Genomic DNA, 56,086 nt, shown 5'->3' on the forward strand with positions numbered 1-56,086 from the left:
CCCCCACCCGACCTCCCATAGAATACCCTGATTGGGAGGTCGGGTGGGGGAGCGGGCCGGTGCCGCGAAATGCGCCTGCGGCGCATTTCCAAACCGCGGTTTGTCAGGCCGCGGCGGCTTCGCCGCCCCAATCGCGCGAAGCCAGCGCTCGCGCTTCGCTGACCGGCAGCGGCCGGCCGAAATAATAGCCCTGAACCTTGGTGCAGCCGAGATCCTGAATCAGCCGGTGCTCATCCTCGGTCTCGACGCCTTCCGCGGTCGTTGCCATACCCAAAGACTGGGCAAGCGCGACAACGGCGCGGATGATCGCGACCGGCTCCTTCTGACCCTTGGATGCGCCCTGGACGAAGCTGCGATCGATCTTGATCGTCGAAAAGCGGGTGCGCGCAAGATAGCCCAGCGACGAATAACCGGTACCAAAATCGTCGAGGCTCAGGCGCACGCCGAGATCGAGCACGCGTTCGAGCACCTGCACCGCCACGGTGCCTTCGCGCATGAACACGCCCTCGGTCACTTCGAGTTCGAGCCGCTCCGGCGGCAGCCCGCTATTGGCGAGTGCCGATGCGACCACCGACACGAACGCGGGATTGTGGAGCTGTTCGGGCGATACGTTGACCGCGACCCGCGTCGGCGACGGCCATCGCGACGCTTCGTCGCACGCCTGGCGCAACACCCATTCGCCCATTGGAACGATCAGCCGTGCGTCTTCTGCCAGGGGCACGAACTTGGCCGGTGAAATGATGCCCAGTTCGGGATGCGTCCAACGCAAGAGCGCTTCGAAGCCGGTGAGGCTGCCCGACCCGGCGACCACCACAGGCTGGTATTCGAGGTGCATCTCACCCTTTTCGAGCGCCTGGCGCAGCGCCATTTCGAGCACGCGACGCTCTTCCGCCTTGACGTGGAGCTGAGGCTCGTAGGTGTGGAAGACGCCGCCGCCGGCATCTTTCGACCGATAAAGGGCAAGGTCCGCCGAGCGGATCAGCATTTCGGCGGTGCGGCCGTCGCGCGGGCCGATCGCGACGCCGACCGACGCACCGATATAGAGCGTGTGCGCATCGACCTCGTATGGCCGCGACAACATCTCGATAATCGCCTGTGCCAGCTTTTCGACGCGGGCCGTGTCGGACGCGTCGCGTACCACCACCGCGAATTCGTCGCCGCCGAGCCGGCCCACGACCTCATTGTCGCTGACCAGATGGCCGAGCCGTTCCGAGACGCGCCCGAGCAACCGATCGCCGACCGGATGGCCGAGCGAATCGTTGACCGCCTTGAAGCGATCGAGATCGATCATCATGAACGCACAGCGCGTGCCCCATTTCTCCGCCTCGGCCATCGCGCGGCCGAGTTGCTCGTTGAGGTGGAGCCGGTTGGGCAGGCCGGTGAGCATGTCGTACCGCGCCATGCGGTTGATCTTGTCGGCCGATTCGCGCTGGGCGGTGACGTCGGATCCCACGCCGCGGAAGCCGATAAAGGCGCCGTCGTCATCGTGGCGCGGGCTGGCGGCAAGCGCGAACCATCTTTCGGCCTCACCGACCTGCACGGGCAGCAGGATATCGCGAAACGGTTCGCGATTCTTGAGTTTGTCGGCGAGCATGCGCAGCCCGGACGAGAAGTCGCCGCTTTCCCAATGGACGCCGGCCAGCGCCTGGAGCAGCGGCATGCCGTTGATCTTCACCGGATCGAGATGGACCGAGCGCGCGAAACGCGGGCTGGCGCGCACGATGCGCCGGGCGCTGTCGGTCTCCCACAGCCAGTCGCCATCTTCTTCTTCGAATTCGCGGAGCAGCAGGCTGACGGTTTCGTCGCGTTCGGACAGACCGATTTCGTTGGCGCGGATCACCACCAGCGATTTTCCGCGCTGGAAACAACTGACCATCAGCAGGACGACGAACAGCATCGACGCCGCGGCCAGCAACGGGCTGCCGATCAATACCAGCATGACGGCAATGGCGGTGCCAAGGATACCGAGGAAGCTCAGCGTCGCCAGCGGTAGCGCGGCCATTGCCACAGCCGATGCAGTGAGCATGACCGACAGTACGATCCACAACCCCATCGCGGTACCGATGTCGACGCGTGACCCCAGCGCCAGCGGTGGAATCGACCAGACCGACGCGAGCGCGATCCCTTCCAGCACGGTATCGCGCACATCGCCGAGGGTCGCGGAATTGGCGTCGCGATGGCGCGAGGCGAGGCGCCGCATCGTCACGCCGACCCCGACCAGGCCGGTCAGGACCGCCCAGCCGATCAGCATTTCGCGCGGCACCTGGCCGTCGAACATCATGACGACCAAAGCCGCGCCGATCAGGTTGGCGCCGAGCAGGAACAAGGCGAGCTGGCGTCCGGCGTGCAATTGCGCCGCCCGGATCGGACCCCAGTCGGTGGTGTCCGCCGGATCGTAGAGACCAAGCAGCGCGCGGACGTCGATCCGCGGGGTGGCGAATTGGGAAGAGGGCTCCGTGCTCACCCCCTGCGGATAGCGCCTACAGGGTTAGCGAAGGGTTAGGCGCACGCAGGATTTTTTTGCGAATTCGCCCCGAAATGGAGAGCAATCGTCGCGACCGAGCCGCCAAAACTGTGGATAACCCCGCTCGATTGATCGAGATCAGCTCGTATTTTGCCGGCCCGCTACGGCTTCAGGCGGCGATCGCGTATGGCTTGATCTCGCCGGCGAGGTACAGATTGCGCGCTTTCGCCCTGCTCAACTTGCCCGAACTCGTGCGCGGCAGCGTGCGCGGCGGGATCAGTTCGATCACGCAATTCATGCCGGTAACCGACCGCACCCGCTCGCGAATCTCGTCGCGCAGGCGCAGGCGTTCGGCTTCGTCGGACGTCCGGCACTGGACCAGGACGGCCGGCGTCTCTTCACCGCCCGGCGTGGTGATCGCGAAGGCGGCGATATCGCCCGCCTTGAAGCCGGGCAGCTGCTCGACTGCCCATTCGATGTCCTGCGGCCAATGGTTGCGGCCGTTGACGATGATCATGTCCTTGGCGCGGCCGACAATGTAAATATAGCCGTCCGACATATAGCCCATGTCGCCGGTATCGAGCCAACCGTCCTGCATGCAGGCGGCGGTCGCTTCGGGGTCGCGGAAATAGCCGACCATCACCGACGGCCCCGCGCACCACACCTTGCCGATCGCGCGTTCGGGCAGCGGCGTGCCGTCTTCCTCGCGAATCTCGATCTTCATGTCGCGCGCCGGTTTGCCGCAATTGACGATCGCGCGATACCGCTGCGGGCGATCGTGGCGGCCTTCCTGGCCCGACAGCTGGGTTTCCTCGACCAGTTCGACGCGGATGCCTTCGCCGGGCGGCATGATCGATACCGCGAGGGTCGCCTCGGCCAGGCCATAGCTCGGCAGGAACGCGGTCGCCTTGAACCCGGCATCGCCGAATGCGTCGACGAACGACTGCATCACGTCGGGACGGATCATGTCGGCGCCGTTGCCCGCCACGCGCCAGCGCGACAAATCGAATCGATCCCGCGCCTTGGTCTGGCTCGACATGCGGCGCGCGCAGATGTCGTAGCCGAAGGTCGGCGAATAAGAGAGCGTGGTGCCGGGATTGCGGCTGATCAGGTCGAGCCAGGCGAGCGGACGGCGGGCGAAATCCTCGGTCTTGAGGTAATCGGTCGATACCTGGTTGGCGACGATCGACAGGAAGCAGCCGACCAGTCCCATGTCATGATACCAGGGCAACCACGAGACGCAGCGATCGCCATCGCCGACATGCATGCCATGGCTGTGCGCGGCGAGATTGTTGAGCAGCGCATGATGCGTGATCGCGACGCCATGCGGAAAGCGCGTCGACCCGCTCGAATATTGCAGATACGCGATGTCCTCGCCCGTGGCCTGCGGCAATTCGGCGTCGGGAGCGGGGCGCTCGGCGAAGCTCGCCCAGTCGATTCCCTCGACATTCTGGATCCTTGCCGCTTCGGCGCACATCGCGCCGATCTCGGGCGGATAGATCAGCATCGTCGGGTCGCAGCTTCTCAGCTGGACCGACAGCTGGTCGATATAACTTTGCGCGCCGCCGAAGCTGGTCGGTAGCGGCAGCGGCACCGGCCAGGCGCCGGCATAGACCACGCCGAAGAACAGGCTGGCGAACTCGACACCGGTTTCCGCGATCAGCGCGATCCGGTCCTCAGGCTTCACGCCCGACGCGATCAGCCGGCGGGCCATCGCCAGCGCGTCCTGCCGCATTTCGGAAAAAGGATAAGCGCGGACCAGCGCGCCGCGCGGATCGTGGAAATTGAGCCCGCGCACGCCTTGCGCGGCATAATCCAGCGCTTCGCCCAAAGTCCCGAAATCGGCCAGTCGGCGCGGCAAGGCGTCGTCGGTCGGAGTCGGCGCCAGGCTCTCCGTTCGCTCGCCTACCACGTCAGTCGCCATGTCTAATGTCATCACTTTCGCGCCCATGTTCCTGCGGCTCTTACCGGCCGCTTCATGCCAGCGACGGCCCCCTGCCGCCCGCACGCGTTCAAATTCGGTTGTCAGTGTGGCACAAACATGGCGACATGGCCCGAGTTCCTCGTCAATCCGCCCCACCGCTCGACCGTTCGAGCCTCGAACGACTGGCATTGCGCTATGTCGAACGCTTCGCGACGACGCGCGGACGGCTGACCGATTATCTCCGCCGCAAGATCCGCGAGCGGGGCTGGGACGGGGAAGCCGCCGACCCGGCGGCGATCGCCGATCGCATGGCCGAACTCGGCTATATCGACGATCGCGCCTGGGGAGAGGCCAAGGCGAGTACGATGGCGCGGCGCGGATTGGGGGCTCGACGCGTGGCAGGCGTATTGCGCCAGGCCGGTATCGGCGGCGACGATGTTGACGCTATCGCGCCGGCGGTCGCCGATCGGTCGGTCGACGCCGCGATCGCTTATGCGCGTCGGCGTCGGATCGGCCCGTTCGCCGACCAGCCGGGCGATCGCCCGACCCGCGAGAAGCATGTCGCGGCGCTGCTCCGCGCTGGCCATTCGTTCCAGCTGGCTCGCGCGCTGGCCAGCATGAATCCGGGCGATGATCCCGTTAAGCTGCTCGAATAGAACGATCCCGAAACGAGCGGCGCTAAGCCTTTGGCTTTCATCGTGATCGTGTTACACTGGTTGTTCGCAGGGGGTGACTGTGCGCGTAGAATCGCAGCTGGAGACGGGCGACCGCCCGCTGGAGCCGTTGGAGGAGGTTGACGTCGGGGCGCTGGCGGACGGCGAATCGCACCATCGTGGCGTCGTCAAATGGTTCGATGTCACGCGCGGTTTCGGCTTCCTGGTCGATGACGATCAGGCCGGTGATATCCTCATCCATTTTTCGGTCCTCCAGCCGCATGGTCGGCGCAGCCTGCCCGAAGGCGCGCGGGTCGATTGCATCGCGGTCCGCCGCGACCGCGGCCTGCAGGCAAGCGCGATCCTGGCCATCGACCTGTCGACCGCGATCGAGCCGCCGCCGCGCGTCCGTCCCGATGCCGATCGGGTCGATCCGGTCTCCATGCTCGACCAGGCCGGTCCGTTCGAACCGGTCGCGGTCAAATGGTTCAATCGCCTGAAGGGCTATGGTTTCCTGGTGCGCGACGCCGACTCGGCCGATATATTCGTGCATATGGAAACGCTGCGCCGAGCCGGTCTGCATGAGGTGGAACCCGAGCAACGTCTGAGGGCGCGGATCGTTGAGGGCCGCAAGGGCCCGTTGGCGGTCATGGTCGAACAGGACTGATTTCATGAAATTTGCTGTTGGATTGCTGGCGCTGGCCGCCGGCGTGGGTGGGGCTGGCTGGGCCGGTTATAGTTGGTACGCGTCGCCCTCGGCCGATGCCAGCGCCAACGCAGCCAAGACGATCGCGCTGACCGTCGCCAGCAGCAACGGCACTCACGCTTTCCAGGTCGAGGTCGCCAAGAGCGCGGCCGAACAGGAAAAGGGCCTGATGTTCCGGACCGACATTCCCGACAATGGCGGGATGCTGTTCTGGCCCTATCCGGCTGGCGGCGGCGCGCCCAAGGAAGCGAGCTTCTGGATGAAGAACACGCCGAGCCCGCTCGACATCATCTTCATCCGCGCCAACGGCACGATCGCGCGCATCGCGGAAAACGCGATTCCCGAAGATGAGACGCCGATTTCATCGGGTGAGCCGGTCGGCGCGGTGCTGGAGCTCAAGGGCGGGCGCAGTTCCGAGCTGGGGATTGCCGAGGGCGACAAGGTAACCTGGACCGGCAAATGACTCCTCAGCACCCCGGCGTAAGCTGGGGTCTCGGGCGGCATCGCCTCATCGCCAAAGATCCCAGCTTTCGCCGGGATGACGACGGCAGGCGTTGAACGCCGGACCGTCACCCGCTAAGCGCGGCCTATGGGTATCAATCTCAATCCCTTCACCTGGTGGACCGGCGCGACCTGGGGCACGATGGTCGGCCTGCTCGGCAAGGAACGCGTCGGCGAGGATGACCTCGGCAACGTCTATTACCGGGGTGGCAAGGACACTAACGGCAACCCGCGGCGCTGGGTGATCTATAACGGTGCGAACGACGCCAGCCGGGTGCCGCCCGAATGGTTCAGCTGGCTGCATCACCAGATCGATGATGTGCCCGATCGCGCGCTACCGGCGCAGCGTCGCTGGGAAAAGCCCGCCGTGCCCAATCTGACCGGGACCGCTCTGGCCTATCGGCCGCCGGGCGCGCTCGAAAAGGGCGGGCATCGTGCGCCTGCCACGGGTGATTACGAAGCCTGGACGCCGGAAGGATGAACTGGCGCCGCGTCGGCGGTATCACCGCGCTGGTGGCCGGAATCGGCGCGGCCGGCTGGGCTGGCTATAATTGGTACGAGACGCCGACGGCGCCGCCGCCCGACGCGGTGGCGACCGCCGCGCCGACCGCGCTCGACGATAGCGGCCAATCAGGTGGCGTCGAGACGATCGACGTATCGGGCGATGCGACCAATCCGACCCAGGGCGCGACGCCGATGAACCAGCGCGTCGCGACACTCGGCCTGCTCAACAAGCGCAACAGCCAGACGCGCGATCTGACGATGAAGCCCGGCGAGGCGATTCGCGTCGGCAATGCCATCGTCCGCCTGCGCGCGTGCGAGGAAACCGCGCCTTGGGAAGCCGAGCATTATACCGGTGCGTTCGTCCAGCTCGACATCGAACAGACCGACAAGCAGTGGAAGCGGGTATTTTCGGGCTGGCTGTACAAGGAGCGGCCGAACCTGAACGTCGTGATCGATCCGATCTACGACGTCTGGGTCAAGAGCTGCACGATGTCCTTCCCCAAAGGCGGCGCCGACACCGTGACGGCGCCGACCGAATCGCCCAAATCGGGCAGCCGGTCGAGCGCGCCGAAATCCCCCGCCGCGGCGCCCGACACCGCAGCGCCGAGCGAACCGTCGATCGCCGCGCCCAGCAACGCGACATAATCGCCCCGGCTGATCTCGATCGCGCCGAGCGAGGCGAGATGGGGCGTCATGAATTGGCAATCGAGCAGGGTGAACCCGCCCACGCGCAGGCGCGCCACCAACCAGGCGAGGGCCACTTTTGACGCATCGGTCGCGCGGCTGACCATCGATTCGCCGAAAAACGCCTTGCCGAGCGCGAGGCCGTAGAGACCGCCGATCAGCTGATCGCCGTCCCAACATTCGATCGAATGCGCGCGGCCCTGATAATGAAGCGTGGTGAACACGCTTTCGATCGTGGTGTTGATCCATGTCTCCGGCCGGTCAGCGGCGCTTTCGGCACAGAGCGCGATCATGTCCTCGAACGCGGCGTCGGCAGTGACGCGGAACCGGTCCGAGGCAATCACCTTCCGGAGCGATTTCGACAGATGGAACCCGTCGAGCGGCAGGATCGCGCGCTTGCGCGGTTCGACCCAATAGACTCCGGCCGCGTCGCGCGCGTCGGCCATCGGAAAGACGCCGACGGCATAGGCCCCCAGAACGAGATTGGGATCGAGAACCTCATAGGACGGCTCTGGAGGCGGCTTCATCGCGCCAGCCACTTCTCGATCGTCTGCCACAGCGTGGCGAATGCGTGCGCCGCCGCCGAGCTTCCGGCGAATTGACCCACCGCCGCGCGGCGATCGCCCATCTGTTCGACGATGCTGGCCATCGGGATGATCGGCCAGTCGGGATGTGCCGCCACCGCTTCGCCGTGCAACCGGCGGCGGCGATCGACCATGACATGGACCGGCAGCACCTTGGCCTTGCCCAAGGACGCGGCCATGTCGTCGAAGGCGCGTTGCGACAGCGGCGAGGGGATGACCGGCACGACGATCAGGTCGGCGGCGCGGATCACTTGTTCGCTGGTTTCGGTGAGGCCGGGCGGGCAGTCGAGGATCACCCGGTCATAATCCTTGCCCAATGACGCCAACAGCTTTTGCAGCCGCTTCTTCTTGTCGAGTTCGTGGAACAGCAGGTCGAGCCCGCGCAGCGACGCGTCCGCGGCGATCACGTCGAGTCGCGCGATCGCGGTAGCCCGGGCGAGCTTGCTCGGCTCGATGTCTTTGGTGAACACCGACTGCGCATCGGCTTTAGATTTTTTGGTCGGGAGCAGGAAACTGCTGGCCGCCTGCGGATCGAGATCCCAAAGCAATGTCCGGCGCGACGAGAGGGTGGCGGCGGCCCAGGCTAAATTGACCGCCAGCGTCGTTTTGCCGACGCCGCCTTTCAGGCTGTAGATCGCGATCGTTGCCATGCCGCTCCCGTTGGGCGATGATCGGCAAGGTGCCCAATCTGGGCAGTTGATGCAACAGCGGTCCGCGCCGAAACGCGGACCGCCGGGTTGGAGTTACGCGTCGCAGGTCTGGGCGGGCTTGCCCGGAGCGGTCAGCTTGATCGATTTGGGCGTGCCGGACACTTCCCAGCCGCCGTCGGCGACATAGGGCTTGCCCGCTTCGGGCGCCTTCAGCACGACGGGCTTGGCGTCCGCAGGAGCCGACACAGTCAGCTGCTTGTCGCCTTCGAAAAAAGTCACATGCGCCAACGTGTTATCGCCATGACAGCGCATCGAGACCTCGGCCTTGATCGCCGGCGGAAGCTCGAATTTCGGCTTTTCGGCGACCGTCTTGTTCTCGACGGTGGTCGAGTTCTCGACAGTCGTGGCGTTGGTCTTGGATTGACAGGCCGTCAGCGCCAGAAGCGCTACGGCGGTTGCGGGGAGAAGGGGGGTCTTCATAGGCTTTCGCGCTTCGCGCACGCAGCAGCGAAGGTCAAGATGTAACCATTTTGGGCCGTTCCGGGCATGATGCGTTGCAACAAAAGTGTCATTCGTGAAATTCGTCCATATCCGGGATACGGCCGAACGCAATTTTCGTACCGACGCGATCGATCCGTCCACCGTAAAACGGCCCGAGCGACACCGCGTGGCGGCCGAATTTCTCGTTGAGCCGGTCCATCGCTCGGCTGAGCGCCAGCCCGCGCGTCTCGCGCGCCAGCGGGTCGTCGGGGTCGAGATGCTCGAACAGCGATCCCTGTTCGCCGGCGACCGGGACGATCTCGTTGAGCGTCACGCCGATCATCCGCACGCGCAGCGAACCGTGACGCTGTCGCCCTTCTTCGGCCAGCCGGGGAAACAAGGCATCGAGCGCAGCAAGCACCTGGAAACTGTCCTGCGTTGGCGCCAGGCGGCGGCTGGTCTGCCATACGATTTTGTCCTGCTCGAACCGGACATGGAGCACCAGCAGGCGCGCCGCATAGCCCTTGCGCCTGAGCCGGCTCGCCGCCTTGAGCGCCAGCCGCCGCGCGGTCAGCCGCACCGGCTCGAGCCCGCGCTTGCCGGGCGACAGCACGTGGCTGTGGCCGATCGACCGCGTTTGGGTCGCCTTGTCGGGCAGGTCGACGCCGTGGAGCAGATACCATAATCGATCGCCATTGGTGCCGCCCCAGGCGGTGCCGGCGTCGCGCGGGCGGCGCTCGCAATATTGACGGATATCGTTGACTCCGTCGCGCGCCAGCCGGCGCTCCATGTTCGCGCCGATCCCCGAAATGTCGCGCAACGCCAGTCCGAATAGCCGATGCGGCAATTGCTCGGCGGTCAGGACGATCAGCCCGTCGGGCTTCTGCATGTCAGAGGCGAGTTTGGCGAGCAGCCGGTTGGGCGCGATCCCGACCGACGAGGTCAGGCACTCGCCGACATTGGCACGGATCCCGGCCTTGATCCGCCGCGCCAATGCCATCGCCTGGTCGGGCGAATTCTCGTTGTCGAGCAGGCGGCACGCGACTTCGTCGATCGAACAGACGCGCGTCACGGGGATGTGCTTCCAGATTTCCGCGATCACGGCGTCGTGGAACTCGACATATTTGTCGTGGCGCGCGGGCGCGATCAGCAACTCGCGGCACAACCTCTTGGCTTCCCACACCGGCGTGCCGGTGGTGATGCCATAGCGCTTGGCTTCGACCGAGGCGGCGATCGCAACCGTGGTGTCGGACCCGACCGGCGCGACGATCACCGGCTTACCACGCAAGGCGGGGTCGAGCTGCTGTTCGACGCTGGCGAAATAGGAGTTCAGGTCGAGGAACAACCAGCGCAGCGGGCGCGGCGGCAAGGTCAAGTCGACCGACACGCCATATGCGTCGGACGGGGCAGGGGAAAGCGATTCGGCCAGCGCCATGGGGCGGAACATTATCAGAACATTGGCGCGTGAAATAGCTCAGAGATAGGCACGGAGCGCCGTCCAAGCGCTCTGCTTCGCCGCAAGGCCTATCGTGTGGAGCGGGCTGCTCGACGGCAATGCGATCAAGTCATATCGCCGAGCGTGCTCCTCCATCAGCCGTCGGCCGATCTTGTATGCGGTGCCGCCATTGAACGCGATCGCGCGCAATCGAGGCAGCGACGCGGCGAGATGCTCGAGATCATTGGGCGCATGATCGCGGATCGCGGCGTCGCTGCTGCCGGGGCGAGTGGCGGTCGCGACGACGTCCCACAGGCCGATATGCGCGTCGAGGAGCGTTGCGAGCCGATCCTCATAGTCCAAGGCTGCCAGATCGCGCCCGACCACGGGGGAGAGCAGGCGCCAGAACTGGTTCTGCGGATGCGCATAATAACGTTGCGCGGCGAGGCTGCGGTCGCCGGGCAGGCTGCCGCAGATCAATAACCGCGTTCGCACGTCGACGACCGGCGGGAAGGAGCGTTTGAGTGTCACGGCGTCAGTGTAGCGCGGCCCGCCAGACACGTCCCGCCTTGACCGCGCGGGCCGATCGGGTGACGATCTCTCCAATCAGGGAGATGGGCATGAAGCGAGTGCTGTTGGTGGGCGTGATCCTGAGCATGCTGGCGGGATGCGGCGGCAGCCCGGCGGCGGTCGGGCAGAATTCGGCCGATTCGATCACCACTACAGCGGTTGGGAATGTCGTCGCGACCGTGCCGAGCCCGACGCCGACGCCCACAGCGAATGCTGCGGCGGCGGCACCCGACAACGGAGCGATGTCCGACGACAGCGCCGCGTCCAACGACACCTCGGCAGATGCCGCGGCGAGCAGCGACGCGCACCAGGAGTAACGCTGAAACCCCTCTCCCCCGTGGGCGCATCGGGCCGCTCGGCGTTAGCCGAGTGGGAAGGTAAGGGGGCGAGCCGCAGGCTCGCGCGGCGCGAGCGCGCCGCCCCCCCCGCGGCGCTAGCGCGCCGCCCCCTCATCCAAGCTTCGCTAGGCAGCAGGCTGCCAAGCTTCGCTATCCTTTTCCCACAAGGGGAGAAGGAAGAGGACACACACAACAAGGAATTGCCTCCCACGCAGCAGCGATTGCTTGCCCGCGCCGCGCGCCGGTTTATCTAGGTGCCATGCCCATCACGCCCGACACCCTGTCGCTCATCGGCCATACCCCTCTCGTCCGGCTCAAGGGGCCGAGCGAAGCGGCTGGCGCCGAGATTTTCGGTAAATGCGAATTCGCCAATCCCGGCGCGAGCGTGAAGGATCGCGCCGCGTTGTTCATCGTCCAGGACGCCGAAGAGCGCGGGCTGATCGCGCCGGGCGGGACGATCGTCGAGGGGACGGCGGGGAATACCGGTATCGGGCTGGCGCTGGTCGCCAATGCCAAGGGCTACAGGACGATCATCGTCATGCCCGAGACGCAGAGCCGCGAGAAGATGGACACGTTGCACGCGCTCGGCGCCGAACTCGTGCTGGTGCCGGCCGCGCCTTATTCGAACCCAGGCCATTTCGTGCATACCAGCCGGCGCATCGCCGAAGAGACGCCGAACGCGATTTGGGCCAATCAGTTCGATAATATCGCCAACCGCAGGGCGCATATCGTCGGCACCGCCGAGGAGATCTGGGACCAGATGGATGGGCGGATCGACGGGTTCACCTGCGCGGTGGGGACGGGCGGGACGCTGGCCGGCGTTGGGCTCGGCCTCAAGTCGCACGACGAGAACGTGACGATCGCACTCAGCGACCCCGATGGCGCCGCGCTCTATTCCTATTACGCCTGCGGCGAACTCCGCAGCGACGGATCGTCGGTGGCGGAAGGGATCGGGCAGGCACGGATCACCGCCAACCTGGAAGGCGCGCCGGTCGACACCCAATTCCGCATCTCGGACGCCGAAGGATATCATTGGGTCAGGCGGCTGCTCGACGAAGAAGGGCTTTGCCTGGGCCTGTCGTCGGGGATCAATGTCGCCGGTGCCGTCGCGCTGGCGAAACAATTGGGCCCGGGCAGCCGGGTCGCGACGATCCTGTGCGACACGGGATTCCGCTACCTTTCAACGCTCTACAACAACGACTGGTTGGCATCTAAGGGATTGGTTCCCGCCTGATGCGGTAGACCGTGGCACCAGCAAGGTCGACAAACGCCTCGCGATGCGTTACATAAATGCCACACAAGTATGAAAACACTGGTTCGCGACAACATTCAAACGATGCAGCGGGTGAAGGTCGGCATGATCGGCCTTGCGGCGGTATTGCTGATGATCGGCATCGCTGCGACCCTGTTCGCGATCGTCAGCCGGGAACGTCCGCTCAATGCGGTGGGCGCGCCCAAGGTCGATGTCGCCGCCAACCTTGCCGCGTCGAACAGCACCGCCCCGATCGATACCGCGACGAGCGAACCGCTCGCCGAAATGGGCGTTGCTCCGGCGGCATCGCCCACTCCCGCCAAGCACTGATGGTCGCCTCCCTGCCGGGAAGCGATGGGAAATCGCCCCAAAGCGGGGCTGAGTCGGGCCGATTCCAACATTTCAAGCCTTTGCTGGTGCCTTCAAGCGCCAGAAGGGCAGGCTATGGTTAAAGAAACTTTCATAGTGTTTGTAATAGCTTAGCTGTACGAGTCCAATTTCGGCCCATCAAACACCAAAAATTCCCATTGAATCCCATCCGGTGGCTTGATACGCCCGTCATCGGAAGTGGGGCGTTTTTACCCGTTGATTCTGATCACCGCGGCGCGAGCGAGGGCTCGTTCCGCGAACGGGAAAACGCATGTCTGGTTCGGGGCGATCGGTGGCTGGGAGCAGTATCTATACGGGAACGGCGCTGCAGCTTGTCGATGACAAGAACCGCGTTTCCATACCTGCCAAGTTCCGCGACGCCGTCATCGACAACACGCCGCCCGAGCGCTTCAAGAAAGGCCCGTTCGTCCTCATGGGTCAGCACCCCGAGGCGAAGTGCCTGATCGCCTACGACCAGGGCTATGTCGACGCGAAGCTGGCCAAGGCCGCGGCGGGCGATAACGACCCCGCGTTCAACGTCCTTCGCGTCATTGCCGGCGGCGCCGAGGAAGTCGGCTTCGACAGCACCGGCCGCGCCGTCATCATCAACTGGATGAAGGAAGAGGCGGGCATCGCCAAGCACGCTTTCTTCTACGGGTCGCTGACGCATTTCGAGATCTGGGATCCCCACACCCTGCTCGCCGCGACCGACGACCAGGCCGCCCCCGTCCTCAAGCGCATCTGCCGCAACCTCATGCAGGAAAAGAACATCCTGTGAGCACGCCCACTCCCCATATTCCGGTGCTCATCGATGAGGTGATCGACGCTCTCCATCCCACCCCGGGAGAGCGTCATGTCGATGCGACCTTCGGCGCCGGCGGTTACACAAGGGCGATCCTTGCCACGGGCGCCGAGGTGGTCGCGTTCGACCGTGACCCCGATGCGATCGCCACCGGCCAGGACTTGGTCGCTGCGTCGGACGGGCGGCTTACGCTCGTCGAGGCGCCATTCTCCGCGCTCGAGTCCGAACTCGACGCCCGTGGCCTCGTCCCGGTCGATGGCGTCGTGATGGATATCGGCGTGTCGTCGATGCAGCTCGACCAGGCCGAGCGCGGCTTCTCGTTCCAGGGCGACGGGCCGCTCGACATGCGGATGAGCCAGTCGGGCGAGAGTGCCGCCGATTTCCTCAACAACGCCGATGAGAGCGACATCGCCGATGTCCTCTATCTTTATGGCGAAGAGCCCCGCTCGCGCCGCGTCGCCCGCGCGATCGTCTCCGCAAGACCCCTTACGCGGACTTCCGAACTCGCGACTGTGGTGCGTAAGGCGCTAGGCCATAAACCGCACGACAAGAAGGATCCCGCGACGCGGACCTTCCAGGCCGTGCGGATTCATATCAACCGGGAGCTCGGCGAGCTGGCCGATGGTCTCGCCGCGGCGGAGCGTGTGCTCAAGCCCGGCGGGCGGCTGGCTGTGGTGACCTTCCACAGCCTGGAGGATCGGCTGGTGAAGCATTTTCTGCGCGAACGGAGCGGCGCGATGCCGTCGGGTTCGCGGCATTTGCCGCCTCAGGCCGCTCCGGCCGAGGCGACATTCGAAACGATCGGGCGCGCGGTGCGCCCCAGTGACGCCGAGCTGGCGCGGAACCCGCGTGCCCGTTCGGCGACCTTGCGTGTGGCCAGGCGGACCGCGTCGGCAGCCTGGGTTGCGGGAGAAATGTGATGGTTGTGGCGCATCGATTTCGTTGGTTTGGCTGGTTCGTGCTGTGCGTGAGCGTGATCCTCGGCTGTTACCTCATGTCATCGCGCGTGGCGGCGGAACGCAACAAGCTCGCTGCGATCGAATCCTCGATCGCGCGGACGCAGCGCGACATCACCGCGCTCGAAACCGAATTCGACACGCGCGCCAGCTTCGCGCAGCTGCAGCGCTGGAACGGCGACACGCTCAAGCTGTCGGCGCCGACCGCCGGACAATATATCCGTAACGACGCCGAACTCGCCCAGGTCGATTTCAACGCGCCGGCACCGACAGGCGGCCCGCAAGTCCAGACCGCCGCGGCGGTCATCCCGAGCGCCCCTGTGATGCCGACCGAAGTGGCGGTCGCCGCTACACCGGCCGCGCCGGTGGCGAGCGCTCCAGCCAAGATGAAGGCGGCGGTCGCGATGGTTTCGGCGCCGGTCGGCGCGAAGCTCCAGCCCGCCGCGGCCAAAACGACGATCAAGGCGAAGCCGGCGACGGTGGCGCTGCTCGATCGTAAACTGCTCAGCGACACGACGTTGGGCTCGCTGTCGCGCGGCGCGCGTCGGGAGGATGGCGCGCGATGAGCAATCTGCTCGCACGACCGATCGCGCCGCGTCGTCTTGCCGACGAACGAGCGCTGGTTCGTGCGACCGCGCAAAAGCGATTGATGATCATGATGCTGCTCTACGGCGCAGCGATCGGGGTGGTCGTCGCCAAGCTCAGCTTTTTTGCGTTTTCGGCGGGGACCGCGACCGCGTCGACGATGGCCGACCGCGTTATCCGCGGCGATATCGTCGACCGCAACGGCGAGCCGCTGGCGCGCACGATCGACGCCTGGGCGATCGGTATCCACCCCGACCAGATTCTCGGCGATCGCCGTGAGATCGCGCAGCGTCTGGCCAATATCCTCGGCCTCGACGAAAACCAGATCTACGCCCGGCTGCAGGGCACCAGGTTCACCTATATCGAGCGCGACGCCTCGGCGTCGCTCGTCACCGAGGTCAACGCGATTGGCGAGCCGGCGATCGTGTTCGAACGCCAGCAGCAGCGACTCTATCCGCAGTCGGAACTCGGCGCGCAGGTGCTCGGCTTCCTCGACGTCAACAACAAGGGTGCGAGCGGGATGGAGCGCGCGCTCGATCTGCGGCTGACATCGCCCGACACCGCCGGCAAGCCGGTCGCGCTGTCGATCGACGCGCGCGCGCAATCGGCGCTCGAGAACGAGCTCGGCCAACAGGTCACCACCTTGAAGGCCAAGGGTGGGGCGGGCGTGGTGCTCGACGTTCGCACCGGCGAGATCATGGCGCTGGCGTCCTTCCCCACATTCAATCCCAACAATCCCGGCGCAGCGCCGAAACCGGCCGTGACCGAGGACGGCAAGCAGCTGCCCGGCCCGTTCTTCAACCGCGTGACCAGTGCGGCATACGAGCTTGGCTCGACCTTCAAGCCGATCACCATGGCCGCGGCGATCGACAGCGGTACCGTCACCTCGATGGCCAAGCGCTTCGACGCCACCCAGCCGCTGCAGATCGACGGCTTCAAGATCCATGACCATGATGGTGAGGGGCGCTGGCTCGACATCCCCGAGACTCTGATCCACTCGTCGAATATCGCCACCGCGCGGATTGCCGACGAAATGGGCGGCGACAAATTGTCGGCGATGTTCCGGTCCATGGGCTTCGACAAGCCGATGCCGTTCGAACTGCCGGCGCGCGGCCGGACGATGTTCCCGCAGAAGTTCAGTCGCGTGACGACGATGACCACCGGCTTCGGGCACGGCATCGCGGTGACGCCGCTGCACCTGGCCGCGGCCTATGCCGCCCTGGTTAATGGCGGCGTGTGGCGGCCTGTCACGCTGATGAAGGTTCAGCCCGGTGCCAACGTTCCGGGGCGGCGCGTGATCAGCGAACAGACCAGCTACCGCATTCGCCAACTGCTTCGGCTCGTGGTTACCCAGGGTACCGGCCGGACTGCCGATGCGCCCGGCTTCCGCGTTGGCGGCAAGACCGGCACCGCGGAAGTCGCGACGGGCGGCGGATATTCGAAGAAAGCCAACGTCTCGACCTTCGCAGCGGCTTTCCCAATGGACGCGCCGCGCTATGTGGTGATCGTAATGCTCGATTCGCCCCAGGGAGCCGTCAGGACCGCGGCCTATACCGCCGCACCGGTGGTCAACCGCTTCATCATGCGCGCCGGGCCGATGCTCGGGGTGATGCCCGACCCCTCGCGCGACATCAATGTCGACGAGCTGATGCCGCTGATCTGGCACCGCCCCGGCGAAAAGCCGCAGACGATGGCGGATCCCGAATGAAACTCGGCGGGCTGGTGACGGGCGGGGGCGACGCCAGCGTCACCGGCTTCGCGATCGACCACCGCAAGGTCGCGCCCGGCACGATCTTCGGCGCGTTCGAAGGCACGCGCGTCAATGGCGAGGACTTCATCCCGGCGGCGGTCGCGGCGGGTGCGATCGCGGTCGTCGCGCGTCCGGACGTCACTGTCGACGGGGCGCTGCACATCGCCTCGGACAATCCGCGCCAGGCTTTCGCGCATCTCGCCGCTTTATTCTTCGCGCCTTTCCCGGAAACGGTGGTTGCAGTCACCGGCACCAACGGCAAGACCTCGACGGTCGAGATGACGCGTCAATTGTGGCGGATGGCGGGGCATCATGCCGCGTCGATCGGGACGCTTGGCGTGACGACCTCGGATGACAGCGTCTCGACCGGTCTGACGACGCCGGATGTCGTCACGTTCCTGTCGAACGTCGCCGGGCTCGCACGCGAAGGCGTCACCCATGTCGCGTTCGAGGCATCGAGCCATGGCCTGTCGCAATATCGCACCGAGGGGCTGAAAGTGATCGCCGCGGCCTTCACCAACCTCAGTCGCGACCATCTCGATTACCATGGCGACATGGCCGCTTATCTGACGGCGAAGCTCAGGTTGTTTTCGGAAGTGCTCGATCCGGACGGTACCGCCGTCGTTTGGGCCGACGATCCGCAGGCCGCGCGCGTAGTCGATCTCGCCCATGCGCGGCGCCAACGTATCGTCACGGTCGGCGAACGCGGCGGCGCGCTTCGATTGGTCAGTCGCGACCCGACTTTGCTCGGCCAGGGCCTGTTGATCGAAGCCGAGGATCGCGAGCTGAAGGTCACATTGCCGTTGATCGGCGCCTATCAGGCGGCCAATGCGCTGACCGCGGCGGGGCTGGTGATCGCGACCGGCGGCGACGTTGCCCAGACCATCGCCAATCTGGCGCGGTTGCAGCCGGTGCGCGGACGGCTCGAACGCGCGGTGATCACGCGGACCGGGGCACCGGTCTATGTCGACTACGCGCACACGCCCGACGCGCTGGAGGCAGCGATCGCCGCGCTCAAGCCGCACACCGCCGGACGGCTGATCGTCGTGTTCGGCGCCGGCGGCGACCGCGATCACGGCAAGCGCGAGCTGATGGGAGAGATCGCCGTGCGCTACGGCGACCTGGTGATCGTCACCGACGACAATCCCCGCAGCGAAGACCCGGCCGCGATCCGCGCCGAAGTGCTCAAGGGTGCGCCTGGGGCGATCGAGATCGGCGACCGCCGCTCGGCCATCGCTTATGCCGTCGGGCAAGCGGGTGCCGAGGACATTGTGCTGATCGCTGGCAAGGGGCACGAACAGGGCCAGATTGTCGGTGACCTGGTGCTGCCATTCGACGACGTGAGTGTAGCGCGCGAGGAGGCGGCGGCGTGACGCGTGGCCAAAACCGGGCTGCCCGGTTAGAGGAGGGGATGCTTGCCACTTTCCTCGCAATCACCCTCTTTCGATCACCTCGTTCGGCCGGAGGAGCGCAATGACGCTCTGGACATCGGCCGACATCGCGACAGCCACCAACGGCGCCGCTTCGGCGGCGTTCGACGTTTCTGGCGTCACGTTCGATTCGCGTGAAGTGGGGCAGGGCGACCTGTTCGTCGCGCTGACCGGCGAGACCACCGACGGCCACAAATTCCTCGACCAGGCGTTCGATCGCGGCGCGTCGGGCGCGATCGTCAGCCAGGACACGCCGCATCCCAATGTCCGAGTGTCGGACACGTTCGCGGCGCTGGAGGCACTGGCCAAGGCGTCGCGCGCCAGAACGTCGGCGCGGATCGTCGGAGTCACCGGATCGGCGGGAAAGACCGGCACCAAGGAAGCCTTGTTCGCCGCGCTCGACCGCTCGCCGGCCAAGTCGGCGCATCGCTCGGTCAAGAGTTACAACAACCATACTGGCGTGCCGCTCAGCCTGGCGCGGATGCCGGCCGAGGTCGATTACGGCGTGTTCGAGATGGGGATGAACCATCCCGGCGAACTCGCGCATCTGACGACCCTGGTGCGGCCGCATGTGGCGATCGTCACCGCGATCGCGCCGGCGCACGCGGCGTTCTTTCCCGACGAAAGCGCGATCGCCGACGCCAAGGGCGAGATTTTCCAGGGCCTGGAGCCGGATGGGGTCGCGATCATCCCTTATGACAGTCCGCATCGCGACCGTCTCGCCGCGGCCGCCGCGCCCCATGCCGCGCGTACGGTCACTTTCGGAATCGACGAGGGCGCGGACGTCCGCGCGATCGAAGCGGTCAAGGCGGCCAATGGCGGCACTTTCGTCACCGCGCGGGTCGGCGGGCGCGAGCTCAGCTACACCGTCTCGCAACCCGGCAAGCATTGGGTATCCAATTCGCTGGCGGTGCTGGCCGCGGTCGATGCGGTCGGCGGCGATCTCGCCCTGGCCGGGTTGGCGCTTGCCGATCTCGGCGGGCTTGCCGGACGCGGCGCCCGCTTCTCGGTCGAGGTGAAGGGCGGCCGCGCGCTGGTGATCGACGAGGCGTACAATGCCAATCCGGCATCGATGCGCGTGACGCTCGCGGTGCTCGGCGAAGAAACCGCGACGCGCAAGATCGCGGTGTTGGGCGAAATGCGCGAACTCGGCGACAAATCGGATGAGTATCACGCCGCGCTCGCCGGCCCGGTTCGTGACGCTGGCGTCCAGCTGGTCATTCTCGTCGGCGAAAAGATGCAGCCGCTTGCCGAAGCGCTTGAGGGCCAGGTCGAAATCGTCCATGTGCCCGACGCCGCTGCCGCGCGCGACCGCCTGACGGCGACACTCGAAGCGGGCGACGCGGTTCTCATCAAGGGTTCGAACGGGGTCGGGTTGGCTGCGGTGGTCGCAGCGCTCGCCGGCGGGAAAATGTAATGCTGTATTGGATCGCGCAGGCGCTGGGTTTCCCGCACGTTCTCAACCTGGTCCGCTACCAGACCTTCCGCTCGGGAGCGGCGGTGGCGACCGCATTGCTGATCGGCCTGATCATCGGACCGCGCTTCATCGGCTGGCTGCGCGTGCGCCAGGGCAAGGGGCAGCCGATCCGCGCCGACGGTCCGCAAACGCACCTCGCCAAGCGCGGCACGCCGACGATGGGCGGGCTGATGATCCTGACCAGCATGACGATCTCGATCCTGATCTGGATGGACCTGACCAATCCTTATGTCTGGGCATGCCTGTTCGTGACCCTGGGATTCGGCACGATCGGGTTCCTCGACGATTACGACAAGGTGCGCAAAGCAAGCACTGCAGGCGTGTCGGGCAGGGTACGCCTGCTCGGCGAATTCGCCATTGCCGGCATCGCCAGTGCGATCATCATCCACACCAATACTGCCAACGGCACGCACCTCTATCTGCCGTTCTTCAATTCGGTGGTGATCGATCTCGGCTGGTTCTACGTCGTGTTCGCGGCGTTCACGATCGTCGCGTTCGGCAATGCGGTGAACCTGACCGACGGCCTCGACGGGCTCGCGACGATGCCGGTGATCATCGCCAGCGTCGCGTTCATGCTGATCGTCTATCTCGCCGGTAACGCGAAATTCGCCGATTATCTCGGCATCCCCCACATCCCGCGCGTCGGCGATCTCGCGATCTTCTGCGGCGCGATGATCGGCGCGGGGCTCGCCTTCCTGTGGTTCAACGCGCCGCCGGCGGCGGTATTCATGGGCGATACCGGCAGCCTGGCCCTGGGCGGCGCGCTCGGCGCGATCGCGGTCACCGTGCACCACGAGATCGTGCTCGGTATCATCGGTGGGCTGTTCGTGGTCGAGGCGATGAGCGTGATCATCCAGGTGTTCGTCTACAAGCGCACCGGCAAGCGCGTGTTCCGCATGGCGCCGATCCACCATCATTTCGAACAACTTGGCTGGCCGGAATCAACCGTCGTGATCCGTTTCTGGATCGTGGCTTTGGTTCTCGCGCTCGCTGGTCTGGCAACGCTGAAGCTGCGGTGATCACCAGTCCGTCCTGGCGCGGCGAACGCTATGCGGTGCTCGGGCTGGCGCGCTCGGGCCAGGCCACCGTGCGTGCGCTGCTGGCGTCGGGTGCTCAGGTCGTCGCGTGGGACACGGACGAGAGCAAGCGGACGATCGATGGGCCTGATTATGCCGATCCGGTCGAGATCGACCTGACGGGCTTCGCCGGTGTCGTCGTATCGCCGGGGGTACCGCTCAACCGTCACCCGATCGCGGCCAAGGCGCGCGGGGCGGGCGTGCCGGTGATCGGCGATATCGAACTGTTCGCCCAAGCGCGCGACTATCTGCCGTCGCACCGTGTCGTCGGCATCACCGGCACCAACGGCAAGTCGACCACCACTGCGCTGATCCATCACATCCTGGAGACAGCTGGTATTCCGGCGCGGCTTGGCGGCAATATCGGGCTGCCGATCCTGGGCGAGGAGCCGCTGCCGGTCGGCGGCGTCTATGTGCTCGAATTGTCGAGCTATCAGATCGATTTGACCTGCACGCTCGATTGCGATGTCGCGGTGCTGCTCAACATCACGCCCGATCATCTCGACCGCTACGATGGCTTCGATGCCTATGCCGCCTCGAAGGCGCGGCTGTTCGCGATGCAGTCGAAGGATCACGACGCGGTGATCGGGATCGGCGACGACGCTTCCGCAAAGATCGCGCGCGGCCTGTCGGCGCGTGGCGAGCATCTGTTCAAGATCGCGCCGGGCGTGTGCATGGACCAGTCGCGCTGGCCCTCGCTGCAAGGCCCGCACAATGCGCAGAATGCGCTCGCCGCGATCACTGCCTGCCAGGCGCTCGGCGTGGCGGAATCGGCGATCGACGCGGGCCTCGAAAGCTTCAAGGGCCTGCCGCACCGCATGGAGCGTGTCGGCACGGTCGACGGCGTCGCCTATGTCAACGACAGCAAGGCGACCAATCCGGACTCGACCGCCCCGGCGCTGGCGGCATTTGACGGCATCCACTGGGTTCTCGGCGGTCAGGCCAAGACCAAGGACCTCGACGCCTGTCGCCCCTCGTTCGGGCGTGTCCGCGCCGCCTATACGATTGGCGAAGCCGGGCCGATGTTCCTCGACCTGCTCAAGAACGACATTCCGACCGTTTATGCCGAAACGCTCGCGCATGCCGTCGAGCTGTGCCGCGCCGCCGCCAAGCCGGGCGAGACCGTCTTGCTGTCGCCGGCTTGCGCCTCGTTCGATCAGTTTCGCGATTACGAGGATCGCGGCGACACCTTCCGTGGACTGGTCGAGTCGCTGGCATGAACTCGCGGCCCGCCAAGGACGGATTCCTGACCCGGGTCGCGCGGCGCGGCGGCCGGTCGGACCGCTCGCCGCTCGGCGCGTGGTTCTGGGACATCGACTGGGTGCTGCTGATCCTGACTCTGTTCCTGATGGCGATCGGATTGGTCGCGGTTGCCGCTGCGTCTCCCGCATCGGCGCAGCGTTATTCAGACGCCACGCATCACATGCCCGCGCTCTATTATTTCTGGCGCCAGGTGATGTGGGTCGCGGTGTCGCTGCCGGTGCTGTTCATCGTCTCGATGCTGCCGACCGAGAGCGCGCGGCGGATGGCGCTGATCGGCTGCGCGGGATTCCTGATCATGCTGATGCTGGTGCCGCTGATCGGCGTTCAGGTGAATGGCGCGCGGCGTTGGCTCGGCGTCGGCGTCGCGCAATTCCAGCCGTCCGAATTCCTCAAGCCGTGCTTCATCGTCGCCGTCGCGTGGTTGTTGTCGCTCAAGAACAAGGAGCAGGGATTGTCGGGCGGCATGCTCGCCGCGCTGACCGGCGGATTGACCGCCTTGGTCGCCGCGTTGCTGATGCTGCAGCCCGATTTCGGCCAGACGGTGGTGTTCTGCGCGGTATGGCTCGCCTTGCTGCTGATCTCGGGGATTTCGGCGCGAGTGATCGGGGCGCTGTTCGGCGCCGCGTTCGTCGGCGTGATCTCAGCCTATCTCTTCTATTCGACCGCGCGCACCCGTATCGACGCCTTCCTGTTTCCGGACTCGACCGACGCCGCCGACCATTTCCAGGTCAATGCCGCCCGCGCGACGCTGACCGCGGGCGGCTGGTTCGGCACCGGTCCCGGAGGGGGACAGATGAAGTTCCGTCTGCCCGAAGCGCATACCGATTATGTCTTCTCGGTGATCGGCGAGGAATTCGGGCTGATCTCCTGCGCGATCGTCGCCGTGATCTTCCTCGCGATCGTTGTCCGCGTGTTCGTCAAGTTGCTGGATGAACAGGACGAATTCCGTGTGTTGGCCGCGTCCGGCCTGGCCATCCAGTTCGGATTGCAGGCGCTGATCTCGATGGCGGTGAATACCGGCCTGGCGCCGTCCAAGGGCATGACGATGCCGTTCATCAGCTATGGCGGATCGTCGATGATCGCACTGTCGATCGGGATGGGGTTGCTGCTTGCGTTTACGCGCCGGAACCCGTTTGTGAGCCGCTCACCCTATGTCGTGAAATGGAGCGGCGAATGACGAGAGTGCGGCAATTCGTTCTGGCCGCAGGCGGGACCGGTGGGCACATGGTGCCGGCCGCAGCGCTGGCCGCCGAGCTGAAGAAACGAGGCCACAAGGTCGATCTGATCAGCGACGAGCGCGGCGTGCGTTTCCCGGGCCTGTTCGACGGGATCGAGACGCACGTGCTCCCCGCGGGCCGCATGCAGGGCGGGCCGTTAGGCTGGTATCGCGCGGGCCGCGCGATGCTCGAGGGGCGCAAGCTGGCGATCAGCCTGTTCGAGAAGATCAAGCCGGCCGCGGTGATCGGCTTTGGCGGCTATCCGGCGCTGCCGGCGTTGCTCGCCGGGTTCAACCAGAAGGTGCCGACCGCGGTGCACGAGCAGAACGCCGTGCTCGGCCGCGTCAACCGGCTGGTGGCGGGGCGGGTCGATGCCATCGCCACCTCCTATGCCAAGGTCGACCGGCTGGCCGAAAAACATCGCGGCAAGGCGCACCTGACCGGCAATCCGGTGCGCGAGGACGTGCTGGCGCTGCGCGACAAGCCGTATCCGCTGCTCGAGGAGGACAGCATCTTCCGCGTGCTCGTCACCGGCGGCAGCCAGGGTGCCAGCATCCTGAGCAGCGTCGTGCCCGACGGGCTGTCGATGCTCCCGGTCAATTTCCGCCGCCGGCTGCAAGTGACTCACCAGGCACGGGTCGAGGACATCGACAAGGCACGGGCGAAATATGCCGAGCTGTCGATCGCCGCCGACCTCGCCACTTACCTGCCCGATCTGCCCGAGCATCTCGCCTGGGCGCATCTAGTGATCGCGCGTGCTGGCGCGTCGACGATTGCCGAACTGACCGCCGCCGGCCGCCCGGCGATTCTGGTGCCGCTGCCGAGCGCGACCGACGACCATCAGACCGAGAATGCGCGCGAAATCTCCGAAGCCGGTGGCGCGCGGACGATCCCGCAGAGCCAGTTCACCCCGGTCGAACTCGCCAAGCAGATGCAGAAACTCGGCCTCGATCCCGCCGCGCTGCAGAATGCCGCGGCGCGTGCCAGGTCGTGCGGCCATCCCGACGCGGCGCGCGATCTCGCCGATCTGGTCGAGGGGCTCGACCATCCTCCCGCTGACATTCCCGTCGGCAAAGTTCAAACCGCCGCTCCCGGCGGAGAGGCAGCAGCATTCGCATGACCGGGCTCAAGACCGATATCGGCGCCATCCACTTCGTCGGCATCGGCGGGATCGGCATGTCCGGCATTGCCGAGGTGATGCACAATCTCGGCTATAAGGTGCAGGGATCTGACGTCGCCGAGGGCTATGTCGTGCAAGGGCTGCGCGACAAGGGCATCGAGGTGAAGATCGGCCATGCCGCTGACAATCTCGGCGATGCCGCGGTCGTCGTCGTCTCGACCGCGATCAAGCGCGCCAATCCCGAAGTCGAGTGCGCGCTCGAACGCCGCATCCCGGTGGTGCGCCGCGCAGAGATGCTCGCCGAGCTGATGCGTCTCAAATCGACCGTCGCAGTCGCGGGAACGCACGGCAAGACCACCACGACGTCGATGGTCGCGGCGTTGCTCGACGCCGGCGGGATCGATCCGACGGTGATCAACGGCGGCATCATCAACAGCTATGGCTCGAACGCACGGCTCGGCGACAGCGAGTGGATGGTGGTCGAGGCCGATGAAAGCGACGGCAGCTTCCTGCGCCTCGACGGCACGCTGGCGGTGGTCACCAATATCGATCCCGAACATCTCGACCATTATGGCAGCTTCGACGCGATCAAGGACGCGTTCGTCCAGTTCATCGAGAACGTGCCTTTCTATGGCGCCGCCTTCCTGTGCCTCGATCATCCCGAAGTGCAGGCAGTGCTGCCGCGCGTCCGCGACCGCCGCATCGTCACCTACGGCTTCTCTACTCAGGCGGACATCCGCGGCGTCAACGTGACGCCGATCCCCGGCGGCAACCGGTTCGAGGCGATCATCCGTGGCCGCGACGGCACGACGCGCTCGATCGAGCATATCGAACTGCCGATGCCCGGCCGTCACAACGTCCAGAACGCGCTGTCGGCGATCGGCGTCGCACTCGAGCTCGGCGTCGATGACGCGACGATCCAGCAGGGCTTCGCCAAGTTCGGCGGGGTCAAGCGTCGCTTCACCAAGGTCGGCGAAGTTGCTTTTGCGGGAAATGGGGGCGCGGTCGTGATCGACGATTACGGCCATCACCCAGTCGAGATCCGCGCCGTGTTGTCGGCGGCGCGCGAGGGCGTCGCCAACCGCGTCATCGCGGTGGTTCAGCCGCATCGCTACACCCGTCTCGCCAATCTGATGGAGGATTTCCAACAGGCGTTCAACGATGCCGACATGGTTTATGTCACGCCGGTTTATGCCGCGGGCGAGCAACCGATCGAGGGCGTCGATGCGCAGGCTTTGGTCGATGGTTTGAAGCGCCGTGGTCACCGCGCGGCGGCGACAATTGGTTCGGCGGACGAACTCGCGAGCGAACTCGCGGGTGTCATCCAGCCGGGCGACATGATCGTGTGCCTGGGCGCAGGCGACATCACCAAATGGGCGGCGGGCTTGGCCGAGGGAATCGAGGCGGTGCGGTGACGGTCTGTTACGCCATGCCTCCGGTCCGCGGAAAACTGACCCAGGGTGCGCCGCTGGCGCCGCTGGTATGGTTCAAGAGCGGCGGCGCGGCCGAATATCTGTTCGAGCCGGCCGATGTCGAAGACCTCTCGACTTTCCTCTACGCGCTCGACCCGTCGGTGCCGGTGATGGGGCTCGGCTTGGGCTCGAACCTGATCGTCCGCGATGGCGGCGTCCCGGGCGTGGTGGTGCGACTAGGCAAGACGTTCGCCAAGGTCGAGCGGATCGACGAAACCACGCTTCGCTGCGGTGGTGGCGCGAGCGGCATCCTCGTTTCGTCGAATGCGCGCGACGCCGGGATCGCCGGCCTCGAATTCATGCGCTCGATCCCTGGCACGGTCGGCGGGTTCGTCCGGATGAACGGCGGCGCTTATGGCCGCGAGGTCAAGGACGTGCTGGTCGAGGCCGATGTGGTCCTGCGTTCGGGCGAGCGCCGGACGCTCGCGCTCGGCGATCTCGGCTACACCTATCGCCACAGCGAGTTGCCCGAGGGTGCGATTGTGATCGGCGCGACGTTCCGTGGCCACATCGATGAACCCTCCGCGATCCAGGCCGAAATGGACCGCATCGCCGCCGCGCGCGAGGAATCGCAGCCACTGCGCAGCCGCACCGGGGGCTCGACCTTCAAGAATCCCGAAGGCCAAAAGGCCTGGCAATTGGTCGATCAAGCGGGCTGCCGCGGACTTCGCAAGGGCGGTGCGCAAGTGTCGGAGAAGCATTGTAATTTCCTGCTCAACCTGGGCGACGCGACAAGCGCGGACATCGAGGGGCTGGGCGAAGAGGTACGCGAGAAGGTGAAGGCGAAGTCGGGCGTGATGCTGGAATGGGAAATTCAGCGCGTGGGAGTGGCGAAGTGACTCTCCACGTCGCGGTCCTGATGGGCGGCTGGTCGGCCGAGCGCGAAGTTTCGCTGATGTCGGGCAAAGGCATCGCCGAGGCGCTGGAATCGCTCGGCCATCGCGTGACGCGGATCGACATGGATCGCGACGTCGCGGCCAGGCTTACCGCGGCCAAGCCCGATATCGTGTTCAACGCGCTCCACGGCACGCCGGGCGAGGATGGCTCGGTGCAGGGCATGCTCGACCTGATGGGCCTCAAATACACCCATTCGGGCATGGTCACTTCGGTCATCGCGATCGACAAGGTGCTGACCAAGCAGGCGCTGGTCCCGCACGGCATCCCGATGCCCGGCGGACGGATCGTCAAATCGGCGGAAATATTCGAGGGCGACCCGCTCAAACGGCCCTATGTGCTCAAGCCCGTCAACGAGGGCTCGTCGGTCGGCGTTGCAATCGTCACCGACGACGGCAATTACGGCAACCCGATCGGCCGCGATGTCGCCGGCCCGTGGCAGGAATTCGAGGAACTGCTCGCCGAGCCTTATGTTCGTGGTCGCGAACTGACGACGGCGATCCTCGGCGGCCGTGCGCTTGGCGTGACGGAACTCAAGCCCAAATCCGGCTGGTACGATTACGACGCCAAGTACACTGACGGCATGACCGAGCACGTCTTTCCGGCGCAAATCCCCGATGCGATCGCCGCGGCCTGCAAGCGCCTCGCGCTCGAGGCGCATAATCTGCTCGGCTGCAAGGGCGCGTCGCGATCAGACTTCCGCTGGGACGATGAGCGCGGCGAGGACGGGCTGTTCCTGCTCGAGGTCAATACCCAGCCCGGCATGACGCCCTTGAGCCTCGTCCCCGAACAGGCGAGACATCTCGGCATCTCCTATCCGGAGCTGGTGCAGATGATCATCGACGAGGCGCTGGCATGAGCCGTGCCCCCACTAGGAGCGGGCGGCCGACCGCGCGCCGGCCGTCGGCAAAGCGCAAGCAGAAGAAGCCGTCGATCATCGACCGCATTCTCGCCTGGCTGCCGATTTCCCAGCATACTCTGCAGCGCATCGCGACCTGGTCGATCTTCGCGCTAGCAGTCGGGGCGGCGCTGGTCGTCGCGCAAATCTTCGGCATTCCCGGCGCGGTCGGCACCGCGGTCGCCGAACAGGCCGGCAATGCCGGTTTCCGCGTCGAACAGATCGAGATCCGTGGCGTCAAGCGGATGGACCAGATGACGGTCTATGCCGTTGCGCTCGAACAGAAATCGCGCGCGATGCCATTGGTCGACCTCAACCAGATCCGCGACAAGTTGCTGCAATATGGCTGGGTGCAGGATGCCCATGTTTCGCGGCGGCTGCCCGATACCTTATTGATCCGGATCGTCGAGCGCACGCCGGCGGCGGTGTGGCAGAACCAGGGGACGCTGAGCCTGATCGATCGCGACGGAGTCTATCTGGAACCGGTATCGGCCGATGCCATGCCCGATTTGCCGCTGGTGATCGGTCCCGGCGCCGATCGCCAGGAGCCGGCCTATCAGACGCTGATGACCATTGCGCCCGCGCTCAAGCCGAAGGTGCGGGCCGCGACCTGGGTCGGCAACCGCCGCTGGGACCTGTTGTTCGACACCGGGGAGACTTTGTCGCTGCCCGAGGGAACCGATGAGGCTGCCAAGGCACTCCGGTTGTTTGCGGAGAGGGATGGTACGCTTCGACTTTTGGGTAGAGGATGGGTAAAGTTCGACATGCGCAACCCGGATGTGTTCGTGGCGCGCAAGCCCGACGGATCGAGCCGGATTGGGGTTCCGACGAGTTCGAAGGGCAATATGTCGACGCCGGCGCCGGCGTCGACGGATCGCGCGGCGTCGCGCGACCAGGTTTGAGTGGGGGAATAGAGTTATGGCCAAGACACCGCCGGAGGGGTTGATCACGGCACTCGATATCGGGTCGTCCAAGGTCTCCGCGATGATCGCGCAGAAAGGCAGCGGCGGCGAGCTGATCGTGCTCGGCACCGGCCAGCGCGAAAGCCGCGGCGTGCGGCGCGGTTGCATCGCCGACATGGCGGCGACCGAAGTCGCGGTGCGCGAAGCGGTCGAACAGGCCGAACGTATCGCCCAGACCAATATCGAGAATGTCTGGGTCGGCTTTTCGGCGGGCGGGCTGGTCAGCGACGTCGCCTCGATCGAGTTCGAAATGGGTGGGCACCGTATCGAACAAAGCGATATCGACGCGCTGCTGCGCGCGGGGCGGGAATCGATCGATCCGGCCGGCCGTATGGTGCTCCATGCCCAGCCGGCGCTCTACACGCTCGACGGCATCACCGGGGTCAAGAACCCGCTGGGGCTTCATGCCGACCGGATGGGTGTCCACATCCATGTCGTCGCCGCCGATGGATCGCCGGTGCGCAATATCGGCCTGTGCGTCGCCAAGTCGCATTTGGAGGTAAAGTCGATCATCGCCGCGCCGGTCGCGACGGGGCTCGCCTGCCTCAGCGCGGAGGAGCGTGAGCTCGGGACGGCGCTGGTCGAGATGGGCGCCGGAATCACCAACGTTTCTTTGTTCGCCGGCGGCATGCTGGTCGGCCTGGTCACCGTGCCGATGGGCGCCAGCGACATCACCGACGACATTGCCTCGACTTTCGGCGCCAGCCGCGCCCAGGCCGAGCGGATGAAGTGCTTCCATGGCTGCGCCAACGCGACGCCGCGTGACAATCACGAGATGCTCGAGATCGCGCCGCTCAGCGACGATGGCGCGGGCGAGGGGCCGCGCATCACCAAGGCGCAGCTGATCGCGGTGATCCGCCAGCGGCTCGAATTGTTGATGGGAGAGATCGGCAAGGCGCTGACCGCGATGAAATTCGACGGCAATGTCGGGCGCCAGGTCGTGCTGACCGGCGGCGGTGCCGAGCTCAAGGGTATCGCCGATTATGCGCAAGCCGCGCTCGGCCGGTCGGTCCGGGTCGGGCGCCCGCGCGGACTTGCCGGCTTGCCCGATGCGCATTCGGGACCCGCTTTCGCGACCCTGGCGGGGCTGGTCCACCACGCCGCGACCGACCCGATCGACCTCAGGTCACTGGCATCGGGCGAACATCAGCTGGTACATCGTCCGTCGCCGATGTCGATCTTCCGTCGCCTGATTAGAACGGCTCGGGCGAATTATTAAAGAAATGCGTCATCGACCCCCATTTGTAGTGGATAGTGCGGGGGGGATAGTGCAAGAAGTTGTGGGCATAAGTGCTTCGGGGGGCGGAGCATGTCGGAGAACGCGTAATGGTTGAATTTCTTCCTCCGGATGTAGACGAACTGACTCCGCGTATCGCGGTGATCGGCGTCGGTGGCGCAGGCGGTAACGCCATCGCCAACATGATGAAGAACGACGTCCAGGGCGTCGACTTCCTGGTCGCGAATACCGATGCGCAGGCGCTCAAGCAGAGTCAGGCGGGGCAGAAGATCCAGCTCGGCGTGCGGATCACGCAAGGGCTCGGCGCGGGGGCGCGGCCTGAGATCGGTCGTGCCGCGGCGGAGGAAGCGATCGACGGCGTCGCCAAGATGCTGGAAGGCGCACATATGTGCTTCATCGCCGCCGGCATGGGCGGCGGCACCGGTACGGGGGCTGCTCCGGTCATCGCCAAGGCGGCGCGCGACATGGGCATCCTGACCGTCGGCGTGGTGACCAAGCCGTTCGCGTTCGAGGGCAGTCGCCGTGCCAAGGCGGCGGAAGCCGGTATCGAGGAACTGCAGAAGTACGTCGATACGCTGATCGTTATCCCCAACCAGAATCTGTTCCTGGTCGCCAACGCCAACACCACCTTCAAACAGGCCTTCGAAATGGCCGATGAAGTGCTGCAGCAGGGCGTGCGCGGGATCACCGATTTGATGGTCATGCCTGGCCTGATCAACCTCGACTTCGCCGACGTCCGTTCGGTGATGCAGGAAATGGGCAAGGCGATGATGGGCACCGGCGAGGCCGAGGGCGACAACCGCGCCATCGAAGCCGCGTCCAAGGCGATCGCCAACCCGCTGCTCGACGGCGTCAGCATGAAGGGCGCCAAGGGCGTGATCGTCTCGATCACCGGCGGCGAGGACATGCGCCTGCTCGAGGTCGACGAAGCGGCCAATCATATCCGCGAACTGGTCGACGAAGACGCCAACATCATCTGGGGCTCGGCGTTCAATCCCGACCTGGAAGGCAAGATCCGCGTGTCGGTCGTCGCCACCGGGATCGAGGCCGACAGCGCCGCCGTGGCTGCCGCTGCGGCGGAGCCGGCGACCCGCGCCTTCAGCTTTGGCCGCAGGGCGGAGTCGGTGATACCGGCATCGCCGATCGAAGCGGCGCCCGAGCCTGAAGCGAAGGCGGAGCCCGAGGCGGACACACAGCCGCTGACGCTCGATACGCCGGCAGACGCTACCGCACCGGACGCTGACGCCGACGAACTGGTGCTCGGCAGCGAGGTCGCGGTCGACGATGAGGCCGTTCCCGCCGAGTATGAAGAGCCTGTGGCCGCCGAGGCTGCGGCCGAGGAAACTCCGGGCTGGCTGTCGCCGGGCGAGAGCGCCGAAGAGGCTCCGGCCATCTCCTCCGGTGACGAGGCGGAAGCTCCGCCGGCGCCGCGCATGAAGCTGGGCGGTACGCTGTTCGAGCGGATGCAGAGCGTCGCGCGCGGCGGCTCGCGCTCCGAAGCAGACGAGGGTGAGAGCAAGGATTCGCTCGATATCCCGCGCTTCCTGCACCGCCAGAACAACCAGTAAGCCGWTTTGCGGGGTGTCGGCGGCGTTCATCGCCGCCGCGCCCCGCCTCGCCGCTCGTGAAACCCAAGGTCATTTCCCGTTCAGCCGCCAATCGGTTTAGGCTGGCATCCGACATGATATTCCGCCGCGCTCTCGGCCTCGCCGCCGTTGTTTTAGCAATGAGCGGCGGACAGGCCTTCGCTCAGACCACCGATGAAAATCGAGATGCCGACGCGCTGGCCGCGGACATGCGCATCCTCGCTGCCAATCCGCTGGACATCGAAGCGCTGGTCACCGCTGGCGAACTGACCCTCAGGATGGGCGACAACACCGCCGCGGCGGGGTTTTTCGGCCGCGCCGAAAAGCTCGACCCGCTCAATCCGCGGGTGAAGGCCGGGCTCGGCAGCTTGTTGGTGCGTGCCGAGCGCCCCGGTGAAGCATTACGCCGGTTCCAGGAAGCCGAAGCGCGCGGGCTCGATCCCAGCAAATATGCCGGCGATCGCGGCCTCGCTTATGATCTGATCGGCGAGCAGGAACGTGCGCAACGCGACTACCGCCTGGCGCTGCGGGCAAAGCCTGATGACGAGATAACGCGGCGCTACGCGCTGTCGATGGGGATTTCCGGGCGCAAGAAGGAAGCACTTGACCTGCTCGACGCGTTGCTCCGCAAAAGCGATCGCGCGGCGTGGCGCGATCGCGCCTTCATCCTGGCGATGAGTGGCGACCGCGACGGCGCGCAGAAGATCGCGAATTCGATGATGTCACCGGGCCTTGGCGCGGGGCTCGCCCCGTTCTTCGACCGGCTGCCGATGCTGTCGGCCGCCGATCGCGCCTTTGCGATCAATTTCGGCGAACTGCGCGCGACGCCAGAACGCATCGCCGACGCGCGGATGATCCCGGCGCTGCCGCGGCTCGGGCCCGACCCGACCGCGCCCAGGGTGCTCGCGGCGGCGGAGCAACCCCGGCCGCGTCCGATTGTCCAGGAGGACACCAGGAAGAAGAAGCGCAAGAAAGGCGATTATCTTGCGCCTGCCGTACCTGCGGCCACACCTACGCCACCCGTCGAGGTAGCGATGAACCCGCCGTCTTACGTCGCACCGCGCGCGGTATCGACGCCTGCGCCGCCATTGCCCCAGCCGTCACCGCGCGTCGTCTATGCGCCGCCGCTTTCCGCGCCGAAGCCGGTGTTGACCCCGGCGCCGACTCCCCTGCCGCCGCCCGTTAAGGTCGCCGAGTCTCCGAAACCAACATCGACGCCGGCGGCACCACCGCCCTCGGCGACCGTCGCCGCTCCTCCTCCAGCGCCATTGCCCGCACCAATTGTGGTCGCGGCGCCGCCCCCCCCAGCTCCCGGCTTTAGCGCGACGAGCGCCGATAGCGGTGTAGCCGACCGTCCAACCGCCGCCGAGGCGGGGATCAGCCCGGCGCCGACCGCGACCTCGCGCGTCAGCGAGGATACCGTGCTCGCCAGGATCATCGCTGGCATCTCGGTGCCGGGTGCGGAACTCGGCGTGGCGCCGCTGCCGACGCGCGCCGTACCACCGCCACCGCCACCGGTGCCGAAACCGGCCGAAGTTACGCCCCAACCCAAGGTAAAGGTGGAGGCACCCAAGCCCGCCGCCAGGGCGCCCGAACCCAGGGCAACGACCCGCAAGACCGCGAATGACGAAACCACGGACGCCAGCGACGGCAAGTCCGCCAAGGGGCGCAACGGAAAATCGCCTGCTGACGCGAAGGCATCGAAGGATGACGCCGCCACGATCGACCAGGTCGCGTGCCCCCCGCTGTCCAAAGGCAAAACGACGACGCGGAGCCGGACGACGGCAAAGGGGAAATCGACTGCCAAATGCGAGGTCGTGGACACGAAGGGCGGCCGCGATGCCAGGCTGGACAGCGCCGCGCTCGACGACAATGGATGTCCGCCGCCGGCCAAGGGCAGGGCGGCGACGCGCGGCAAGGCGACACTGAAAGGGAAGTCGGTCGCCAGGTGCGAGACTGCTGACGCGAAGAGCGCGCGCGACGCAAAGGACGAGGCAGTCGCGCTCGACAAGAATGGCTGTCCGTTACCCCCAGCCAAGGGCAAAGCGGGGGCGCGGGGCCGGGCCGATCAGGTCGCCACCACGCGCGGCAAAACGAGCGCGAAAGGCAAGGCGTCAGCCAAATGCGAAGCTGCCGACGCCAAGGGCTTCAAGGCTGATATAGCGACCAAGGGCGATCCTGCGCGCGTCTGGGTGCAGGTGGCCGGCGGCGCCAACCAGGCGGCGCTGGAAAAGGCCTGGAGCGCGCTCAAGACCAAGGCGCCCGATCTGTTCCGCAATCGCCAGGGATGGTCGACGCCGCTGCGCGCGACCAACCGCGTCCTGACCGGACCGTTCAAGTCCGAGGACGAGGCGCAAGCGTTCGTCAATCAAATGGCCAAAGCCGGCCTGTCGGGCTTCGTCTTCACCAGCACCAAAGGGCAGAAGGTCGACCGTCTCGGCGGCAAGTAGTCATTTTCCGTCATCCCGGCGGAGGCCGGGATCGCTGGCCGTATTGCGCCTTCGCCAGCGGCCCCGGCCTTCGCCGGGGCGACGACTTGACAGCAAGTATCGGTTAGATTTCCCAAACTCCCGCCGCTACACGCGAGCACGATGACCAGGACGCCCGCACCTTACGCTTCGCATCCCGAGGACAGCCGTGGGCGGCTTTATCCCGAACCGGAAACCACCACGCGGGGGCCGCGCGACGCATTTCAGCGCGACCGCGACCGCATTATCCACTCGATCAGCTTCCGCCGTCTGCGGCACAAGACCCAGGTCTTCCTGGCGCCCGATGGCGACCATTTCCGCGTCCGGCTGACCCACAGCCTGGAAGTCGCGCAGATCGGCCGTACCGTTGCGCGCACGCTCGGCCTCAACGAAGACCTCACCGAAGCGCTGTGCCTGGCGCACGATATCGGCCACCCGCCGTTCGGCCATGCCGGCGAGGATGCGCTGGAGGCAGCGCTCAAGGATCGCGGCGGGTTCGACCATAACGGCAACACGCTGCGCACGCTGACCGAGATCGACAGCCCCTATCCGCGTTTCCCCGGCCTCAATTTGACCTGGGAGACGCTGGAAGGGCTCGCCAAGCACAATGGTCCGATCATCGAACCGCAATGGGCGCTGGCCCGTGCCGACGACCAGTTTCCGCTCGAACTCACCGACTGGCCGAGCCTTGAGGCGCAAGTCGCGGCGATCGCCGACGATATCGCCTATGACAATCACGACATTGACGACGGGCTGCGTGCCGGGCTGCTGAGCCTGGATCAGCTGCTCGCCCTGCCGATGATCGCCGCGCGCTGGGACGAATGCCGCGCGCGGTTCTCGGATGTGCCGCCCGAGCGGCTGGTCGGCGAACTGATCCGCGGCCAGATCGGCGGGATGGTCATGGACCTGATCGAGACCAGCCGTGCCGCTATCGCCGACGCGCGGATAAATTCGGCCGACGAAGCGCGCGAGGCGGGCAGGGCGCTGATCACATTCTCCGAGCGGATGCGCGATGACGAGCGCGACCTGAAGCGGTTCATGTACGCCAACCTTTATCACCATCCGCGCCAAATGGCGGCGGCGGAAGCGGCGCGGCACGTCGTTGCCGGGCTGTTCGCCGCTTATCATGCCGACCCCTCGCTGATGCCGAGCGATTGGGCGGGCCGCCTGCCCGCGGACGAGCCTTGGCTCAGCCGCCACATCGCCGATTTCATCGCCGGGATGACCGACCGCTATGCGATCGCGCGCTATCGGGAAGTGGTCGGACCGATCGACCTGCCTGATGGGTTCTAAGCAAACCCATCACCGGCGCGAAGGGATGCGCCCACTGATACGTTATGCTCGGGATAGTTGTGCGACACTGGCGGGGTAGACCGCAGGTGCGAACAGGAGTGACGCGCCGATGGCGGCGACCGATGCCAGCATTGCCCTCAATCGCTTCGGGCTTGGCGCCCGACCCGATGAGAGCATTCCCGACAATCCCAAGGTCTGGCTGAAGCAGCAGATCGAGGCGTTCGATCCAAGGCCCCCCGCGATCGCCGCGGTGCCGCCGCGTGCCAAGGTGGCGGGTGAACTCGCTGATTTCTACGAACAGCAACGCGAGTTGCGGCAGATGGGGATGGGCCGCCGCCAGCAGCAGCGTGCCGCCACCGCACCAACGCCGCCGGGGCAGCCAGACATGGCACAATCCGGTGCCTCTCAAGACATGGCGATGCGGCCGAACGCCGCCATGGTGCCGCCGGGCACGCCCGAACCAGGCGCCAAGCCCGATGCCGACGATCCGCTCAAGGACGCGCGGCGCTTCGTCGGCCGCCAGGTCCGCGACGATTACGCCGCCGCAGTCGGCGCGCGGATCAATGCCGCGCTGAGCAGTACCGCTCCGTTCGCCGATCGCCTGACGCATTTCTGGGCCAACCATTTTGCGGTGTCCGCCGACAAGCTCCAGGTGATCGGCCTGTCGGGCCTGCTCGAATTTGAGGCGATCCGCCCCAATCTGACGCGCACGTTCGGCGACATGCTCAATGCCGTCGAGCGCCATCCCGCGATGCTGCTCTATCTCGATCAGGCGGTGTCGGTCGGCCCCAATTCCACGGCGGGCCGGTTCGCTGCGCGGCGCCCACGCGCGAACGGCCGGAAGCTCGGTCTCAACGAGAATCTCGCGCGCGAGATCATGGAATTGCACACTTTGGGCGTGCGCAGTGGCTACACCCAGGCCGACGTCACCGAATTCGCGCGCGCGCTGACCGGCTGGTCGGTGGCTGGGATCGGTCGCGGGCCGGGCGCAAGGATGGCGGGCACCGATGGCACGCCGGGCGATTTCGTATTCGCCGAGCGCCTGCACGAACCCGGCGAGCGCACCATCATCGGGCGCACATACGGGCAGGAGGGCGAGAAACAGGCCCAAGCGGTGCTCGACACGCTGGCGACCAGTCCGGCGACCGCGCAGCACATCGCGATCAAGCTGGCGCGCCATTTCGCCGGCGATACGCCACCACCCGCGCTCGTCCAGCGGCTCCAGGCCAGCTTCGTCAAGACCGGCGGCGATCTGCCCAGCCTCTATCGCGTGCTGATCGACAGCCCCGAATGCTGGGTGCCGCAACCGGTCAAGTTCAAGTCGCCCTGGGAATGGACGGTGTCGGCCTATCGCGCGCTTGGCATGAAGCAGGTCCAGCCGCTCGCCGCGGTCGGGCTGCTCAACCAGCTCGGTCAGCCGACCTGGAAGCCGGGCTCGCCCGCGGGCTATGACGATATCGCCGCGAGCTGGGCGGGGCCCGATGCGTTGGTCCGCCGGGTCGAGGCGTCGGAACGTTTCGCCACCCGCGCCGGCGCACAGATCGACGCGCGGGCGCTTGCCCCCAGACTGTTCCCGGCGATGCTCACGCCGGCGACCGAACAGGCCTTGGCCCGCGCCGAAAGTCCCGGCCAGGCGCTCGCCTTGCTCCTCGTCTCTCCCGAAATGCTGCGGAGGTAATCATGTACGATCGCCGCTCCTTCCTGATCGGTTCCGCAGGCGCTGCCGCGCTCGCGCTGACACCGCGCATGGCCTTCGCCAAGGCGGAGACCGACCGCCGCTTCGTCTTCATCATCCAGCGCGGGGCGGCCGACGGGCTGGGCACGGTCGGCGCGGTGGGCGATCCGGCCTTTGCCGGCGCACGCGGCCAGTTGGTCGAGGATTTCGCCACCGCCAAGAAGCTCGACACGATGTTCGCGCTCCACCCCGCCATGACGTCGCTCGCCGGCATGTACGACGCCAGGGAGGCATTGTTCGCGCACGCAATTGCCTCGCCCTATCGCGACCGTTCCCATTTCGATGGCCAGAACGTGCTCGAAAGCGGCGGGCTCGGCGCCTATCAGGTCAAGGACGGCTGGATGAACCGCATGCTCGGCGTCATCCCGTCGGGCGAGGCCAAGGCAATCGCGATCTCCGCAACGATCCCGCTCGCGATGCGCGGACCGCATGAGGTGACCAGCTACGCGCCGTCCGCGCTCCCCCAGGCATCGGACGATCTGCTGACGCGTGTCGCCGCGCTCTATCAGGGCGACAGCCAGCTCCACGGGCTGTGGAGCGAAGCGATGGATACGCGTCAGCTGACCGGCGATCTCGTCGATGTCAGCGTCAAGAACGCGGCGGCAACCGGCCAGCTCGCGGCACGGTTGCTGGCGCCCGCCAACGGCGCGCGGATCGCGATGATCGAGACCGGCGGCTGGGATACCCATGCCGGCCAGCGCGGCCGGCTGGCGACGCAGCTCAAGGGGCTCGACGCGATGCTCGCCAGCCTGAAGACCGGCTTGGGTCCGGTGTGGAACGACACGATGATCCTGGTCGCGACCGAATTTGGGCGCACCGTCGCGGTCAACGGCACCGGCGGCACCGACCATGGTACCGGGTCGGCGGCGATGCTGGTCGGCGGCGCGGTCAAGGGCGGGCGCGTGGTGGCGGATTGGCCGGGGCTGGGGCAGGCGGCTCTGTTCGAAAGCCGCGACCTCAAGCCAACGCTTGGCCTCGACCAGTTCGTCGCCGGCGCGGTTGCCGGGCATTATCAGGTCGAGCCGGGCAAAGTGATGGCAAGCTTGTTTCCGGATACGAAAGGTGCGGCGCCGGTCAGCGGCCTGTCGCGGGCATGATCCGCGCGGGCGTGGCAGGGGGGCGAGCAGTATCGGCCGGCGCAGAGCGATTCCAATAAGGCGGGTTGCCGAAGGCGCGCCGCAGGCTGTCGGTCAGCGCGGCGACTTTGGCGGATTGGGTGCGGGCCAGCGGATAGCAGATGTAGAGTTCGGCGCCTTCGCCTTCCGTGCCGATATCGACATGGACGAGCGATCCGTCGGCAAGCTCCGCATGGACGAAGAAATCGGGCAGCAGGGTGATGCCCAGCCCGGCCAAGGCCGCGTCGCGCATGATCAGCCCGTTGTTCACGCGCATCACGCTGCGCGGCCGGATCACGGTCCAGCCCTCCGGCCCATCGAACCGCCAATCGGCCTCGCGATTGGTATAGACGATGCCTTTATGCGCGTTGAGGCAGGCCAGCGAATGCGGCGTCCCGTTACGCGCCAGATAATCCGGCGATGCGACCAGGATCCTCCGCGTCGTCGCCAGCCGCTTGGCGACCAGCCGATTGTCCGCCACCGGACCATGGCGGATGACCGCGTCGAAGCCATCGGCCGCGGCATCGACGAACCGGTCGTCGAGGTCGAGCGTCAGTTCCAGGCCGGGATGCTCGGCGAGGAAATCGTATAAAGCCGGCCCCAAATGCAGCACGCCGAAGCTGACGGGCGCCGACAATTTCAGCGTGCCGGCCAGCGTATCGCGCCGCTCGGCGATTTCGGACTGCGCTTCCCGCGCCTCGAACAGAATCCGTTGCGCTCGGGGCAGGAAGCTGTCGCCGTCCTCGGTCAGCGATAGCTTGCGCGTGGTTCGCTGGACGAGCCGGACACCCAATGTCCGCTCGAGCTCGGTCAGCCGTTCGCTGATCACCGACTTGGCATGGCCCAATTGTCGGGCGGCCTCGCTGATCGATCCGGATTCGGCGGTAGCAACGAACGCGGCGATGCCGTCCATCTTGATCATCGTTCGATCCTTCCGAAAACCGATTTCGGCATTGGCCGGCTAGTCCGGACGATGCATCGTGGGCACTTTCCTGTCGATAGCGTCCAACGTGACGCGCCAAACAGGGATATCGCCATGTTTCGTTCAGCCATTCTCGCGTTAAGCCTGCTCGCCGCGGCGCCGGCGGCGGCACAAGTTCAGCCGTTTCCGGCATCCTTTGTCGAGCGCGACATCGCCACCAACGGCACGACGCTGCACGTCCGCGTCGGGGGCAAGGGCCCCGCCGTGGTGTTGCTGCACGGTTATGGCGAAACCGGCGATATGTGGGCGCCGCTCGCCGCCGACCTCATGCGCGATCACACCGTGATCGTTCCCGATCTGCGCGGGCTCGGTCTGTCGGCACGCCCGACCGGCGGTTATGACAAGAAGACGCAGGGTCAGGACATTGCCGGCATTCTCGATGCCCTGAAGATCGACAAGGTCGACCTCGTCACGCACGATATCGGCAATATGGTCGGCTATGCCTTTGCCGCCGAGCATCGCGATCGCATCAAGCGGTTCGTACTGATGGACGCGCCGATCCCGGGTATCGGGCCATGGGAAGAGATATTGAAGAACCCGCTGCTCTGGCATTTCCGCTTCGGCGGACCCGATATGGAGCGGTTGGTCGCCGGGCGCGAGCGCATCTATCTCGACCGTTTCTGGAATGAATTCTCCGCCACCCCGGCCAAGTTCAGCGAGACGTCGCGCGAGCATTACGCGAAACTCTACGCGCTGCCCGGCGCGATGCATGCGGGCTTCTCTCAATTCGCGGCGTTCGACCAGGACGCGATCGACGACCAGGCGTTCCTCGCCGCGGGCAAGCTGAACATGCCGGTCCTGGCGATCGGCGGCGACAAATCGTTCGGCACGACGATGGCGGCTGTCATGCGATTCACCGCGACCGATGTGACAGGAGCGGTGGTGCCGAATTCCGGCCACTGGCTGATGGAGGAACAGCCCGACGCGACGGTGAAGCTGGTTCGCGACTTCCTCGATGTCGGTAAATGAGCGCGCAGGCTTAGACTGGCGCGCCTAACCGGGCTTGCGTGCCATACCGATCAGCGCGGTCGATCGGATTCCTTCGCGTGGCAGGTTCAGCGCGAGCGCGGCGGCTTCTTGGGCAAATGCGGCGCGCTGTTCCTCGTCGAGATCGCGCCATAAAGGCGACCAACCGAACGCGAGCTTGGCATTGTCGTGAAACCATTCGATGGGCGGTGCCGGCCAGGCCCGCTCCGCCGAATGGATCGCTTGCGGTTCGAGCCCGACCGCGTGGAACGCTTCGTCGAGTAATGCCGGTGAATTGAACAGCCGCGCCATCGGTGTCGGGACGGGACGGTCGGGAAACAGGCGCCGCGCCGCCTCCTGGAACAATATCGCGGGGCCGGCACCGCCGGCATTCTCCCACACCGCGATCACCGCCAGCCCGCCCGGCCGCAGCACGCGGGCGATCTCCGCGAAACCGGCGATCGGATCGGGGAACATGAACACGCCGAACATCGAGAAAGCGGCATCGAAGCTCGCCTCGGCGAAATCGAGCGCTTGGCCGTCCATCACCATCGCGCGTTCGCCCGGACGGATGGCGGCGGCCCGTTCCTGCGCCACGCGAACCATGCCCGGCGAGAAATCGATCCCGATCGCATCGGCGCCGTCCTTCAGCGCGATCGCGAGCAAGGCGCCGGCTCCGGTCGCGACGTCCAGCACGCGAGCGCTCGGCGGGAGGGCGGCGAGTTGCCATGCCGTTTCGCAATACATGCCGGTCATGCGATCGGCTTCGTCGGCATAACGTTGCGCGAGCGAATCCCAGTGCGCGGGATCGTTCATGGCTTGGGGACGGGCAGTCATATTCGCCAATTAATGATACAACATTACATAGTCAATCGCGTTGGCGTTGAATATGATGGCTGACACCGCAAATTTGAGTGTGGCGCGCGCTTGGTCTAAGGGCGCGCCTTCTCCTTATCGTTGGACCCCAGGAATGACCCTCTACACCCGCTTTGCCGCGCATATCGACGCGGCGCTCGATGCCCTGACCGCGCATGGCGACTTGCCGAGCGGGCTGGGGCGAGGCGCGGTGACGGTCGAGCCGCCGCGCGATGCCAGCCATGGCGATCTCGCGACCAACGCCGCGATGGTGCTGGCCAAGCCGGCCGGGACCAATCCGCGCGTGCTGGCCGACAAGATCGCGGCGGAACTGGGCAAGCTCGACGAAGTCGCGAGTGTTGCCGTCGCGGGCCCCGGCTTCATCAACATGACGCTGACCGACGACACGTGGCGCAACGAACTCGCCGCGATCATCGATGGCGGCGCCGATTACGGCCGCTCGACCAAGGGGCTCGGCCAGACGGTCAATGTCGAATACGTCTCGGCCAATCCGACCGGGCCGATGCATATGGGCCATTGCCGTGGCGCGGTGGTCGGCGATGCGCTCGCCGCCTTGCTCGAATGGGGCGGCTACAAGGTCATCCGCGAATATTATGTCAATGATGCCGGCGGCCAGGTCGATACGCTCGCGCGCTCGGCGCACTTGCGGTACCGCGAGGCGCTGGGCGAGGGCGTCGGCGAAATCCCCGAGGGCCTGTACCCGGGCGACTATCTGATCCCGGTCGGCCAGGCACTGGCGACCGAGTTCGGTGACAAGTTCGTGTCGGCGCCCGAGAGCGACTGGCTGGTGCTGTTCCGCAAGATCGCGGTCGCGCAGATGCTGGTGCTGATCAAGGACGATCTGGCCCTACTCGGCATCCATCACGACCTGTTCTCGTCCGAGGCCGAGTTGCAGGCGGCGAAGAAGCCCGAAGCAGCCGAGAAGGAATTGCGCGCGCGGGGGCTGATCTATGACGGTGTACTCGAAGCGCCCAAGGGCGAGACGCCCGAGGATTGGGAGCCGGTCGAGCTGCCGCTGTTCCGCTCGTCGCAATATGGCGACGATCAGGACCGGCCGATCAAGAAGTCGGATGGCAGCTGGACCTATTTCGGCGCCGATCTCGCTTATCATTGGCAGAAGGCGCAGACCGCCGACGCGCTGATCGATATCTGGGGCGCCGATCATGCCGGCACGGTCAAGCGGATCGTCGCGGCGGTGCAAGCGCTGACCGGCGGCAAGACCCGGTTCGACGTTAAGCTGGTGCAGATGGTGCGGCTGCTGCGCGCCGGCGAGCCGGTCAAGATGTCGAAGCGTTCCGGTAACTTCGTGACGCTGGCTGACGTGGTGCGCGAAGTCGGCAAGGACGTCGTCCGCTTCACCATGCTGACGCGCAAGGCCGATGCCCAGATGGACTTCGATTTCGCCAAGGTGGTGGAGGCGTCGAAGGACAATCCGGTGTTCTATGTCCAGTACGCCCATGCGCGAGTCGCATCGCTCAAGCGGCGTGCGGCCGAGGCCGGGATCGCGTGCAATGGCGTCGACCTGTCCCAGCTTGATACGGAGGACTTGCGGCTGGTGAAGCTCGCGGCGCAGTTCCCTCGGGTGGTGGAGACCGCGGCGGCGGCGCGTGAGCCGCACCGGATTGCCTTTTATCTCTACGACTTGGCGGCAGAGTTTCACGCGCAATGGAATGTCGGCAACGATCGTCCGGAGCGCCGCTACCTGATTCCCGACCGTCCCGACCTCACCTGCGCGCGGCTTTTCCTCGGCGACGCTATCGGGCAGATTGTCCGCAACGGTCTCGCCATCATGGGGGTCGAGGCCGTCCAGGAGATGAAGTGATGGCGGGCGAAGAGGACGAATATGTGGCGTCGGAGCCTGTGCCCGAACCCGCGGCACGCGATGAGGACCGACTGCCCTGGCTCGAAACCGCGGCGGACGACGAGGATGAGGGGCCCTCGCTTGGTCGTCTCGTGGGTCTCGTCCTGCTCGGGCTGGTCGCGCTCGGAGCGGTGCTCGGCGGCGTCTATTGGTGGAAACATCGCGCGCCCGCGCCGGGCAATGGCGATCTGATCGCCGCGCAGGAAGGCGATTACAAGGTCAAGCCCGAGGATCCCGGCGGCCTCAAGGTCGATGGCGAAGGTGACGCTTCGGTCGCGACGAGCGGCGGCAATGGCGGCGGCAACAGCCAGATCGCGGTGACCAAACTGCCCGAGGCGCCGGTCGCCGGCACCCGGGCGGCGGCCAACGCGAAAACCGGACCGGGCAGTTCGGTCGCGACGACCAGCGTGGCGGGCTCGCGCGGCAAGCTGGTGGCACCGCCACCGGGCAAGCCGATCGCGGTCGCCAATGGCGGTGGCGGCGGTGCGTTGGTCCAGCTCGGCGCTTTCCCGAGCGAAGTCGCGGCCAACACGGCGTGGACGCGGGAATCGAAGCGCTTCAATTACATCGCCAATCTCGGCAAGTCGGTCGAGAAGGCGGAGGTCAACGGCCGCACTTTCTACCGCCTCAAGGTCAATGCCGGCAGCGCGGGCGCGGCGCAGGAATTATGCGGCAAGCTGAAGGTGGCGGGCGAGGCGTGCATCGTCACGAATTGACGACGCCTTACGCGGTTTGAACAAGGTGGGAATGGAAGGCCGGGGTTGATCCCCGGCCTTTTTTGTCCGGACTTGGCGACCCTGTCGTTTCGGTCGCATTCGACCTTAGGTTGGGACTGATATTCCCGTCATCATCCCCGCGGAATCCTTCCGTCGCCCCAGCGCACCTTCCGTCGCCCCAGCGCACCTCCCGTCACCCCAGCGAAAGCTGGGGTCTCTGGCGGTGACGCGATGCCGCTTGAGATCCCAGCTTTCGCTGGGATGACGAGTCTTGGAAATGGATCGCTTTAAGAACAACGGCTTATTTGGGTTCTCAACCTAGGACTCGGCGCCTTCGGGGATCGGCTTGGGCGGGTGAAGGCGTAACCGTTCGATGCGGCGCGAATCCGCTTCGAGCACTTCGAGCGTCCAGCCCGACGGTGTCTCCAGGCATTCGCCCTTGAGCGGGACGCGGCCGGCGAGCACCGCCGCGAGGCCACCCAGCGTGTCGACATCCTCGTCATGTTCGGCGAGGCGTGGATCGATCGTCGCGCCGACGTCCTCGAGCTCGACGCGGGCGTCGGCATCCCAGGCCCCGCCGTCCAGCGGCACGAGCAACGCCTCGGGCGCGTCGTCATGCTCGTCCTCGATATCGCCGACGATCTCCTCGATCAGGTCCTCGATCGTGACCAGGCCTTCGGTGCCCGAATATTCGTCGAGCACGATCGCCAGGTGGACGCGTTTCGATTGCATGTCGACGAGCAGGTCGAGTGCGCCGCGCGACATCGGGACGTAGAGCGGCTGACGGATCAGGTCGGCAATGTCCTCGGGATGTGGCACGCCGGTGGCCAGGATCGCGAACACGTCCTTGACGTGGATCATCCCGATCACTTCGTCGAGGCTGCCGCGATACACCGGCAGGCGGCTATGTCCCGCTTCGGCGAACAACTGGACGAGGCCGGCGAAGCTGGTCTTCTCTTCGACCGCGACGATGTCCGCGCGCGGCACGCCGACATCGCCCGCGTCGCGCTCGCCGAAATGGAGCAGGTTGCGGACCATCTGGCGCTCGAGTTGCGACAGGTCGCCGGCGGCATCGGGAGCCGGATCGTCCTCGTGACGTTCGATCACGTCCTCGAGCTGATCACGTAGCGTCGGTTCGTGTTCTCCGAACAGCGACTTCAGCTTGCGCCAGATACTGTCGCCGGCGTCGGTACTGGGGCCCTCGGGCATTGTAGTCGGTCAGTCCTCTTCGATCAAATAGGGGTCGTCGATGCCGAGCGAGGCGAGCGCGTCGGTCTCGATCGCTTCCATCGCTTCGGCCTCGCGGTCGTTCATGTGGTCATAACCTAGCAGATGCAGCACGCCGTGCACGATCAAATGAGTCGCATGCGTTTCGATCGGGATATTGCGCTCTGCCGCCTCGGCCGCGCAGACGCCATGGGCCAGCACGATATCGCCCAGCAATACCTCGCCATCGTCCGAATTCTGCGTCACCGTTTCGAGCAGATCGGCCTGGACCATCGGGAAGCTGAGGACGTTGGTCGGCTTGTCCTTGTGGCGGTATTGGCGATTGAGCGTGTGGACTTCGTCGTCCGATGTCAGGCGCAGCGAAATCTCGACCGCGGCGGGGATGGTCAGCAGTTCGCCGTGCGGCGTGCGATCGATCGCGGCGCGCGCGGCGCGATCGGCGAGGGCGTCCCAATCGCGATCCGGCCAAGGGGCTTCATGGGCGAGGGCGATTTCAAGCATCAGTAGCCCCTCCCCTTCAGGGGAGGGGTTGGGGTGGGGGATGCCTCGCAGAGCCCGTCGCTTGTGACTGCCCCACCCCAAACCCCTCCCCTGAAGGGGAGGGGCTTAGCAATGCTTACCCCGCTCACGCGTGCGGCCCCTCATACGCCTCGACGATGCGCCCGACGATCGGATGGCGCACCACATCGGCGGCGGTGAAGCGGCTCATCGCAATGCCCTCGATTCCTTCCAGCCGGGTGACCGCGTCGCGCATGCCCGACGCCTCGACACCGCCGGGCAAGTCGACCTGGTTCGGGTCGCCGCAGATCACCATCCGGCTGCGCTCGCCGAAGCGGGTCAGGAACATCTTCATCTGCGCGGGCGTGGTGTTCTGCGCCTCGTCGAGGATGATGAAGGCGTCGGCCAGGGTGCGCCCACGCATGAAGGCGATCGGCGCGATCTCGATCTCGCCCGAACTGATCCGTCGCTCGACCTGTTCGGCGGGCAGGCAGTCGTTGAGCGCGTCGTAGAGCGGACGGAGATAGGGATCGACCTTCTCCTTCATGTCGCCGGGCAGGAAGCCGAGCTTCTCGCCCGCCTCGACCGCCGGGCGCGACAGGATCAGCCGCTGGACGCTGCCGGTGATCAGCTGCGACACCGCTTGGGCCACCGCGAGATAGGTCTTGCCGGTGCCCGCCGGTCCGAGCGCGAAGATCATGTCATTGGTGGTCAGCTCGCGCATGTAATGCGCCTGGGCGGGCGTGCGCGGGACGATCGTCTTCTTGCGCGTGCGGATCATGATCGGCGGCGCCGGACTGGCTTCCGCGCTGATGATCCCGTCGAGCACCGGCTCCGACGCCATCGCGATCGACGCGTCGACCAGGCCGGTGTCGATATCCTCGCCGCGCTGCAGGCGCTTGTAGAGATCGTAGAGCACGTCGCGGCCCATCGCGACCTGCTCGGCCGACCCCTCCAGCCCGACGCGATTGCCGCGCGCGGTGATGTAGATGCCCAGGCGATGTTCGAGCGCGACCAGATTCTGGTCATATTGCCCGAAAAGTTGCGCGAGCAGCTGTGGCTTGTCGAAGGTCAGCTCGACCCGGCTGCGTTCACCGGATTGGGCGGGGACAGGCTTGCGGCTCATGCGGTCCTTTCTGGGCATAGGGATGGGTGGAGCGGCAAATAGCCGGCTTTCATGACAGCGCCGAACGAGGCCATGCGGAAGCTGGTTCCGTCAGGCACAAGGGCGGAAAGGGCGTCGCTCATCCGTGTGTGACGATGGCAGATCGGATGCGGAGAGGACAGCGCAAATCAGTGCGTCTGTCGCAAAAAGCTGGACCGCTGTTGCTCAATCGCCTCGCCTTATAGGCAATCGCCGAATCGGATGCACACGAAGGTCACGCCCCACATGATTTCGACTGTGCAGGCGATCGGGACGATCACGATCGCCGCCAGCGCCTTCATCCACGGCTTCAACGGCAGCAGGACGACGCCGACCAGACTGAGGAGCGGAATGGTCAGGCCGAGCGCGGGTCCTAGCCACCCGCGGGTGGCCGGGAGATCACGCGTCGCATAGGCGACAATCGTTTCCCAGATCAGCGGGATCGGCAGGATCAGCAGCGCGCCGAGCCACAGCCGCCGTGAAGCGGGATGCGTGACGTCGACGGGATCGATGGCGTCGTTCACCGGGCTCAGGACCGGCCTTGCGTCATCGCTCGCCCGACATAGGCGATCGGCCAGCCAAAGCCGATGACATGGATGGCGAAGCTCAGCGCCATCATCGTCGGGTTGGTAGTCGGCTTGTAGCCAACCGCCGACATCGGCAACACGACCCAGTTCATCACGACATAGGCGACGATCGCGCAGAGCAGGCCGCCGATCAGCGGGCGGCTATAGAGGAACGGCAGGCGCGTGGCCGCGGCGATATAGGCGCCCGCCGCGACGACCGAGATGAGAATGTGGTAGAATATGCCGAGCAGCACCGCCGGCGTTCCGCCGATATAAGCGGCCTTGCCCATTGTCCCGCTGGCGATCGACTGGAACACGATCCCCGGCGAATTGCCCAGCGACGCCTGGATCGGCAGCACGAAGATCATCTCGATCGCGGCGGCGGCGATGCCGGCGACCAACGCCGCGGTCAGATAGTTTTTGGCGGTCATCGGTTCCTCCCCCTCGTCGGCGGAGAGGATGCCAGATGCCGCCTTCGACCGCCATATCCGGTTCAGCCAAGCTTTCCCGACTGGCTCACCCGCCACATCAACGGATCGAGCAAGCTGTCCGGCAAGACGTTGCGCAGGAACATGAACAGCTTGGCGCCACCCCCGATCGCGTAACGCGCTTTCGGGCTCCTCGTATCGGCGATCCGCGCGATCCCCTTCGCGACGACGTCGGGCGGGGAGACGATCGACGACGTGTCGGCGCTCCCCAGCGTCGCGGCATGACGCAGCGCATAGGGTGCGTAGTCGGTCTTGCCCGACCGTTCGACCAGGCTCTCGTGCGCGATGCCGGCCCATTCGGTGCGGATCGCGCCGGGTTCGACGATCACGACGCGGATGCCGAACGGGCGGAGTTCCATCCGCAGGCAGTCGCTCAGCCCTTCGACCGCGAATTTGGTGGCGTGGTACCAGCTGCCGAATGGCTCGCCGAACCGCCCGCCGATCGACGTGACGTTGACGATCGTGCCGCTACGCTGGGCGCGCATCATCGGTGTGGTGAGCTGACACAGGCGTGCAAGGCCGAACAGATTGACCTCGACCTGGCGCCGCGCCTCGCTCATCGGCACGTCCTCAAGCGCGCCATAGCTGCCATAACCGGCATTGTTGACCAGCAGGTCGAGGCGGCCGGCGTCGCGCCTGATCGTCTCAACCGCGGCGATGATAGACGCGTCGTCGGTCAGGTCTAGCGGCAGCAATGTGGCGCCCGCCGCCTCCAACTCCTTCATCCGGTCGAGCCGGCGCGCGGCAGCGAACACGCGCCAGCCACGCTCGATCAATTGCCGCGCGGTAGCCTCGCCGATCCCGGCTGAAGCGCCGGTCACTAGCGCGATCCTGATCATGGAAAATGCTCCTCTTGATTCGATGGAGCACGAGCATATAACCGTGGACCATAGTCCATGGTCAAGGGATAAAAGATGCTGATTTCGGAATTTGCGCGGCGCGCGGAACTCAGCACCGACACGGTCCGCTTCTATGTCCGAAAGGGCCTGCTCGCACCCGGGACGGGGATGAAGGGCGGCTCCAACCCGTACCAGATCTTCTCCGATCAGGATCTTGAGGCGGCGCGGATGATCCGCATGGCGCAAGGCCTGGGCTTTTCGTTGCGCGAGATCGCCGCGCTGGCGGCCGAGTATAATGCGGGGAGGATGACACCCGAACGCAGCTTGGAGTTGATGCGCATCCAGCTCGCGCGGCTGGAGGAAAAGGCGGCCCAGATCGGCGCCATGGTCACCTATACGCGCGCAAAGGTGGCGTGGCTGGAAGCGGGACAGCGCGGTGCGGAGCCGACGTTCGGCGAATTCGAAGGCTGTATGCCTGACGCGTTAGCCGGCGCTGATGCGAAGGAGCGCGTGGCAGGTTAGGCGGCCACCGGTATTCGCTCGACGCCCGCTAGCGAGTTGGGGCCGGCGCTGACGATCTCGACCTCGACGAGATCACCGATCTCGGCATTGGTGATCAGGTGGATCGATTGCAGCCAGGGCGACTTGCCGAGCATCTGGCCAGGCAGCTTGCCCTTGCGCTCGATCAGTACCTGGCAGGTGTGGCCGACACTCGCGGCGTTGAACGCGGCCTGGTCGCGGTTGAGCGCGCCCTGCAGGCGCTGGAGCCGCTCATCCATCACCTCGGGCGCGATCTGACCATCCATGTCGGCTGCGGGCGTGCCCGGGCGCGGGCTGTATTTGAAGCTGAACGCCTGGGCGTAGCCGACCTCGTCGATCAGGCTCAGCGTGTCTTCGAACTCAGCCTCGGTCTCGCCGGGGAAGCCGACGATGAAATCGCCGCTCAGCGCGATATCGGGCCGCACCGCGCGGACGCGGTCGAGGATGCGCAGGTACGAATCGCGGCTGTGACTGCGGTTCATCGCCTTGAGGATGCGATCGTTCCCCGCCTGCACCGGCAGATGGAGGAACGGCATCAATTTTTCGACGTCGCGATGCGCGGCGATCAGGCCGTCGGTCATGTCGTTGGGATGGCTGGTCGTATAACGGATCCGTGCCAGGCCCGGGATGCGGTCGAGCTCGCTGATCAGCGCGCCGAGATCGCGATCGCCATCGGACCAGGCATTCACGTTCTGGCCGAGCAGCGTGATTTCCTTGGCGCCGGCATCGACCAACGCCTTGGCTTCGTCGACCAGGGCACCCCAGCCTCGGCTGATCTCCGCGCCGCGGGTATAGGGAACGACGCAATAGGTGCAGAATTTGTCGCACCCTTCCTGCACCGTCAGGAACGCGGTCGGGCCGACCTTGCGCCGCGCGGGCAGCGCGCCGAATTTCGAGAGGACCGGCATGTCGGTATCGAGCCCGAGTTCGCCGCGCGACGCCTTGGCGACCAGATCGGGTAGATTGTGATAGGCTTGCGGGCCGACGACGATGTCGACCTTGGCGCGATGCGCGATCTCGACGCCCTCCGCCTGCGCCACGCAGCCGGCGACCGCGATCATCGGATCGTTGCCGTGCTTCCTGAGGCGCCCGATGTCCGAATAGACCTTTTCGGTCGCCTTTTCGCGGATGTGGCAGGTGTTGAGCACGACTAGATCGGCGGCATTGGCATCGTCGGTCGCGGTCAGGCCTTGGGCTGCCATCAACTCGGTCATGCGCTCGCCGTCATAGACGTTCATCTGGCAGCCGAACGACTTGACGTGAAAGGTTTTGGGATTGGTGGGCTTCGTCATGGGCCGGCGCCTATAGCAGGTCCTCTCCGGGACGGGGAGGGGTTCGTCCTGCCCAGACATCGTGCCCGATGAACGTCGGGACATCATGGCCCAGCGCTGCCGCCAGCGCCTCGCGGATGCGGCGCATGCTTTCCGCCGCGATCGCCTTGCGGCCGGGAAAATCGCGCGGATCGAACGGATCGAGGAAAGTGATGCACAACCGGAAATTGCCCGGCCGCGCGAGCACACGCAGCGCATTATCCTTGCCGTGCTCGTCGCCGATCCAGCCGATATCCGGCCCCACCTCGCCATAATCGAGCAGCACTGGCTGGACGAGGACGCCCGCGGGTGGTGGCTCCAGCACCTTCAACAGCGGCGACTTGAACGGCAGCAGCGAGCGGCCGTCGGTGGTGGTGCCTTCGGGGAATACCGTGACCGACCAGTTTTCGGCGAGCGCCTCGCGCAGCCGGTTGATCTGCTCGGCGACGCCCAGTCTGTCTTCGCGCGAGACGAAGACGGTGCGGTTGAGGGTCGAGAGCCAACCGACCACCGGCGCCTTGCGCAACTCCGCCTTGGCGACGAACGCGGTGCCGCTCGCCCCGGCGATCGCCAGGATGTCGATCCAGCTGCAATGGTTGGAGATGTAGAAGACGTCGCGCTTGAGCGGCGTGCCGATCCGCTCGACGCGCGCACCCGAACAATAGCCGGCCCAGGCGAGGAACAGGCGCGGCCACGGCGAACTCAGGTGCAGCAAGCGCCAGCAATAATGGAGTGGAACGAACAGAATGAGCCCGGCGACCATGCCGGCGGCGCGCCGCCAGATACGGAGTCGGCCAGTCAATGGAATCGGCTGCGGTTTCCCCCTGGCCGCCTGAAGGCGAGCCTCAATCCTTGCGGGAGAGGCTGACTCCATACAGCTCCATCCGGTGATCGACGAGGCGGAAGCCCAGCTTCTCCGCGATCTGTTTCTGGAGCTGTTCGAGCTCGGGATCGACGAACTCGATGACCCGGCCGGTCTCGACGTCGATCAGATGGTCGTGATGCGCCTCAGGCGAGGGCTCGTAGCGCGCGCGTCCGTCGCCGAAATCGTGGCGGTCGAGAATGCCGGCTTCCTCGAACAGGCGAACGGTGCGGTAGACGGTCGCGATCGAGATGCCGGGATCGATCGCAGATGCACGGGCATAGACCTTCTCGACGTCGGGATGATCCTCCGCCTCACTCAGCACGCGAGCGATCACGCGCCGCTGGTCGGTGATGCGCAATCCTTTTTCGTGACAAAGGGCTTCGAGGTCGATGTTGCGCGCCATAGGACCGATATAGGCGCAACACCCTTGTTGCGAAAGTAGAGAGTTATTCGCAATTAGCGGAGACATGCCAACGGCATGTCCGGATCATGCGGTGCATGATCCGCCTCGTAGCTCCCGAGCGATAGCGAGGGGCGGCACGTGCGATACTAAACGAAAAAGGCCGGGAGTGATCCCGGCCTTTCGTTTTTGGCTTCCGGCTTCGCCGGAACGATTGGATCGACCATGCCCCGCACAGTCGAGATCGCCCTTCGGCGATCCGGGTCCAATCACTTGGTCTTGCGGCGCTTCGTGCCCAGACCGATCTTCTTCGCCAAGGTACGGCGCTGTTCGGCATAGTTCGGCGCGACCATCGGATAGTCGGCGGCCAGGTTCCACTTGGCGCGATACTGTTCCGGCGTCATCTGATAATGCGTCATCAGGTGGCGCTTGAGCATCTTGAGCTTCTTGCCGTCCTCAAGGCAGACGATATAGTCGGGCTTGATCGAAGCGCGGATCGAAACCGCCGGTTCCTGCTTCGGCTCGGGCGCCGGCGCCTGCGGGGTGAGACGCGAGAGCCCGCGATAGATGTTCTGGATGACCAGTTCGATATCCGAAACGGCGACGTTGTTGTTACCGAGAAATTCGGCTGCAATATCGGCGGTCAACGTGACCAAAGTTTCCTGCATATCGTTGGTGTTGTCCATCGTGATTCCTTCGACCCTATACGTAAGATTTGCGATCCCCCAACGCCGCGGGGCTTTGATCCATTTTGGATAGAAGTGCAAGGACTAACCCCAAGCAAATGAGATTATTCACGCAATCTTGCGATGAAGCGTTAGCGCCGAATAAGTCCTGCCATCGACTCCGCGATAATAGTCGCGGCGTTCGCCGATCTTGGAAAAGCCAGAACTGCTGTATAATTTTATAGCGTCGTTGCCGGCGCGGACTTCCAGATGGATGCGCGAAATCTTGCGAGCGGCGCAATCGGCCATCACCGCGCGAAGCAAGGCCGCACCGACACCGCGCCGGCGGGCTTCGGGCATGACTGCGAGCAACAATAACTCGGCTTCGTCCAGCACGCCGCGCGTCAATGCGAAACCGACGGCGCGACCGTTGAGTTCTGCGATCGTCAGCCACACGCCGGGAACTGCCAATATTCCGATCACCTGACTTCGCGTCCACGCCTCGCCCCAGCGCGCGTCGAAGGCGTCCGCCATGATCCGGTCGACCCGATCGAGATCGCGGACATCGCCGTCGCGCAGATCGATCGCCGCGGTGCTCATGCGCCTGGCTTTTCTGGCGCCATGGGCTTGGCGTCGGGTGCACGGCCATAGATCGGACGCGGCGGCAAGCTGGTCAGGGCGAGGGGCAGCAGGGGCAGGGCCGCCGCGTTGGGAAGCGCACCCCCGGGAGCCGAGCGAGGATCGTCAAAGCTAAGCCAGCGCAAACCATCGCCGACAGCGTGCATACCCCCGAGCTTGCGCCGGGCATCAACCGGAGAAAGAGATTCCAGCGGGCCGTGGACTCGCACCGGGGGGCCGTAGAACGTCTGCATGAAGACCTCGCCATGCCCGCCTTCCAGCACAACGGCAAGAGGGCCGGCGATCGATTGGTCGCTCGCAAAGGCGGCGGCCGCGACGAGCGGCAGAGAGGAGAAACCCTGTACCGGCACGCCCCAGCCCAAACCGAGTCCGCGCGCGGCGGCGATGCCGACGCGGATGCCGGTAAAGCTGCCCGGACCGCAATCGACCAGGATCGCGTCGGCACGGCCACCATCGGGCAATGCCGCGATCATCGGCACCAGCCGTTCGGCATGACCCCGCCCGACGACCTCATGCGCCGACGCGACCACCGCGGCCCCTTCGATCAGGGCAACCGAACAGGCGGCGGTGGCGGTTTCGATGACGAGCGTGCGCATTTGACCGTCATGCCAGCGAACGAGCGTCGGGTTAAGTGTGCCCCGTACACTTAAGGCCCTCACACTTAAGGATCGTCCGGGGGACGATCCGACCCGACGCTTATCTCAAGCCTCTTGAGACCCCAGCTTGCGCTGGGGTGACGATTTTTTCTCAGAGAACTGTGTTGAACTTCTCGAATGCCGGCCGCGGCAGGCGGCCGAAGATGCTCGCCGGGTCGCCATGACCGAGTGTCGAGAGGATCGTCGAGCGGTAATTGGGCTGGTCGGCGAAGAAAGCGGCATCGACCGCGGCGTTGTTGAACCCGGTCATCGGGCCGGTGTCGAACCCCAAGGCGCGCGCGGCGATGATGAAATAGGCGGCCTGCAGCGTTGAGTTGAGGAAAGCGTGGCGCTCGCGCGATACCGGCTCGGCGAACCAGGGCCGCGCGTCGACGTGCGGGAAGAATTCCGGCAGATGCTCGTGGAATTCCGTGTCATAGGCGATGATCACACTGGCCGGCGCCTTGCGGATCTTGTCGGCATTGGTCGCGCTGGCGGCGGTGGCGAGCTTGTCCTTGGCGTCCTGGCTCAACAACCATACGAACCGCGCGGGCTGCTGGTTGGCCGAGGTCGGGCCCATCTTCACCAGCTCGTAGATCGCCTTGATATCGTCCTGGGTGACCGGTGCGTCGGTATAGCCGTTATAGGTGCGCGCGGTGCGGAAGATCGTGTCGAGTGCGCTGTCCGTGAGCTTCTCGCCCATGGCCATTCTCCTGTATTGATGCGTGAAAGACGTCGACCGGCGCAGCTCAGACCGCACGAACCTCGGTAACTTCGGGAACGTAATATTTGAGCAATTGCTCGATGCCGTTCTTGAGTGTCGCGGTCGAGGACGGACAGCCTGAGCACGCGCCCTGCATGCGCAGGAATACCTTCCCCTTCTCGAACCCCTGATAGATGATGTCGCCGCCGTCATTCGCGACGGCAGGGCGGACGCGCGTATCGATCAGTTCGCGGATCTGCGCGACGATCTCGGCATCGGCGGGATCGTCGTTCAGGCCCGCATCGTCTCCAGGAACGCTGATACCAGCCGCGGACGCCGGCTTGAACAGTGGCATGCCGGCAGAGAAATGGTCGAGCAGGATCGCCAGCACGTCGGGCTTCAGTCCCGGCCAGTCGACACCCGGACCCGCCGTGACCGAAACGAAATCGCGGCCGAAGAACACTCCGGTGACATCGCCCAGGTTGAACAGCGCCTCGGCGAGCGGCGACGCGTCAGCCTCTTCAGGTGTCGCAAAGTCGCGCGTACCCGCGTCCATCACGGTCCGGCCGGGCAGGAACTTTAGGGTCGCCGGATTGGGCGTGGCTTCGGTTTCGATCAGCATATTCATGATGTGGGCCGTAAGGTGCTCCGGATCAAGCGCCGATGGGGAAACCTATTGTTGCCATGGGCGGGCTATCCCTATTGGCGTTCGGTCGTTCACCGCCGCCTGCCAGGCGCGCGAAACGCTCAGACGTCGAGCTGTTTCACAGCGTCGTTCCAGGCCATCACGTTATCGCGCGCTTCCTGGACGAAGGCCGAGCGGCGGACGACGTTGAGGAACGTGTCGGCGATCCACTTGCCGGGGTTGCGCAGCGGGCGCTTGATCTGGATGAGCAGGACGACACGGATATTGTCGGTGTCGTTCCACACTTCGTGATCATAGGTGTCGTCGAACACCAGGGTCTCGCCCTCGGCCCAGCGCACGATACGGTCGTCGACGCGCATCCGGACGTCGCCGTCCCTGGGCACGATCAGGCCGAGGTGGCACGTGATCAGCCCCTTGGTCACGCCGCGATGCGCCGGGATGTGGGTGCCCGGCGCGAGGATCGAAAAGAACGCGCTGTTGAGGTTGGGAATCTTCGCGACGGTCGCGGTGGTCGTCGGACAGCGCTCGATATTCTCGTCGATCCGATAACCGTACCCCCACAAGAAGAAACTGCGCCACTTGTTGACCGGGGCGATCGCGCGATGGTCGGGCGAAATGCTCGACAGCGAGGGTGATTTGTCGCCCATCGCCGCGTCGAGCATCTCGTCGCGGATCGCTTGCCAATTGTCGCGCAGATGCTGGGTCCAGGGGAAGTCGCGGACGTCGAGCACCGGGTCGTTCGGCACCAGTGACGACGAGGCGATCATCCGGTCGAAGAACCCGCGCAAATGCTTGCCATAGCGGATGATGAACGGCCGCTTCTCGGCCTTGCCGCCGATCGGCGCGCCATCGGATTGGGGCGTGCCCGATATCACGGTCATATTGGGCACGCTGCCTTCGGCGACGTTGCCCGATTTCTGCCGCAATACTGACGGCTCCAGCTGCTGATCGACGCTCACAAAGCCTCTTCATCGTCCAACGGGACCGGCACCAAATGTCGCACGAGGGCCGATCGAGCCAAAAAATGTCGAATACGCTATACCGATGCGGCAGCGCACAATTGCCGCTAG

55 protein-coding genes and 1 pseudogene are annotated in these 56,086 nt (G+C 65.6%); 32 read left to right on the plus strand and 24 right to left on the minus strand.

Annotated elements, in window-relative coordinates:
* Positions 1 to 103 precede the first annotated feature (103 nt).
* Positions 104 to 2,464, minus strand: coding sequence for a putative bifunctional diguanylate cyclase/phosphodiesterase (locus AC1DRD_RS21295; RefSeq protein WP_478042937.1), 2,361 nt, complete (start codon positions 2,462 to 2,464; stop codon positions 104 to 106).
* Between the two features lie 169 nt (positions 2,465 to 2,633).
* Positions 2,634 to 4,388 carry a fatty acyl-AMP ligase gene (locus AC1DRD_RS21300; protein ID WP_478032591.1) on the minus strand — a complete coding sequence of 585 codons (1,755 nt, stop codon included), beginning with the start codon at positions 4,386 to 4,388 and terminating at the stop codon, positions 2,634 to 2,636.
* Between the two features lie 125 nt (positions 4,389 to 4,513).
* On the opposite strand from AC1DRD_RS21300, the gene AC1DRD_RS21305 reads away from it, so the two are divergent.
* The 5 genes and pseudogenes from AC1DRD_RS21305 to AC1DRD_RS21325 form a co-directional block, all read left to right on the plus strand.
* On the plus strand, positions 4,514 to 5,044 hold the full coding sequence (locus tag AC1DRD_RS21305; RefSeq protein ID WP_478032592.1) for a regulatory protein RecX: 531 nt from the start codon (positions 4,514 to 4,516) through the stop codon (positions 5,042 to 5,044).
* 79 nt (positions 5,045 to 5,123) lie between these two features.
* Positions 5,124 to 5,708, plus strand: a complete 585-nt coding sequence (locus AC1DRD_RS21310) for a cold-shock protein (protein ID WP_478032593.1) — start codon at positions 5,124 to 5,126, stop codon at positions 5,706 to 5,708.
* A gap of 4 nt (positions 5,709 to 5,712) precedes the next feature.
* Positions 5,713 to 6,210 (plus strand): DUF192 domain-containing protein, encoded by a 498-nt coding sequence (locus AC1DRD_RS21315; protein ID WP_478042938.1) that lies wholly within the window; start codon positions 5,713 to 5,715, stop codon positions 6,208 to 6,210.
* A 126-nt stretch (positions 6,211 to 6,336) separates the two neighbouring features.
* The gene (locus AC1DRD_RS21320; protein WP_066822722.1) at positions 6,337 to 6,729 is read left to right on the plus strand and encodes an NADH:ubiquinone oxidoreductase subunit NDUFA12; all 393 of its coding nucleotides are present in this window, start codon (positions 6,337 to 6,339) and stop codon (positions 6,727 to 6,729) included.
* A 281-nt stretch (positions 6,730 to 7,010) separates the two neighbouring features.
* Positions 7,011 to 7,178, plus strand: a pseudogene (locus AC1DRD_RS21325) (DUF2155 domain-containing protein); the annotation flags it as partial.
* Positions 7,179 to 7,213: 35 nt separating this feature from the next.
* Here AC1DRD_RS21325 and aat read toward each other — a convergent pair.
* The 5 genes from aat to AC1DRD_RS21350 all read right to left on the minus strand — a co-directional run bounded on the left by aat (position 7,214) and on the right by AC1DRD_RS21350 (position 11,146).
* Positions 7,214 to 7,963, minus strand: coding sequence for a leucyl/phenylalanyl-tRNA--protein transferase (gene aat, locus AC1DRD_RS21330; RefSeq protein ID WP_478032595.1), 750 nt, complete (start codon positions 7,961 to 7,963; stop codon positions 7,214 to 7,216).
* Complete coding sequence (locus AC1DRD_RS21335) at positions 7,960 to 8,670, minus strand: ParA family protein (protein WP_478042939.1); 711 nt, start codon at positions 8,668 to 8,670, stop codon at positions 7,960 to 7,962. Before AC1DRD_RS21335 ends, aat begins: the two co-directional genes overlap by 4 nt.
* Positions 8,671 to 8,763: 93 nt before the next feature.
* Positions 8,764 to 9,150, minus strand: a complete 387-nt coding sequence (locus tag AC1DRD_RS21340; protein ID WP_478042940.1) for a hypothetical protein — start codon at positions 9,148 to 9,150, stop codon at positions 8,764 to 8,766.
* 88 nt (positions 9,151 to 9,238) lie between these two features.
* The gene (locus AC1DRD_RS21345) at positions 9,239 to 10,597 is read right to left on the minus strand and encodes a DNA polymerase Y family protein (protein WP_478042941.1); all 1,359 of its coding nucleotides are present in this window, start codon (positions 10,595 to 10,597) and stop codon (positions 9,239 to 9,241) included.
* A 27-nt stretch (positions 10,598 to 10,624) separates the two neighbouring features.
* Entirely contained in the window at positions 10,625 to 11,146 is a 522-nt protein-coding gene (locus tag AC1DRD_RS21350; protein WP_478042942.1) for a DNA-deoxyinosine glycosylase, read from the minus strand.
* 59 nt (positions 11,147 to 11,205) lie between these two features.
* Between AC1DRD_RS21350 and AC1DRD_RS21355 the strand changes: the two genes are divergently transcribed.
* The 23 genes from AC1DRD_RS21355 to AC1DRD_RS21465 all read left to right on the plus strand — a co-directional run bounded on the left by AC1DRD_RS21355 (position 11,206) and on the right by AC1DRD_RS21465 (position 38,432).
* A complete protein-coding gene (locus AC1DRD_RS21355; protein ID WP_478032602.1) occupies positions 11,206 to 11,472 on the plus strand; it encodes a hypothetical protein in 267 nt (88 codons plus the stop codon).
* Positions 11,473 to 11,752: 280 nt separating this feature from the next.
* On the plus strand, positions 11,753 to 12,727 hold the full coding sequence (locus AC1DRD_RS21360; RefSeq protein WP_478042943.1) for a cysteine synthase A: 975 nt from the start codon (positions 11,753 to 11,755) through the stop codon (positions 12,725 to 12,727).
* A 69-nt stretch (positions 12,728 to 12,796) separates the two neighbouring features.
* Entirely contained in the window at positions 12,797 to 13,075 is a 279-nt protein-coding gene (locus tag AC1DRD_RS21365) for a hypothetical protein (protein ID WP_066812803.1), read from the plus strand.
* 331 nt (positions 13,076 to 13,406) lie between these two features.
* Complete coding sequence (locus AC1DRD_RS21370) at positions 13,407 to 13,892, plus strand: division/cell wall cluster transcriptional repressor MraZ (protein WP_478042944.1); 486 nt, start codon at positions 13,407 to 13,409, stop codon at positions 13,890 to 13,892.
* Positions 13,889 to 14,836, plus strand: a complete 948-nt coding sequence (rsmH, locus tag AC1DRD_RS21375) for a 16S rRNA (cytosine(1402)-N(4))-methyltransferase RsmH (protein ID WP_478042945.1) — start codon at positions 13,889 to 13,891, stop codon at positions 14,834 to 14,836. The genes AC1DRD_RS21370 and rsmH overlap by 4 nt, the downstream gene beginning before the upstream one ends.
* Positions 14,836 to 15,438, plus strand: coding sequence for a hypothetical protein (locus tag AC1DRD_RS21380; protein ID WP_478042946.1), 603 nt, complete (start codon positions 14,836 to 14,838; stop codon positions 15,436 to 15,438). The genes rsmH and AC1DRD_RS21380 overlap by 1 nt, the downstream gene beginning before the upstream one ends.
* Positions 15,435 to 17,165, plus strand: coding sequence for a peptidoglycan D,D-transpeptidase FtsI family protein (locus AC1DRD_RS21385; protein WP_478042947.1), 1,731 nt, complete (start codon positions 15,435 to 15,437; stop codon positions 17,163 to 17,165). Before AC1DRD_RS21380 ends, AC1DRD_RS21385 begins: the two co-directional genes overlap by 4 nt.
* Entirely contained in the window at positions 17,162 to 18,580 is a 1,419-nt protein-coding gene (locus tag AC1DRD_RS21390) for a UDP-N-acetylmuramoyl-L-alanyl-D-glutamate--2,6-diaminopimelate ligase (protein ID WP_478032611.1), read from the plus strand. The genes AC1DRD_RS21385 and AC1DRD_RS21390 overlap by 4 nt, the downstream gene beginning before the upstream one ends.
* A gap of 100 nt (positions 18,581 to 18,680) precedes the next feature.
* Positions 18,681 to 20,054, plus strand: a complete 1,374-nt coding sequence (locus AC1DRD_RS21395; RefSeq protein ID WP_478042948.1) for a UDP-N-acetylmuramoyl-tripeptide--D-alanyl-D-alanine ligase — start codon at positions 18,681 to 18,683, stop codon at positions 20,052 to 20,054.
* The gene (gene mraY / locus AC1DRD_RS21400; protein ID WP_478032614.1) at positions 20,054 to 21,133 is read left to right on the plus strand and encodes a phospho-N-acetylmuramoyl-pentapeptide-transferase; all 1,080 of its coding nucleotides are present in this window, start codon (positions 20,054 to 20,056) and stop codon (positions 21,131 to 21,133) included. The genes AC1DRD_RS21395 and mraY overlap by 1 nt, the downstream gene beginning before the upstream one ends.
* Positions 21,130 to 22,410 carry a UDP-N-acetylmuramoyl-L-alanine--D-glutamate ligase gene (gene murD, locus AC1DRD_RS21405; RefSeq protein WP_478042949.1) on the plus strand — a complete coding sequence of 427 codons (1,281 nt, stop codon included), beginning with the start codon at positions 21,130 to 21,132 and terminating at the stop codon, positions 22,408 to 22,410. The genes mraY and murD overlap by 4 nt, the downstream gene beginning before the upstream one ends.
* Positions 22,407 to 23,630 (plus strand): FtsW/RodA/SpoVE family cell cycle protein, encoded by a 1,224-nt coding sequence (locus tag AC1DRD_RS21410; protein WP_478042950.1) that lies wholly within the window; start codon positions 22,407 to 22,409, stop codon positions 23,628 to 23,630. Before murD ends, AC1DRD_RS21410 begins: the two co-directional genes overlap by 4 nt.
* Entirely contained in the window at positions 23,627 to 24,790 is a 1,164-nt protein-coding gene (gene murG / locus AC1DRD_RS21415; protein WP_478042951.1) for an undecaprenyldiphospho-muramoylpentapeptide beta-N-acetylglucosaminyltransferase, read from the plus strand. Before AC1DRD_RS21410 ends, murG begins: the two co-directional genes overlap by 4 nt.
* A complete protein-coding gene (gene murC, locus AC1DRD_RS21420) occupies positions 24,787 to 26,205 on the plus strand; it encodes a UDP-N-acetylmuramate--L-alanine ligase (protein WP_478042952.1) in 1,419 nt (472 codons plus the stop codon). Before murG ends, murC begins: the two co-directional genes overlap by 4 nt.
* 14 nt (positions 26,206 to 26,219) lie before the next feature.
* Entirely contained in the window at positions 26,220 to 27,101 is an 882-nt protein-coding gene (murB, locus tag AC1DRD_RS21425) for a UDP-N-acetylmuramate dehydrogenase (protein WP_478042979.1), read from the plus strand.
* 20 nt (positions 27,102 to 27,121) lie between these two features.
* Positions 27,122 to 28,015 carry a D-alanine--D-alanine ligase gene (locus tag AC1DRD_RS21430; RefSeq protein ID WP_478042980.1) on the plus strand — a complete coding sequence of 298 codons (894 nt, stop codon included), beginning with the start codon at positions 27,122 to 27,124 and terminating at the stop codon, positions 28,013 to 28,015.
* Positions 28,012 to 28,956, plus strand: a complete 945-nt coding sequence (locus tag AC1DRD_RS21435; RefSeq protein WP_478042953.1) for a cell division protein FtsQ/DivIB — start codon at positions 28,012 to 28,014, stop codon at positions 28,954 to 28,956. Before AC1DRD_RS21430 ends, AC1DRD_RS21435 begins: the two co-directional genes overlap by 4 nt.
* Positions 28,957 to 28,972: 16 nt before the next feature.
* Positions 28,973 to 30,235 (plus strand): cell division protein FtsA, encoded by a 1,263-nt coding sequence (gene ftsA / locus AC1DRD_RS21440; protein WP_066810394.1) that lies wholly within the window; start codon positions 28,973 to 28,975, stop codon positions 30,233 to 30,235.
* A 107-nt stretch (positions 30,236 to 30,342) separates the two neighbouring features.
* Positions 30,343 to 31,821, plus strand: coding sequence for a cell division protein FtsZ (gene ftsZ / locus AC1DRD_RS21445; RefSeq protein ID WP_478032622.1), 1,479 nt, complete (start codon positions 30,343 to 30,345; stop codon positions 31,819 to 31,821).
* A 158-nt stretch (positions 31,822 to 31,979) separates the two neighbouring features.
* On the plus strand, positions 31,980 to 34,289 hold the full coding sequence (locus AC1DRD_RS21450) for an SPOR domain-containing protein (RefSeq protein ID WP_478042954.1): 2,310 nt from the start codon (positions 31,980 to 31,982) through the stop codon (positions 34,287 to 34,289).
* 141 nt (positions 34,290 to 34,430) lie between these two features.
* Positions 34,431 to 35,600, plus strand: coding sequence for a deoxyguanosinetriphosphate triphosphohydrolase (locus AC1DRD_RS21455; protein WP_478042955.1), 1,170 nt, complete (start codon positions 34,431 to 34,433; stop codon positions 35,598 to 35,600).
* A 109-nt stretch (positions 35,601 to 35,709) separates the two neighbouring features.
* A complete protein-coding gene (locus AC1DRD_RS21460) occupies positions 35,710 to 37,278 on the plus strand; it encodes a DUF1800 domain-containing protein (RefSeq protein ID WP_478042956.1) in 1,569 nt (522 codons plus the stop codon).
* Between the two features lie 2 nt (positions 37,279 to 37,280).
* Entirely contained in the window at positions 37,281 to 38,432 is a 1,152-nt protein-coding gene (locus AC1DRD_RS21465; RefSeq protein ID WP_478042957.1) for a DUF1501 domain-containing protein, read from the plus strand.
* On the opposite strand, the gene AC1DRD_RS21470 is transcribed toward AC1DRD_RS21465, so the two are convergent.
* On the minus strand, positions 38,410 to 39,372 hold the full coding sequence (locus AC1DRD_RS21470; RefSeq protein ID WP_478042958.1) for a LysR family transcriptional regulator: 963 nt from the start codon (positions 39,370 to 39,372) through the stop codon (positions 38,410 to 38,412). The genes AC1DRD_RS21465 and AC1DRD_RS21470 overlap by 23 nt on opposite strands.
* A 114-nt stretch (positions 39,373 to 39,486) precedes the next feature.
* Between AC1DRD_RS21470 and AC1DRD_RS21475 the strand changes: the two genes are divergently transcribed.
* Positions 39,487 to 40,401: an alpha/beta fold hydrolase gene (locus AC1DRD_RS21475; RefSeq protein WP_478042959.1), complete on the plus strand. Its 915-nt coding sequence runs from the start codon at positions 39,487 to 39,489 to the stop codon at positions 40,399 to 40,401.
* Between the two features lie 24 nt (positions 40,402 to 40,425).
* On the opposite strand, the gene AC1DRD_RS21480 is transcribed toward AC1DRD_RS21475, so the two are convergent.
* Entirely contained in the window at positions 40,426 to 41,235 is an 810-nt protein-coding gene (locus AC1DRD_RS21480; RefSeq protein WP_478042960.1) for a class I SAM-dependent methyltransferase, read from the minus strand.
* Between the two features lie 133 nt (positions 41,236 to 41,368).
* Here AC1DRD_RS21480 and argS point away from each other — a divergent pair, with 133 nt between their 5' ends.
* Both argS and AC1DRD_RS21490 read left to right on the plus strand, forming a co-directional pair.
* On the plus strand, positions 41,369 to 43,096 hold the full coding sequence (gene argS, locus AC1DRD_RS21485) for an arginine--tRNA ligase (protein WP_478042961.1): 1,728 nt from the start codon (positions 41,369 to 41,371) through the stop codon (positions 43,094 to 43,096).
* Positions 43,096 to 43,851, plus strand: a complete 756-nt coding sequence (locus AC1DRD_RS21490) for an SPOR domain-containing protein (protein WP_478042962.1) — start codon at positions 43,096 to 43,098, stop codon at positions 43,849 to 43,851. Before argS ends, AC1DRD_RS21490 begins: the two co-directional genes overlap by 1 nt.
* A 318-nt stretch (positions 43,852 to 44,169) precedes the next feature.
* Here the strand turns inward: AC1DRD_RS21490 and AC1DRD_RS21495 are convergent, their stop codons facing one another.
* The 6 genes from AC1DRD_RS21495 to AC1DRD_RS21520 all read right to left on the minus strand — a co-directional run bounded on the left by AC1DRD_RS21495 (position 44,170) and on the right by AC1DRD_RS21520 (position 48,613).
* Positions 44,170 to 45,060, minus strand: coding sequence for a hemolysin family protein (locus AC1DRD_RS21495; RefSeq protein ID WP_478032634.1), 891 nt, complete (start codon positions 45,058 to 45,060; stop codon positions 44,170 to 44,172).
* A gap of 9 nt (positions 45,061 to 45,069) precedes the next feature.
* On the minus strand, positions 45,070 to 45,579 hold the full coding sequence (ybeY, locus tag AC1DRD_RS21500; protein WP_478042963.1) for an rRNA maturation RNase YbeY: 510 nt from the start codon (positions 45,577 to 45,579) through the stop codon (positions 45,070 to 45,072).
* A 124-nt stretch (positions 45,580 to 45,703) separates the two neighbouring features.
* Complete coding sequence (locus AC1DRD_RS21505) at positions 45,704 to 46,702, minus strand: PhoH family protein (RefSeq protein ID WP_478042964.1); 999 nt, start codon at positions 46,700 to 46,702, stop codon at positions 45,704 to 45,706.
* Positions 46,703 to 46,920: 218 nt separating this feature from the next.
* Positions 46,921 to 47,244, minus strand: a complete 324-nt coding sequence (locus AC1DRD_RS21510) for a hypothetical protein (RefSeq protein WP_478032639.1) — start codon at positions 47,242 to 47,244, stop codon at positions 46,921 to 46,923.
* Between the two features lie 5 nt (positions 47,245 to 47,249).
* On the minus strand, positions 47,250 to 47,717 hold the full coding sequence (locus tag AC1DRD_RS21515; RefSeq protein WP_478042965.1) for a hypothetical protein: 468 nt from the start codon (positions 47,715 to 47,717) through the stop codon (positions 47,250 to 47,252).
* A gap of 62 nt (positions 47,718 to 47,779) precedes the next feature.
* On the minus strand, positions 47,780 to 48,613 hold the full coding sequence (locus AC1DRD_RS21520; RefSeq protein WP_478032642.1) for an oxidoreductase: 834 nt from the start codon (positions 48,611 to 48,613) through the stop codon (positions 47,780 to 47,782).
* Between the two features lie 75 nt (positions 48,614 to 48,688).
* On the opposite strand from AC1DRD_RS21520, the gene AC1DRD_RS21525 reads away from it, so the two are divergent.
* Positions 48,689 to 49,135: a helix-turn-helix domain-containing protein gene (locus AC1DRD_RS21525; RefSeq protein WP_478032644.1), complete on the plus strand. Its 447-nt coding sequence runs from the start codon at positions 48,689 to 48,691 to the stop codon at positions 49,133 to 49,135.
* Here the strand turns inward: AC1DRD_RS21525 and miaB are convergent.
* The 9 genes from miaB to AC1DRD_RS21570 form a co-directional block, all read right to left on the minus strand.
* Entirely contained in the window at positions 49,132 to 50,445 is a 1,314-nt protein-coding gene (miaB, locus tag AC1DRD_RS21530; protein WP_478042966.1) for a tRNA (N6-isopentenyl adenosine(37)-C2)-methylthiotransferase MiaB, read from the minus strand. The two genes, AC1DRD_RS21525 and miaB, sit on opposite strands and share 4 nt — an antisense overlap.
* A 10-nt stretch (positions 50,446 to 50,455) precedes the next feature.
* Complete coding sequence (locus AC1DRD_RS21535; protein ID WP_478042967.1) at positions 50,456 to 51,337, minus strand: lysophospholipid acyltransferase family protein; 882 nt, start codon at positions 51,335 to 51,337, stop codon at positions 50,456 to 50,458.
* Positions 51,309 to 51,731, minus strand: coding sequence for a Fur family transcriptional regulator (locus tag AC1DRD_RS21540; protein WP_066812252.1), 423 nt, complete (start codon positions 51,729 to 51,731; stop codon positions 51,309 to 51,311). Before AC1DRD_RS21540 ends, AC1DRD_RS21535 begins: the two co-directional genes overlap by 29 nt.
* 266 nt (positions 51,732 to 51,997) lie before the next feature.
* Entirely contained in the window at positions 51,998 to 52,414 is a 417-nt protein-coding gene (locus tag AC1DRD_RS21545; protein ID WP_066812250.1) for a Ros/MucR family transcriptional regulator, read from the minus strand.
* Between the two features lie 108 nt (positions 52,415 to 52,522).
* Positions 52,523 to 52,993, minus strand: a complete 471-nt coding sequence (rimI, locus tag AC1DRD_RS21550) for a ribosomal protein S18-alanine N-acetyltransferase (RefSeq protein ID WP_478042968.1) — start codon at positions 52,991 to 52,993, stop codon at positions 52,523 to 52,525.
* Positions 52,990 to 53,628, minus strand: coding sequence for a tRNA (adenosine(37)-N6)-threonylcarbamoyltransferase complex dimerization subunit type 1 TsaB (tsaB, locus tag AC1DRD_RS21555; protein ID WP_478042969.1), 639 nt, complete (start codon positions 53,626 to 53,628; stop codon positions 52,990 to 52,992). The genes rimI and tsaB overlap by 4 nt, the downstream gene beginning before the upstream one ends.
* Before the next feature lie 151 nt (positions 53,629 to 53,779).
* Positions 53,780 to 54,370 carry a malonic semialdehyde reductase gene (locus AC1DRD_RS21560; RefSeq protein ID WP_478032653.1) on the minus strand — a complete coding sequence of 197 codons (591 nt, stop codon included), beginning with the start codon at positions 54,368 to 54,370 and terminating at the stop codon, positions 53,780 to 53,782.
* A 46-nt stretch (positions 54,371 to 54,416) separates the two neighbouring features.
* Entirely contained in the window at positions 54,417 to 54,992 is a 576-nt protein-coding gene (locus AC1DRD_RS21565) for a NifU family protein (RefSeq protein ID WP_478032694.1), read from the minus strand.
* A gap of 125 nt (positions 54,993 to 55,117) precedes the next feature.
* On the minus strand, positions 55,118 to 55,975 hold the full coding sequence (locus tag AC1DRD_RS21570; protein WP_478042970.1) for an aspartyl/asparaginyl beta-hydroxylase domain-containing protein: 858 nt from the start codon (positions 55,973 to 55,975) through the stop codon (positions 55,118 to 55,120).
* Positions 55,976 to 56,086: the final 111 nt, after the last annotated feature.

This window comes from Sphingomonas sp. P4_G2 (assembly GCF_056401155.1).

Excerpts from the sequence above, each read along its gene's own strand:
- AC1DRD_RS21300 (WP_478032591.1), bottom strand. The coding sequence starts at position 4,388 with ATGGCGACTGACGTGGTAGGCGAGCGAACGGAGAGCCTGGCGCCGACT.
- AC1DRD_RS21305 (WP_478032592.1), top strand. The coding sequence starts at position 4,514 with ATGGCCCGAGTTCCTCGTCAATCCGCCCCACCGCTCGACCGTTCGAGC.
- AC1DRD_RS21315 (WP_478042938.1), top strand. The coding sequence starts at position 5,713 with ATGAAATTTGCTGTTGGATTGCTGGCGCTGGCCGCCGGCGTGGGTGGG.
- AC1DRD_RS21320 (WP_066822722.1), top strand. The coding sequence starts at position 6,337 with ATGGGTATCAATCTCAATCCCTTCACCTGGTGGACCGGCGCGACCTGG.
- aat (WP_478032595.1), bottom strand. The coding sequence starts at position 7,963 with ATGAAGCCGCCTCCAGAGCCGTCCTATGAGGTTCTCGATCCCAATCTC.
- AC1DRD_RS21335 (WP_478042939.1), bottom strand. The coding sequence starts at position 8,670 with ATGGCAACGATCGCGATCTACAGCCTGAAAGGCGGCGTCGGCAAAACG.
- AC1DRD_RS21340 (WP_478042940.1), bottom strand. The coding sequence starts at position 9,150 with ATGAAGACCCCCCTTCTCCCCGCAACCGCCGTAGCGCTTCTGGCGCTG.
- AC1DRD_RS21345 (WP_478042941.1), bottom strand. The coding sequence starts at position 10,597 with ATGTTCCGCCCCATGGCGCTGGCCGAATCGCTTTCCCCTGCCCCGTCC.
- AC1DRD_RS21355 (WP_478032602.1), top strand. The coding sequence starts at position 11,206 with ATGAAGCGAGTGCTGTTGGTGGGCGTGATCCTGAGCATGCTGGCGGGA.
- AC1DRD_RS21360 (WP_478042943.1), top strand. The coding sequence starts at position 11,753 with ATGCCCATCACGCCCGACACCCTGTCGCTCATCGGCCATACCCCTCTC.
- AC1DRD_RS21365 (WP_066812803.1), top strand. The coding sequence starts at position 12,797 with ATGAAAACACTGGTTCGCGACAACATTCAAACGATGCAGCGGGTGAAG.
- AC1DRD_RS21380 (WP_478042946.1), top strand. The coding sequence starts at position 14,836 with ATGGTTGTGGCGCATCGATTTCGTTGGTTTGGCTGGTTCGTGCTGTGC.
- AC1DRD_RS21385 (WP_478042947.1), top strand. The coding sequence starts at position 15,435 with ATGAGCAATCTGCTCGCACGACCGATCGCGCCGCGTCGTCTTGCCGAC.
- AC1DRD_RS21390 (WP_478032611.1), top strand. The coding sequence starts at position 17,162 with ATGAAACTCGGCGGGCTGGTGACGGGCGGGGGCGACGCCAGCGTCACC.
- AC1DRD_RS21395 (WP_478042948.1), top strand. The coding sequence starts at position 18,681 with ATGACGCTCTGGACATCGGCCGACATCGCGACAGCCACCAACGGCGCC.
- mraY (WP_478032614.1), top strand. The coding sequence starts at position 20,054 with ATGCTGTATTGGATCGCGCAGGCGCTGGGTTTCCCGCACGTTCTCAAC.
- AC1DRD_RS21410 (WP_478042950.1), top strand. The coding sequence starts at position 22,407 with ATGAACTCGCGGCCCGCCAAGGACGGATTCCTGACCCGGGTCGCGCGG.
- murG (WP_478042951.1), top strand. The coding sequence starts at position 23,627 with ATGACGAGAGTGCGGCAATTCGTTCTGGCCGCAGGCGGGACCGGTGGG.
- murC (WP_478042952.1), top strand. The coding sequence starts at position 24,787 with ATGACCGGGCTCAAGACCGATATCGGCGCCATCCACTTCGTCGGCATC.
- murB (WP_478042979.1), top strand. The coding sequence starts at position 26,220 with ATGCCTCCGGTCCGCGGAAAACTGACCCAGGGTGCGCCGCTGGCGCCG.
- AC1DRD_RS21430 (WP_478042980.1), top strand. The coding sequence starts at position 27,122 with ATGGGCGGCTGGTCGGCCGAGCGCGAAGTTTCGCTGATGTCGGGCAAA.
- AC1DRD_RS21435 (WP_478042953.1), top strand. The coding sequence starts at position 28,012 with ATGAGCCGTGCCCCCACTAGGAGCGGGCGGCCGACCGCGCGCCGGCCG.
- ftsA (WP_066810394.1), top strand. The coding sequence starts at position 28,973 with ATGGCCAAGACACCGCCGGAGGGGTTGATCACGGCACTCGATATCGGG.
- ftsZ (WP_478032622.1), top strand. The coding sequence starts at position 30,343 with ATGGTTGAATTTCTTCCTCCGGATGTAGACGAACTGACTCCGCGTATC.
- AC1DRD_RS21450 (WP_478042954.1), top strand. The coding sequence starts at position 31,980 with ATGAGCGGCGGACAGGCCTTCGCTCAGACCACCGATGAAAATCGAGAT.
- AC1DRD_RS21455 (WP_478042955.1), top strand. The coding sequence starts at position 34,431 with ATGACCAGGACGCCCGCACCTTACGCTTCGCATCCCGAGGACAGCCGT.
- AC1DRD_RS21460 (WP_478042956.1), top strand. The coding sequence starts at position 35,710 with ATGGCGGCGACCGATGCCAGCATTGCCCTCAATCGCTTCGGGCTTGGC.
- AC1DRD_RS21465 (WP_478042957.1), top strand. The coding sequence starts at position 37,281 with ATGTACGATCGCCGCTCCTTCCTGATCGGTTCCGCAGGCGCTGCCGCG.
- AC1DRD_RS21470 (WP_478042958.1), bottom strand. The coding sequence starts at position 39,372 with ATGATCAAGATGGACGGCATCGCCGCGTTCGTTGCTACCGCCGAATCC.
- AC1DRD_RS21475 (WP_478042959.1), top strand. The coding sequence starts at position 39,487 with ATGTTTCGTTCAGCCATTCTCGCGTTAAGCCTGCTCGCCGCGGCGCCG.
- AC1DRD_RS21480 (WP_478042960.1), bottom strand. The coding sequence starts at position 41,235 with ATGACTGCCCGTCCCCAAGCCATGAACGATCCCGCGCACTGGGATTCG.
- argS (WP_478042961.1), top strand. The coding sequence starts at position 41,369 with ATGACCCTCTACACCCGCTTTGCCGCGCATATCGACGCGGCGCTCGAT.
- AC1DRD_RS21490 (WP_478042962.1), top strand. The coding sequence starts at position 43,096 with ATGGCGGGCGAAGAGGACGAATATGTGGCGTCGGAGCCTGTGCCCGAA.
- AC1DRD_RS21495 (WP_478032634.1), bottom strand. The coding sequence starts at position 45,060 with ATGCCCGAGGGCCCCAGTACCGACGCCGGCGACAGTATCTGGCGCAAG.
- ybeY (WP_478042963.1), bottom strand. The coding sequence starts at position 45,579 with ATGCTTGAAATCGCCCTCGCCCATGAAGCCCCTTGGCCGGATCGCGAT.
- AC1DRD_RS21505 (WP_478042964.1), bottom strand. The coding sequence starts at position 46,702 with ATGAGCCGCAAGCCTGTCCCCGCCCAATCCGGTGAACGCAGCCGGGTC.
- AC1DRD_RS21515 (WP_478042965.1), bottom strand. The coding sequence starts at position 47,717 with ATGACCGCCAAAAACTATCTGACCGCGGCGTTGGTCGCCGGCATCGCC.
- AC1DRD_RS21520 (WP_478032642.1), bottom strand. The coding sequence starts at position 48,613 with ATGATCAGGATCGCGCTAGTGACCGGCGCTTCAGCCGGGATCGGCGAG.
- AC1DRD_RS21525 (WP_478032644.1), top strand. The coding sequence starts at position 48,689 with ATGCTGATTTCGGAATTTGCGCGGCGCGCGGAACTCAGCACCGACACG.
- miaB (WP_478042966.1), bottom strand. The coding sequence starts at position 50,445 with ATGACGAAGCCCACCAATCCCAAAACCTTTCACGTCAAGTCGTTCGGC.
- AC1DRD_RS21535 (WP_478042967.1), bottom strand. The coding sequence starts at position 51,337 with ATGGAGTCAGCCTCTCCCGCAAGGATTGAGGCTCGCCTTCAGGCGGCC.
- AC1DRD_RS21540 (WP_066812252.1), bottom strand. The coding sequence starts at position 51,731 with ATGGCGCGCAACATCGACCTCGAAGCCCTTTGTCACGAAAAAGGATTG.
- AC1DRD_RS21545 (WP_066812250.1), bottom strand. The coding sequence starts at position 52,414 with ATGGACAACACCAACGATATGCAGGAAACTTTGGTCACGTTGACCGCC.
- rimI (WP_478042968.1), bottom strand. The coding sequence starts at position 52,993 with ATGAGCACCGCGGCGATCGATCTGCGCGACGGCGATGTCCGCGATCTC.
- tsaB (WP_478042969.1), bottom strand. The coding sequence starts at position 53,628 with ATGCGCACGCTCGTCATCGAAACCGCCACCGCCGCCTGTTCGGTTGCC.
- AC1DRD_RS21560 (WP_478032653.1), bottom strand. The coding sequence starts at position 54,370 with ATGGGCGAGAAGCTCACGGACAGCGCACTCGACACGATCTTCCGCACC.
- AC1DRD_RS21565 (WP_478032694.1), bottom strand. The coding sequence starts at position 54,992 with ATGCTGATCGAAACCGAAGCCACGCCCAATCCGGCGACCCTAAAGTTC.